General features: G+C 55.2%; 56 protein-coding genes and 1 pseudogene (1 of these 57 only partly in view). 5 read left to right on the top strand and 52 right to left on the bottom strand.

What is annotated here, in order from left to right:
• Positions 1-562: the 3' portion of a DMT family transporter gene (locus ACTID9_RS09260; protein WP_441070907.1), read on the top strand. 374 nt of this gene lie to the left of the window's left edge; the window shows 562 of its 936 coding nt (coding positions 375-936); its start codon lies beyond the left edge, outside the window; its stop codon occupies positions 560-562.
• Positions 563-651: 89 nt separating this feature from the next.
• On the opposite strand, the gene ACTID9_RS09255 is transcribed toward ACTID9_RS09260, so the two are convergent.
• The 13 genes from ACTID9_RS09255 to ACTID9_RS09195 all read right to left on the bottom strand — a co-directional run bounded on the left by ACTID9_RS09255 (position 652) and on the right by ACTID9_RS09195 (position 15,477).
• Complete coding sequence (locus ACTID9_RS09255) at positions 652-2,007, bottom strand: protein O-GlcNAcase (RefSeq protein WP_441070906.1); 1,356 nt, start codon at positions 2,005-2,007, stop codon at positions 652-654.
• A 27-nt stretch (positions 2,008-2,034) separates the two neighbouring features.
• Positions 2,035-2,691, bottom strand: coding sequence for a ribosome biogenesis GTP-binding protein YihA/YsxC (yihA, locus tag ACTID9_RS09250; RefSeq protein ID WP_441070905.1), 657 nt, complete (start codon positions 2,689-2,691; stop codon positions 2,035-2,037).
• Positions 2,692-2,704: 13 nt separating this feature from the next.
• Positions 2,705-5,023, bottom strand: coding sequence for an endopeptidase La (gene lon / locus ACTID9_RS09245; RefSeq protein WP_441070904.1), 2,319 nt, complete (start codon positions 5,021-5,023; stop codon positions 2,705-2,707).
• 143 nt (positions 5,024-5,166) lie between these two features.
• Positions 5,167-6,873, bottom strand: coding sequence for an ATP-dependent protease LonB (gene lonB, locus ACTID9_RS09240; RefSeq protein ID WP_441070903.1), 1,707 nt, complete (start codon positions 6,871-6,873; stop codon positions 5,167-5,169).
• A gap of 112 nt (positions 6,874-6,985) precedes the next feature.
• Positions 6,986-8,254, bottom strand: a complete 1,269-nt coding sequence (clpX, locus tag ACTID9_RS09235; RefSeq protein WP_441070902.1) for an ATP-dependent protease ATP-binding subunit ClpX — start codon at positions 8,252-8,254, stop codon at positions 6,986-6,988.
• A 39-nt stretch (positions 8,255-8,293) separates the two neighbouring features.
• Entirely contained in the window at positions 8,294-8,866 is a 573-nt protein-coding gene (gene clpP / locus ACTID9_RS09230) for an ATP-dependent Clp endopeptidase proteolytic subunit ClpP (RefSeq protein ID WP_441070901.1), read from the bottom strand.
• 111 nt (positions 8,867-8,977) lie between these two features.
• Positions 8,978-10,270 (bottom strand): trigger factor, encoded by a 1,293-nt coding sequence (tig, locus tag ACTID9_RS09225; protein WP_441070900.1) that lies wholly within the window; start codon positions 10,268-10,270, stop codon positions 8,978-8,980.
• A gap of 113 nt (positions 10,271-10,383) precedes the next feature.
• On the bottom strand, positions 10,384-10,917 hold the full coding sequence (locus ACTID9_RS09220) for a metallophosphoesterase family protein (RefSeq protein WP_441070899.1): 534 nt from the start codon (positions 10,915-10,917) through the stop codon (positions 10,384-10,386).
• Between the two features lie 7 nt (positions 10,918-10,924).
• On the bottom strand, positions 10,925-11,533 hold the full coding sequence (locus ACTID9_RS09215; protein WP_441070898.1) for an XTP/dITP diphosphatase: 609 nt from the start codon (positions 11,531-11,533) through the stop codon (positions 10,925-10,927).
• Positions 11,526-12,299, bottom strand: a complete 774-nt coding sequence (rph, locus tag ACTID9_RS09210) for a ribonuclease PH (RefSeq protein WP_441070897.1) — start codon at positions 12,297-12,299, stop codon at positions 11,526-11,528. Before rph ends, ACTID9_RS09215 begins: the two co-directional genes overlap by 8 nt.
• 183 nt (positions 12,300-12,482) lie before the next feature.
• Entirely contained in the window at positions 12,483-13,562 is a 1,080-nt protein-coding gene (locus tag ACTID9_RS09205) for a GerMN domain-containing protein (protein WP_441070896.1), read from the bottom strand.
• A 97-nt stretch (positions 13,563-13,659) separates the two neighbouring features.
• Positions 13,660-14,463, bottom strand: coding sequence for a glutamate racemase (racE, locus tag ACTID9_RS09200; protein WP_441070895.1), 804 nt, complete (start codon positions 14,461-14,463; stop codon positions 13,660-13,662).
• A gap of 396 nt (positions 14,464-14,859) precedes the next feature.
• Positions 14,860-15,477 (bottom strand): TetR/AcrR family transcriptional regulator, encoded by a 618-nt coding sequence (locus tag ACTID9_RS09195; RefSeq protein WP_441070894.1) that lies wholly within the window; start codon positions 15,475-15,477, stop codon positions 14,860-14,862.
• Between the two features lie 177 nt (positions 15,478-15,654).
• Between ACTID9_RS09195 and kynU the strand changes: the two genes are divergently transcribed.
• The 3 genes from kynU to ACTID9_RS09180 all read left to right on the top strand — a co-directional run bounded on the left by kynU (position 15,655) and on the right by ACTID9_RS09180 (position 19,660).
• The gene (gene kynU / locus ACTID9_RS09190; RefSeq protein ID WP_441070893.1) at positions 15,655-16,944 is read left to right on the top strand and encodes a kynureninase; all 1,290 of its coding nucleotides are present in this window, start codon (positions 15,655-15,657) and stop codon (positions 16,942-16,944) included.
• Between the two features lie 33 nt (positions 16,945-16,977).
• On the top strand, positions 16,978-18,408 hold the full coding sequence (locus ACTID9_RS09185; protein WP_441070892.1) for an amino acid permease: 1,431 nt from the start codon (positions 16,978-16,980) through the stop codon (positions 18,406-18,408).
• A gap of 283 nt (positions 18,409-18,691) precedes the next feature.
• Positions 18,692-19,660, top strand: coding sequence for a superoxide dismutase (locus tag ACTID9_RS09180; protein ID WP_441070891.1), 969 nt, complete (start codon positions 18,692-18,694; stop codon positions 19,658-19,660).
• 113 nt (positions 19,661-19,773) lie between these two features.
• Here the strand turns inward: ACTID9_RS09180 and ACTID9_RS09175 are convergent, their stop codons facing one another.
• From ACTID9_RS09175 to ACTID9_RS08985, 39 genes and pseudogenes are all read right to left on the bottom strand, one after another.
• A complete protein-coding gene (locus ACTID9_RS09175) occupies positions 19,774-20,886 on the bottom strand; it encodes an NADH-dependent flavin oxidoreductase (protein ID WP_441070890.1) in 1,113 nt (370 codons plus the stop codon).
• A gap of 86 nt (positions 20,887-20,972) precedes the next feature.
• Entirely contained in the window at positions 20,973-21,170 is a 198-nt protein-coding gene (locus tag ACTID9_RS09170; RefSeq protein WP_441070889.1) for a 4-oxalocrotonate tautomerase, read from the bottom strand.
• 3 nt (positions 21,171-21,173) lie between these two features.
• A complete protein-coding gene (locus ACTID9_RS09165; protein ID WP_441070888.1) occupies positions 21,174-21,962 on the bottom strand; it encodes a 2-keto-4-pentenoate hydratase in 789 nt (262 codons plus the stop codon).
• A gap of 3 nt (positions 21,963-21,965) precedes the next feature.
• Entirely contained in the window at positions 21,966-22,994 is a 1,029-nt protein-coding gene (gene dmpG / locus ACTID9_RS09160) for a 4-hydroxy-2-oxovalerate aldolase (protein WP_441070887.1), read from the bottom strand.
• A 27-nt stretch (positions 22,995-23,021) separates the two neighbouring features.
• The gene (locus tag ACTID9_RS09155) at positions 23,022-23,900 is read right to left on the bottom strand and encodes an acetaldehyde dehydrogenase (acetylating) (RefSeq protein ID WP_441070886.1); all 879 of its coding nucleotides are present in this window, start codon (positions 23,898-23,900) and stop codon (positions 23,022-23,024) included.
• 13 nt (positions 23,901-23,913) lie between these two features.
• The gene (locus ACTID9_RS09150; RefSeq protein WP_441070885.1) at positions 23,914-24,693 is read right to left on the bottom strand and encodes a 2-keto-4-pentenoate hydratase; all 780 of its coding nucleotides are present in this window, start codon (positions 24,691-24,693) and stop codon (positions 23,914-23,916) included.
• A 114-nt stretch (positions 24,694-24,807) separates the two neighbouring features.
• Positions 24,808-26,259 (bottom strand): aldehyde dehydrogenase, encoded by a 1,452-nt coding sequence (locus ACTID9_RS09145; RefSeq protein ID WP_441070884.1) that lies wholly within the window; start codon positions 26,257-26,259, stop codon positions 24,808-24,810.
• Positions 26,256-26,711 carry a RidA family protein gene (locus ACTID9_RS09140; RefSeq protein WP_441070883.1) on the bottom strand — a complete coding sequence of 152 codons (456 nt, stop codon included), beginning with the start codon at positions 26,709-26,711 and terminating at the stop codon, positions 26,256-26,258. The genes ACTID9_RS09145 and ACTID9_RS09140 overlap by 4 nt, the downstream gene beginning before the upstream one ends.
• Before the next feature lie 22 nt (positions 26,712-26,733).
• Complete coding sequence (locus ACTID9_RS09135) at positions 26,734-27,741, bottom strand: amidohydrolase family protein (protein WP_441070882.1); 1,008 nt, start codon at positions 27,739-27,741, stop codon at positions 26,734-26,736.
• Positions 27,726-28,259 carry a 3-hydroxyanthranilate 3,4-dioxygenase gene (locus ACTID9_RS09130; protein WP_441070881.1) on the bottom strand — a complete coding sequence of 178 codons (534 nt, stop codon included), beginning with the start codon at positions 28,257-28,259 and terminating at the stop codon, positions 27,726-27,728. The genes ACTID9_RS09135 and ACTID9_RS09130 overlap by 16 nt, the downstream gene beginning before the upstream one ends.
• Positions 28,260-28,437: 178 nt before the next feature.
• Complete coding sequence (locus ACTID9_RS09125) at positions 28,438-29,202, bottom strand: IclR family transcriptional regulator (RefSeq protein ID WP_441070880.1); 765 nt, start codon at positions 29,200-29,202, stop codon at positions 28,438-28,440.
• A 203-nt stretch (positions 29,203-29,405) separates the two neighbouring features.
• Positions 29,406-30,962 carry an amino acid permease gene (locus tag ACTID9_RS09120; protein ID WP_441070879.1) on the bottom strand — a complete coding sequence of 519 codons (1,557 nt, stop codon included), beginning with the start codon at positions 30,960-30,962 and terminating at the stop codon, positions 29,406-29,408.
• Between the two features lie 26 nt (positions 30,963-30,988).
• Complete coding sequence (locus ACTID9_RS09115; RefSeq protein ID WP_441070878.1) at positions 30,989-31,126, bottom strand: hypothetical protein; 138 nt, start codon at positions 31,124-31,126, stop codon at positions 30,989-30,991.
• Between the two features lie 35 nt (positions 31,127-31,161).
• Complete coding sequence (gene eutC / locus ACTID9_RS09110) at positions 31,162-32,076, bottom strand: ethanolamine ammonia-lyase subunit EutC (RefSeq protein ID WP_441072515.1); 915 nt, start codon at positions 32,074-32,076, stop codon at positions 31,162-31,164.
• A 30-nt stretch (positions 32,077-32,106) separates the two neighbouring features.
• Positions 32,107-33,471: an ethanolamine ammonia-lyase subunit EutB gene (locus tag ACTID9_RS09105; protein WP_441070877.1), complete on the bottom strand. Its 1,365-nt coding sequence runs from the start codon at positions 33,469-33,471 to the stop codon at positions 32,107-32,109.
• A gap of 4 nt (positions 33,472-33,475) precedes the next feature.
• The gene (locus ACTID9_RS09100; protein WP_441070876.1) at positions 33,476-34,939 is read right to left on the bottom strand and encodes an ethanolamine ammonia-lyase reactivating factor EutA; all 1,464 of its coding nucleotides are present in this window, start codon (positions 34,937-34,939) and stop codon (positions 33,476-33,478) included.
• A 113-nt stretch (positions 34,940-35,052) separates the two neighbouring features.
• Positions 35,053-35,619, bottom strand: a complete 567-nt coding sequence (locus ACTID9_RS09095) for an ANTAR domain-containing response regulator (RefSeq protein ID WP_441070875.1) — start codon at positions 35,617-35,619, stop codon at positions 35,053-35,055.
• Positions 35,606-37,057 (bottom strand): sensor histidine kinase, encoded by a 1,452-nt coding sequence (locus ACTID9_RS09090; RefSeq protein ID WP_441070874.1) that lies wholly within the window; start codon positions 37,055-37,057, stop codon positions 35,606-35,608. The genes ACTID9_RS09095 and ACTID9_RS09090 overlap by 14 nt, the downstream gene beginning before the upstream one ends.
• Positions 37,058-37,139: 82 nt before the next feature.
• Positions 37,140-37,583 carry a EutP/PduV family microcompartment system protein gene (locus ACTID9_RS09085; protein WP_441070873.1) on the bottom strand — a complete coding sequence of 148 codons (444 nt, stop codon included), beginning with the start codon at positions 37,581-37,583 and terminating at the stop codon, positions 37,140-37,142.
• 15 nt (positions 37,584-37,598) lie between these two features.
• Entirely contained in the window at positions 37,599-37,940 is a 342-nt protein-coding gene (locus ACTID9_RS09080; RefSeq protein ID WP_122917421.1) for a BMC domain-containing protein, read from the bottom strand.
• 10 nt (positions 37,941-37,950) lie between these two features.
• On the bottom strand, positions 37,951-38,220 hold the full coding sequence (locus ACTID9_RS09075; protein WP_122917420.1) for a EutN/CcmL family microcompartment protein: 270 nt from the start codon (positions 38,218-38,220) through the stop codon (positions 37,951-37,953).
• Between the two features lie 4 nt (positions 38,221-38,224).
• The gene (locus ACTID9_RS09070) at positions 38,225-39,043 is read right to left on the bottom strand and encodes a hypothetical protein (protein ID WP_441072513.1); all 819 of its coding nucleotides are present in this window, start codon (positions 39,041-39,043) and stop codon (positions 38,225-38,227) included.
• Between the two features lie 5 nt (positions 39,044-39,048).
• A complete protein-coding gene (gene pduL, locus ACTID9_RS09065) occupies positions 39,049-39,819 on the bottom strand; it encodes a phosphate propanoyltransferase (protein ID WP_441070872.1) in 771 nt (256 codons plus the stop codon).
• A gap of 11 nt (positions 39,820-39,830) precedes the next feature.
• Positions 39,831-40,118 carry a BMC domain-containing protein gene (locus tag ACTID9_RS09060; protein ID WP_122917418.1) on the bottom strand — a complete coding sequence of 96 codons (288 nt, stop codon included), beginning with the start codon at positions 40,116-40,118 and terminating at the stop codon, positions 39,831-39,833.
• Positions 40,119-40,144: 26 nt separating this feature from the next.
• Positions 40,145-41,611, bottom strand: a complete 1,467-nt coding sequence (locus ACTID9_RS09055) for an acetaldehyde dehydrogenase (acetylating) (protein WP_441070871.1) — start codon at positions 41,609-41,611, stop codon at positions 40,145-40,147.
• Positions 41,608-42,090, bottom strand: coding sequence for a BMC domain-containing protein (locus tag ACTID9_RS09050; protein WP_441070870.1), 483 nt, complete (start codon positions 42,088-42,090; stop codon positions 41,608-41,610). The genes ACTID9_RS09055 and ACTID9_RS09050 overlap by 4 nt, the downstream gene beginning before the upstream one ends.
• A gap of 15 nt (positions 42,091-42,105) precedes the next feature.
• Positions 42,106-42,759: an ethanolamine utilization microcompartment protein EutL gene (gene eutL / locus ACTID9_RS09045; protein ID WP_441070869.1), complete on the bottom strand. Its 654-nt coding sequence runs from the start codon at positions 42,757-42,759 to the stop codon at positions 42,106-42,108.
• A 156-nt stretch (positions 42,760-42,915) separates the two neighbouring features.
• Positions 42,916-44,892, bottom strand: a complete 1,977-nt coding sequence (locus ACTID9_RS09040; RefSeq protein ID WP_441070868.1) for a methyl-accepting chemotaxis protein — start codon at positions 44,890-44,892, stop codon at positions 42,916-42,918.
• Positions 44,893-45,067: 175 nt separating this feature from the next.
• The gene (locus ACTID9_RS09035; RefSeq protein ID WP_441070867.1) at positions 45,068-45,616 is read right to left on the bottom strand and encodes a hemerythrin domain-containing protein; all 549 of its coding nucleotides are present in this window, start codon (positions 45,614-45,616) and stop codon (positions 45,068-45,070) included.
• A 94-nt stretch (positions 45,617-45,710) separates the two neighbouring features.
• Positions 45,711-46,952: a hypothetical protein gene (locus tag ACTID9_RS09030; protein WP_441070866.1), complete on the bottom strand. Its 1,242-nt coding sequence runs from the start codon at positions 46,950-46,952 to the stop codon at positions 45,711-45,713.
• Between the two features lie 69 nt (positions 46,953-47,021).
• Positions 47,022-48,005 (bottom strand): helix-turn-helix transcriptional regulator, encoded by a 984-nt coding sequence (locus ACTID9_RS09025; protein WP_441070865.1) that lies wholly within the window; start codon positions 48,003-48,005, stop codon positions 47,022-47,024.
• Positions 48,006-48,110: 105 nt separating this feature from the next.
• Positions 48,111-48,821, bottom strand: a complete 711-nt coding sequence (locus tag ACTID9_RS09020) for a M15 family metallopeptidase (protein ID WP_441070864.1) — start codon at positions 48,819-48,821, stop codon at positions 48,111-48,113.
• A gap of 34 nt (positions 48,822-48,855) precedes the next feature.
• Positions 48,856-49,885 (bottom strand): annotated as a pseudogene (locus tag ACTID9_RS09015) (ketopantoate reductase family protein).
• Positions 49,886-49,901: 16 nt separating this feature from the next.
• Positions 49,902-51,083: a thiolase family protein gene (locus tag ACTID9_RS09010; RefSeq protein ID WP_441070863.1), complete on the bottom strand. Its 1,182-nt coding sequence runs from the start codon at positions 51,081-51,083 to the stop codon at positions 49,902-49,904.
• Positions 51,084-51,134: 51 nt separating this feature from the next.
• A complete protein-coding gene (locus tag ACTID9_RS09005; RefSeq protein WP_441072511.1) occupies positions 51,135-51,857 on the bottom strand; it encodes an amino acid ABC transporter ATP-binding protein in 723 nt (240 codons plus the stop codon).
• A gap of 39 nt (positions 51,858-51,896) precedes the next feature.
• Complete coding sequence (locus tag ACTID9_RS09000; RefSeq protein ID WP_441070862.1) at positions 51,897-52,562, bottom strand: amino acid ABC transporter permease; 666 nt, start codon at positions 52,560-52,562, stop codon at positions 51,897-51,899.
• Between the two features lie 74 nt (positions 52,563-52,636).
• Positions 52,637-53,464 carry a transporter substrate-binding domain-containing protein gene (locus tag ACTID9_RS08995; RefSeq protein WP_441070861.1) on the bottom strand — a complete coding sequence of 276 codons (828 nt, stop codon included), beginning with the start codon at positions 53,462-53,464 and terminating at the stop codon, positions 52,637-52,639.
• A 98-nt stretch (positions 53,465-53,562) separates the two neighbouring features.
• The gene (locus tag ACTID9_RS08990) at positions 53,563-54,222 is read right to left on the bottom strand and encodes a 3-oxoacid CoA-transferase subunit B (protein WP_441070860.1); all 660 of its coding nucleotides are present in this window, start codon (positions 54,220-54,222) and stop codon (positions 53,563-53,565) included.
• Positions 54,219-54,875 carry a CoA transferase subunit A gene (locus tag ACTID9_RS08985; RefSeq protein ID WP_441072509.1) on the bottom strand — a complete coding sequence of 219 codons (657 nt, stop codon included), beginning with the start codon at positions 54,873-54,875 and terminating at the stop codon, positions 54,219-54,221. The genes ACTID9_RS08990 and ACTID9_RS08985 overlap by 4 nt, the downstream gene beginning before the upstream one ends.
• Before the next feature lie 276 nt (positions 54,876-55,151).
• Here ACTID9_RS08985 and ACTID9_RS08980 point away from each other — a divergent pair, with 276 nt between their 5' ends.
• Entirely contained in the window at positions 55,152-56,576 is a 1,425-nt protein-coding gene (locus ACTID9_RS08980; protein ID WP_441070859.1) for a sigma-54 interaction domain-containing protein, read from the top strand.
• The last annotated feature ends 9 nt before the right edge of the window (positions 56,577-56,585 follow it).

Below are 56,585 nucleotides of genomic sequence, written 5' to 3'. Positions count from 1 at the left end.
GATCGCAGGCGTCGCAGCAGCGGTGCTCGGCTTATATTTGCTGACCATCAGCGAGACGATCGGCTTGAACTTTGGCGACGTGCTGGTCTTTGGCTGCGCGATCTCCGGAGCGCTTCAGCTGGTTTTCACCGGAAAATACGCACCGCAGCATCCCGCCTTGCCGCTTGCGATCGTCCAGTTGTTGACGGTTGCGGTGATTAGCTGGCTGTGCGGTTTCCTGTTCGAGGATTGGCACAAGGCGTTTGATGCCGATGCCATGCTTGATCCTAACGTTACCTGGGGGCTGTTGATCACCGCGATTCCCGCTACCGCGATTGCTTTTTTGGCGCAAACCGCGTTCCAGAAGCTGACGACGCCGACGCGGATGGCCTTGATTTTCGCCCTCGAGCCTGTTTTTGCGGCGATTACTTCCTTTGTGTTCATCGATGAGGTTTTGACAGCCCGCCAACTGTTCGGCTGCTTTCTCATCCTGTCCGGCATGCTTGTCACCGAGCTTCCGTTCAAAACATGGTTTCAGTTTTTGTTTGCGCGCAAAAAATCCATGCCTACTGCCGAAAAATAACGGTTGGTTTGCAAAAAGGGACTGCTTCCCAGTCACAGACTGGAAGGCGGTCCCTTTCCCTTTGCGCGGCAACCATGCACCACACACGTCTATCTTCGCTTGGCGACTTCCTGCAAAACCGCATCGATCAACAAGCGCATGACACTTCCGCAGACGCGATGCGGCAGGCGCTCGGTCCGTTTCAGCCAGCGATGAAGCTGCAAATAAAGCGAGGCTGCTTGCAGCATCCTGTTTTCCAAACCGGCTGCGATCAGCTGGGCGGTTAGCTTGCCCGCCCTTGCCCAGTGCCAGTATTTCACCAGCCACGGTCGCACTTCCTGCTTCAGCTTGTCATTCTTCAACTGCGTGAGCAGCCAGTCGGCCGACTCTTCCATCTCGGCAAACAGCCGGGTTAGCTCGCCGACCGCCTGCCCGGGATTTGCGCCGTGCAAGAAATTGAAGCGGAATTGCTGAAACGTTTCGAGCAATCGCGGCGATTCCACGTCGGTCAAGCACGAGCTTTGCACATTGTCCGCGAACGCGAGAAACCGTTCGGCACCCTCCTCGCCCACCTGTTCTTGAATCGCTCTGCGCCAGGCGGATTCCGGATCATAGCCATACGGATCATCCAGATACTCTCCGATGGTAGCGAGCGCGATTTTGGAGGCTTCCGCATACTCCATCGCATTGGCCATATAGCCTGCCGCATAACGATGCAATCCAGGATCGCGATGGCGGATCGGGCCGATGTGCAGCTCATGCGCCATGGCCAAATCGTTCACTGGATAATTGTCCCAATAAAACGGCAAATGTCCTGTTGACTCTGCGAAATGTCGAGCGTCCGCCTCTGTCAGCATCGGCGAACAGACGAACCTTCCTGTCCAAAAGAGCGGGATCTGCGTCGGCACCAGCTGACCAAGCTCGCGGACATACGGCTCATCTCCCGTGCCATGATACAGCGTTGGACAGACAATCAGCTGGTTTTCTTCCGACCAGGATGCAAGCTCGGTTTGGAGCCGATTCGTCACAGCGGCATGAGCCTCGGCCAAAGAACGGAACACTCGCTTGTCCTCCGCATGCATCAAGCCGGCGGGAATATCATCAAACAGGAGGGCGAACCGCCGTACTCCGATGGAAAACAGCTGATGATATTTGCCGAGGAGCTTGTCAAAATGCGCCTCGCTCGCATACTGCATCGACAAGCCCGGGCTTAAGCAATAATAAAAGGCGAGTCCTGCCTGCCTCGCATGGGCGATCAGCGCGGATATTTTGGCAAGCGAAGCCTCCGTATGCGGCTTTTGCCAATCCTCTCGCAAATACAAATCATCCTTGGGGGCGTAAAAATAGGCATTGAACCGATGGCGGCCAAGAAAGGCGAGCATATCGACCCGTTCTTCATGCGTCCACGGTTTGCCGTAAAATCCCTCAATGACGCCTCTGATCGCAAAGAAATCCGCTTGGCTCATCTGCTCCTCTCCTTTGTTCATTCGGCCCTACTCGACGCTTTCCGCTTTCTTCTTTTCTTCCTTCGCTTCCTTTGCTGCAGCGGCTACCACGGCGTCCTGCTCCTTGATGCGGTTGACGATCTCTTGCCACAGCTCGTCCCGCCCTTGGCCCGTCTCCGAGGAGAAAACGAGAATCGGGTCACCGCCGCGGACGTTCATGGTCTCGCGGATGATTTTGGTATGCTGCTGCCAACGGCCGCGCGCGATTTTGTCCGCCTTGGTCGCCACGATCACAACCGGAATCCCGATTTCTTTGGACCAGGCGTACATGGCCACGTCATCCTTGCTCGGCGCATGACGAATGTCCACGAGCTGCACGATGAAGCGCAGCTCTTCACGCTTCGCCAAATACGTCTGGATCATTTTGCCCCAAGTTTCTTTGATCGATTTGGCTACTTTGGCATAGCCGTACCCCGGAAAGTCGACCAAATAAATGCTCTTGTTGACCAAAAAATAGTTCAGCGTCTGGGTTTTCCCCGGCTTGGAACTCGTCCGCGCCAATGCTTTGCGGTTCATCATTTTGTTCAAAAGCGAAGATTTGCCCACATTGGAGCGACCTACCAGAGCAATCTCCGGTAGGCCGTCTGTGGGATATTGTTTGGCTGCAACAGCGCTTGTAATAAATTCAGCTGATGTAATTTTCATTTCGTATCCCCATTCATCTCGAAAGAGCGTACTTCAAAACCTCGTCCAAATGCGCAACCGGCAAGAACTTCATTTCTTTGCGCACGCTTTCCGGGATGTCCTCAATATCCTTTTCATTGTCTTTCGGCAAAATCACGGTGGTCAATCCGGCCCGATGCGCCGAAAGCGATTTTTCCTTCAAGCCGCCGATCGGCAGCACGCGCCCGCGCAGCGTAATTTCTCCGGTCATGCCCACTTCCTTGCGCACCGGCTTCCCTGTCAGGGCGGAAACCAACGCGGTCGCCATCGTAATCCCGGCGGATGGTCCATCCTTTGGAATGGCTCCCTCCGGCACGTGGATGTGGATGTCGTTTTTCTCATAAAAATCCGGATCGATATCGAGTTCCTCGGCGCGCGAGCGAATGTAGCTGAATGCCGCTTGTGCCGATTCCTTCATGACATCGCCCAGCTGGCCGGTCAGCGTAAGCTTTCCTTTGCCCGGGAGGATGCTGACTTCCACGTTCAGCGTGTCGCCGCCCGTTTCGGTCCAGGCCAGCCCGGTGACCGATCCGATCTGGTCTTCCTTCTCCGCCAGTCCGTAACGGTAACGCGGTTTGCCCAACAGCGCCTCTACCGTTTTCGGCGTGACCACGACTTTTTTCTTTTCGCCGCTCACGATGATTTTCGCGGCTTTGCGGCAAATGTTGGCCACCTCGCGATTCAGGTTGCGCACGCCCGATTCCCGCGTATATTGGCGGATGATCTTCATTTGCGCCTCTTCGTTCACCGACAGCTTATCTTTGCCCAATCCGTGATCCTCCATCTGCTTTGGCAGCAGGTAGCCTTTCAGGATGTTCAGCTTCTCCAGTTCCGTGTAGCCGGAAATGTGAATCGTCTCCATCCGGTCGAGAAGCGGACGCGGGATGGTATGCAGCGAGTTGGCTGTCGTAATGAACATCACGTTGGTCAAATCGTACGTCTCTTCCACATAATGGTCGCTGAACTTGTCATTTTGGTTCGGGTCCAGCACTTCCAGGAGCGCCGATGACGGATCGCCGCGGAAATCGGATGCCAGCTTGTCGATTTCATCCAGCAAAAAGACCGGATTGATCGTGCCCGCTTGCTTCATCCCTTGAATGATCCGACCCGGCATGGCGCCGACATACGTACGGCGGTGCCCGCGAATTTCGGCTTCATCCCGCACGCCTCCCAGCGAAATGCGCACGAATTCGCGCCCAAGCGCTCTGGCGATGGAACGTGCCAGCGAGGTTTTCCCCACACCCGGCGGTCCTACCAGACACAAAATCGGCCCGCGCATTTTGTTGACCAGCTTTTGCACGGCCAAATATTCCAGCACGCGCTCTTTCGGCTTTTCCAAACCGTAGTGGTCTTCATTCAGCACATCTTCCGCATGCTTGATGTCCAGATTATCCGTCGTCTTCTTGGTCCAGGGAAGAGCAAGAAGGGTATCGATATATGTACGAATGACACTTCCCTCAGCAGAGGTGGACGGCATTTTTTCCAATCGCTCGAGTTCTTTCTCGATTTTGGTGCGAATGTTCGCAGGCGCGTCCGACTTATCCAATTGGGCGCGCAGCTCTTCCACCTCGCCAGCGCGGCCTTCCTTATCGCCAAGCTCTTTTTGGATTGCCTTCATTTGCTCGCGCAGGTAGTATTCTTTCTGCGTTTTTTCCATCTGCTTTTTCACGCGCTGGTTGATCTTGCGTTCCAGCTCGAGCACTTCGCGCTCATTGTTCAAGATGCCAAGCAACAGCTCAAGACGTTCCTTGATGTTGGTCGTCTCCAAAATCTCCTGCTTGTCATCCATTTTGATCGGCAGGTGCGAAGCGATTACGTCTGCCAGACGCCCCGGCTCCTCAATGTCGGTAACCGATGTCAGCGTCTCCGGTGAAACCTTTTTGGAAAGCTTGATATATTGCTCAAAATGGGCAAGAACGGCCCGCATTAGCGCTTCCAGTTCGTTTTCGTCCGTTGCTTCTTCCTCCAAATAGCTGATGCTGACGATAAAATACTCGTCCTTGCTCTTAAACTCCTCAATTTTGGCTCGCTGCAACCCCTCAACCAGGACGCGAATCGTACCATTTGGGAGCTTCAGCATCTGCTTGACGCGAGCAACGGTACCGATGCTGTAAATTTGCTCGGCATCCGGCTCTTCAATCTGAACTTCCTCCTGGGTGGCTAAGAGAATTTTGTTGTCATCCACCATGGCTCGTTCAAGTGCCTTAATAGATTTCTCCCTACCCACATCCAAGTGAAGTACCATGCTTGGATACACAAGCAGCCCGCGCAAAGGCAACAGCGGAATGTCCCGTGTGCCGGTACGTTCACTCATAAGTAAGCACCTCCATGACCTTTATGAAATCACCGTCTTTTTCTTTTTTCTGTAGTAAATGAGGCGTTTTCGTATCATTTTAGCGCAAAGCGGGAACAATGTCTAATTTGGCCAAACCGGAAATGCACTTTCTTTTCTTTTTGTCAGATCGGCAAGGTCGTCCCCAGCTCATCCGTCTGAACCGGCAGCGTCAGCGGCGCTCGCTCGCTCGCTTGCGTTTCCAGCTCGACCTCTTCATCCAGAATCGCCAGCTTCAGTCCTTCCTGCACCACGCTGACCGGAATCACTTGAATGCCTTCCATCTCCGCGAAGATCGATTGCCAGTTTTCTTCCGGGATCAAAACGCGGGTCGCACCAGCCTGACGTGCCGCCTCAACCTTGGCGACAATGCCGCCCACCGGCTTCACTTTGCCGTGGATGCTGATTTCACCGCTGACGGCAAGCAAGTTGTCGATCGGCTTCTTTTGAATCGCCGAGTAGATGGCGATCGCGATCGTAAGACCTGCAGACGGTCCGTCTATCGGCATACCGCCTGGAAAATTGATGTGCAAATCATAATCATAAGGGGCCACTCCCAATCGATGCAAGACGGTCAACACGTTTTCAATCGAACCTTTGGCCGTCGATTTGCGGCGGATGGTCCGGTTGCGGTTGCCCAGCTCCTCTTCTTCCACCATGCCCGTCATCGTCACGCGTCCGTTGCCTGGAATCGTCGCAAGCGTAGCCGTAACCTCCAGCTCCATCACGCTGCCCATGTTCGGGCCGAATACCGCCAAGCCGTTGATCAACCCGATTTGCGGCGTCTGGTGCACTTTCTTTTCGTGGCGCGGCGACTTCTGGCTGCTGTGGACAACCCATTCCACGTCGGCCGGCTCAATCGATTTGCGCTCTTCCGTCATGGCGATCCCGGCGGCGATCTGCAGCGTGTTGATGGCTTCCCGACCGTTGGTGGCATAGCGCTCGACGACCGCCACTGCCTCTTCCGTCAAAATCATATCCAGCTTTTGCGAAGCCGTACGGATGATGCTGCCGACCTCTGCCGGCATCAGCGGACGGAAGAAAATCTCCAGGCAGCGGGAACGCAGTGCTGGCGGCAATTCTTCCGGCGAACGCGTCGTCGCGCCGACCAGCCGGAAATCCGCCGGCAGTCCATAGCGGAATACATCATGTATATGTGCCGGGATCTGGGTATTTTCCTCGCTGTAATACGCGCTCTCCAGCATCACTTTGCGGTCTTCCAGCACTTTCAAAAGCTTGTTCATTTGCACCGGGTGCAGTTCGCCGATTTCATCGAGGAACAGAATGCCCCCGTGCGCTTTGGTGACAGCGCCCGGCTTCGGCTGCGGGATGCCCGCTTGCCCCATTGCGCCCGCCCCTTGGTAAATCGGGTCATGCACGGAACCGATGAGCGGGTCTGCGATCCCCCGCTCATCAAAACGAGCGATCGTCGCATCCACCTCCACGAATTTGGCATCGCTTTTAAACGGCGAAAGCGGATTTTTCTTCGCCGCTTCCAGCACGACGCGCGCCGCCGCTGTTTTGCCGACGCCCGGCGGTCCGTAAATGATGACGTGCTGCGGATTCGGTCCGCACAGCGCTGCACGCAGTGCCTTTAGCCCGTCTTCCTGGCCGACGATCTCCGCGAGTTCGCTTGGCCGCGTCTTTTCCGACAGCGGTTCCGTCAGGGCGATCATGCGCAATTTGCGCAGCTGATCCATGTCCTTGCGCGTTTCTTTATCCGTCGATTGCTTCGTCGTACGCTGCGCACGCAACAGATTCCAAAAATACGTTCCGATAATGATCCCGACGACAACTTCGATACATGCAATAATCAACGTTGTATAATCCATGAGCCTTTCCCTCCCAGCTTGCGCATCCTCTCAACTATATAAAGTAGTATTGCCTATGCCGGGAGAGAGTAAACGAAAAACCACCCCTTGTTTGGGGTGGTCGATCGACATATTAGGCAATTTCGCCGTGTACGGCGCGGCCTTCTTTATTGGTAAGCATCGGCTTCACTTTATCTTTGACAACCGCTTCGGTAATGATGCATTTGCCTACATCCTCGCGGGATGGCAGCTCATACATCATATCGAGCATGATTTGTTCAATGATCGCACGCAAGCCGCGCGCACCTGTGTTGCGCTTGATTGCTTCCTTCGAAATCTGATGCAGCGCCTCATTTTCGAATTCAAGCTCAACGCCATCAAGCAGCATCAGCTTTTGATACTGTTTGATCAGCGCATTTTTTGGCTCGGTCAAAATGCGGATCAATGTCTCTTCATCAAGCGGCTCCAGGGTGGACATCACCGGCAGACGGCCGACGAACTCTGGAATCAAGCCGAATTTGAGCAGGTCTTCCGGAAGCACGTGCTTCAAGTATTCCCCTGCTTTCAACTCGCCTTTTACGCCGTCAGCAGCCAGGTCTGCACCGAAGCCGATGACTTTTTTCCCGATCCGGCGCTTGATGATTTGCTCGATGCCGTCAAACGCTCCGCCGCAAATGAACAGAATGTTGGACGTATCGATTTGGATGAACTCCTGGTGCGGATGTTTGCGGCCGCCTTGTGGCGGAACGCTTGCAACCGTTCCTTCCAAAATTTTCAACAGCGCTTGCTGTACGCCTTCGCCGGAAACATCGCGCGTGATGGACGGGTTCTCCGACTTGCGGGCAACCTTGTCGATCTCGTCGATGTAGATGATGCCCTTCTCAGCTTTTTCCACGTCGTAATCAGCAGCCTGGATCAGTTTGAGCAAGATGTTTTCCACGTCTTCCCCTACGTAACCAGCCTCCGTCAGCGAGGTAGCGTCCGCGATGGCAAACGGTACGTTCAAAATGCGCGCCAGCGTTTGCGCCAGCAGCGTTTTCCCGCTACCGGTAGGACCGATCAGCACGATGTTGGATTTTTGCAATTCCACATCTTCGATCTTGGCACCGGTATTGATCCGTTTGTAGTGGTTGTAAACCGCAACCGACAAGGATTTTTTTGCCAAATCCTGACCGATGACATAGTCATCAAGGATTTTGCGAATCTCCATCGGTTTCGGGATTTCCTTCATATCGATTTCTTCGTCGCTGCCCAGTTCTTCTTGGACGATCTCATTGCAAAGCTCGATGCACTCATCACAAATATAAACGCCAGGTCCCGCTACCAGCTTGCGAACCTGCTCCTGTGATTTGCCGCAAAAAGAGCATTTCAGCTGACCTTTGTCATCGTTAAATTTGAACATTGCCTTCACCTCTCGTCAGTCGATTCCTTGCGCATTCGATCACTTAATCACCTTGTCGATCAACCCGTACGCCAACGCTTCTTCCGCGCTCATGAAATTATCGCGGTCGGTGTCCTGCTCGACACGCTCAAGCGGCTGACCCGAACGTTCGGCAAGAATCTCATTGAGCTGCCGCTTGGTTTTCAAGATCCAGTCGGCATGAATACGGATATCTTCGGCCTGACCTCGCACGCCGCCCAAAGGTTGGTGAATCATGACTTCACTGTTGGGCAGACAGTAGCGTTTACCTTTGGCTCCGGCGGTAAGCAAAACCGCCCCCATACTGGCAGCCATACCGATGCAGATGGTGGAAACGTCAGGCTTTATGTACTGCATCGTGTCAAAAATGGCCATGCCTGCGGTGACTGACCCACCTGGAGAGTTTATGTACAAGCTAATGTCTTTCTCAGGGTCTTCGGCCGCCAAAAACAACAGCTGGGCCACGACCAGGTTGGCTATGTCGTCGTCAATCTCACTGCCTAAAAAAATGATTCTGTCTTTCAACAAGCGCGAGTAAATATCATACGCGCGTTCTCCTCGGTTGGTTTGTTCAATGACCATAGGGATTAGCATACTATCCGCCCTCCTTTTTGCGTTGATATGTAGAATACTAAGATACAACATTTTGGAGTTAGAAAACAAGGCACGAATACGTTAGTTCGTGCCTTGTACTCCTGTACTAGATTATGCGGTTACTTTGCTTTGTGCAACCAGGAAATCGACTGTTTTGCGAGTTTGGATGTCTTGGTACAGTCCAGCCATGCCATCTTGGGCTGCAAACAGTTTTTGCAGCTCGTCTGCAGGACGACCGTACAGACCAGCCAATTTTTCCAGTTCAGCGGTGATGTCAGCTTCTTCAACCTTGATCTCTTCCGCTTTTGCGATCGCTTCGAGCGTCAGTGCAGTGCGCACACGAGTGGTTGCGTCAGCGCGCATTTGGTCGCGCAGCTGGCTTTCATCCATGCCGGAGAATTGGTAGTACAGTTCGATGTTCATGCCTTGGTATTGCAGGCGTTGCGCGAATTCCTTCACCATTTGATCCAGCTCTTGCTCGATCATTACGGATGGGATTTCGATTTCTGCGTTTTCGCTAGCTTTCAGCACCAATTGCTCGCGCTCGTAGTTTTCTTTCTCTTTTGCCGCTTTTTCTTCGAGCTTTTTCTTCGTGTCGGCTTTCAGCTCGTCCAGCGTGTCGAATTCGCTCACATCTTTTGCGAACTCATCGTCGAGAACTGGCAGGTTTTTGCGTTTGAAGCTGTTCAATTTCACATTGAATTTCGCTTCTTTGCCAGCGAGGTTAGGAGAATGGTATTCTTCCGGGAATGTTACGGTAACTTCCTTCTCTTCACCGATTGTCATGCCGACCAATTGCTCTTCAAAGCCAGCGATGAATGTGCCGGAGCCCAGTTCCAAGGAATAGTCTTCCGCTTTGCCGCCTTCGAAAGCAACGCCATCCTGGAAGCCTTCGAAATCGATGCTGACGATATCGCCGTTTTCGGTTTTGCCTTCTTCGACAACAACCAGTTCAGCGTGGCGCTCTTGCATGCGTTTCAGCTCAGCGTCAACGGATTCGTCAGTCACGCTGAAATCTTTCGCTTCGATTGTCAAGTTTTTGTAGTCACCCAGTTTTACTTCCGGTTTGACTGTAACGGTCGCTTTGAATACGAGCGTTTCGCCTTTGCCCATTTTTTCCACGTCAACTTCCGGACGGTCTACAGGCTCGATGCCGGTTTCGCGAACAGCTTGTCCATATGCAGTTGGAAGCAAAATGTCCAACGCTTCTTGATACAAGGATTCAACGCCAAAACGCGCTTCGAACATTTTGCGCGGCATTTTTCCTTTGCGGAAGCCAGGTACGTTTACTTTTTGTACTACTTTTTTGAATGCTTGATCCAATGCATCATTTACTTTTTCGGCTTCAACTTCAACCGTTAATACACCTTGATTATTCTCTAACTTTTCCCATTTTGCTGCCACTTTAAACTTCCCCTCCTAGAATGTTTCCAAAGGACCTTGCACAAGTACACCGTATATCGACGTACATTACATGCCATTATAACCATTTTAGTATATCACATACGAAAGATATTTCAAGGCGCTTGCCTGCGCAGTCGAAACGTGCCGCCGCGCTCGTTCACCGTGTTCCCCTTGATGTCGAAAAAGGTAACTTTGACAGTGACAAAATCAGCGCCCGCCTCGTCTTCCTCTACCAGCGCATAGGTTGGCACCGGAAAGTGGCGAGGCTGCAGCATGCTGCCGGGATTGAGGAACAAAATATCCCGTTCAACCGTGCACACCGGCACGTGCGAATGCCCGAAAATCACAAGATTCGCCCCGGTTTCCTCCGCGCGGTAATGGAGCTTTAACAGCGAGCTTTTGACGCCGAACAGATGGCCGTGCGTTTGATAGATACGCAAGTTTTTCCAGACGCTGCCCAGCTCAAGCGGCACTTTGGTATCCACGTCGCAATTGCCGCGAACGAGCCGCATGGCAGAAAATGGCGCCTTTTTGCGGTCGGTGCAAAAATCGCCGCAATGAAACACGTGTTCCGTCTGATGGCGGTCCACTGCCGCTTTCACTTCCGCTGTCGCTCCGTGTGAATCGCTGAGGATGAGAATGCTCATCGCCCGTTCACTCTCCCCGGAAAATTTGCATGAGCTGGTGCATTGCCGCCGCCCGGTGGCTGATCCGGTTTTTGGTCGCCGGATCGATCTCTGCCATCATGCAGCCGCGTTCCGGCAAGTAAAACACCGGATCGTAACCGAAGCCGTTCGTCCCCTTCGGCTCATGGGCGATCATCCCTTCGCATGTGCCGGTCGCGATCACCGGGGCTTCGCCCGGCGCGACGTAAGCCAGCGTGCAGCGAAAACGGGCGGTGCGCTTTTCATCCGGCACGCCTTCCAGCTCCGCCAACAGCTTGCGCCAGTTCGCCTCGTCGTTCCCGTGCTCGCCGGCGTAGCGGGCGGAATAGACGCCAGGCGCTCCGTTCAGCGCGTCCACTTCCAGTCCGGAGTCGTCGGCCAGCACGGCACAGCCGAGAAAGGCCGCGGTTTCCACCGCTTTTTTCACCGCATTGGCTTCAAACGTGTCCCCGTCTTCGACCACGTCGGGCGCGTCGGGAAAATCCGCCAAGCTGACGGCGGTATAGCCCAGCTCGGCGAACATTTTATTGAACTCTTTTACTTTCCCCTGGTTGCGCGTCGCGAGCACAACCTTTTTTTCGTTCGCTTGACTAGGCATGGCTTCCCTCTTTCACTTCCTGTGCAGGCTGTGTATGTATGTATTGCGTCAACTCGCCCAGCGCCTGTTTTTGCGCCTCGATCAAATCCGCGATTCCCGTCTGCGCGAGCGCCAGCAGTGCAGTCAGCTCGGCCGGGGTAAACGGTGCTTCCTCTCCCGTCCCCTGCAGCTCGACATATTTGCCCGCACCTGTCATGATCACGTTCATGTCGACGGTCGCAGTCGAATCTTCTTTATAATTGAGGTCGAGCAGCGCTTCGCCGTTGATGATGCCTACCGAGGTGGCCGCCAAATAGTCGGTGATCGGCAGTTTTTTCCACGTTCCGCTTTGAACCAGTTTGTACATGGCATCGACCATTGCGACAAAAGCGCCGGTGATCGATGCTGTGCGGGTGCCGCCATCCGCCTGGATGACGTCGCAGTCGATCCAGATCGTGCGCTCGCCCATGGATTCCAGTGCGACGACCGAGCGCAGCGTCCGTCCGATCAAACGCTGGATTTCCATCGTTCTTCCGCCCAGCTTTCCTTTCGACGATTCGCGGGCGTTGCGCGTTTCCGTCGCGCGCGGAAGCATCGAATATTCAGCGGTAATCCAGCCTTTTCCGCCGCCCCGCATAAAGGGAGGAACCCGTTCTTCCAGTGAGGCGGTGCAAATCACTTTGGTATCGCCGACCTCGATCAGGCAAGACCCTTCTGCGTGCTTTATGTAATTGCGGGTGATGGTCACCGGGCGCAATTGGTCGCTCACACGTCCATCATTTCTCATTCCATGTTCCTCCTGTTTTCAATTCACTCCAAAAACTGGTCCAACTTCCGCTCATTATACCAGAGCAGCGAAACATTCTGCTACTCTTGGGCAGACCTGCGTACTGGAAAACTTTTGCAGTTTTTTTGTCCTCTACATGAAAATCCACGCCAGGCAAATCTGGCGTGGCGTGTGTTGCGAAAATCAGAACAGTGTCGCATTGATTTCCTTCGGCCGGACAACCGGTTTGCTCAGGTCGAGGTCTCCCGCCTGCGCCAATGGCTTGCCGTCCACCTTGATTTGCACCTTCTGGCTGCCGGTGCTCTCCGTGAGCGATAGCACGAGCGCTTCCATCGCTTCCGGACTCGGCTCCTTGCCTTTATCATAGGAGAGCGCTTCATCGCTCAAATTGACGACCACGGTCCCGTTCGATTGCTCCACGCCCAGAACGCGTGTCGTGCTCACCAAGGAATTGAAGAGCGGCGAACCTTCGCTTGGCCCTTTGATGAATTCCTCAACCACCGCTTTTGCCCGATTCTCGGTTTCCGGAATCAAGCGGGTAACAGGGACAAAATAGTTATGCTTTTCATCCAACTGCGACTGGAAGTAGACGGTGACCGGTGTCGTTTGACCAGGAATCGTGCCGTCCGCCAGTTCCAGATTAATACCGTTTCCGCGCTGCAGCAGCGATACCGGCGTTTTGGCTGCAGGCATTTCGGCCAGTGGCGTGCCATTTACCCAAATCGTCACATTTTTAATGTTCGGAAACTCCGTCAGCGCCCGCGTGATGGCATCGACCACTTTTTGCTCATCCTTGGCATCGTATTTCGTAAATTCCTTGGAAAAGTCAACCGTGGCGACCCCTTCCTTGATGGACATGCCAAGCACTTTCGTCCCTTCCGGCAAAATCGCCTGGAACCCTTGCGGCAGCAGCTGCTGGACAGGGCCGCCCTTGATCATGTAGGTCAGGACTTGTTTGGCCGATCCTTCTGCTTTCGGCAGCGTCAGCATGACCGGTACGACATAGCCGTTCGGGTCAAGCAGATACACGGTTGGGTGCACCGTCGCCTGGGCAGTCGTGCCGTCCGCCGTCGTCGGCACCTGCAGCGGCTGCGTGCCGTCTGCCGGGGTCGCCGCATTGGGATCAATTCCCGCTGTCGCTTGCGGAGTTGCATTCAAATTGCTGGTTTCCTCTGACGAACCAAACAGGCTGCATCCGGAAAGAAGCATCGCACTTACACCGACAACTGCCGTCACTTTTATCAAACGCCCGCTTCCCATCATGTGTAACCTCCTCGCAACACTTTGTACTACCATGTATACGAACTTCCATGATGATTATGCGTGGATTGTCCGTAAAAAGGGACGAAATGCCGGTTGTCTATTCCGGCTGGAAACGCTCCACATACAGCTTGCGATTCAGCCACTGTTCGCCGATTTCCTTGAACACTTGCGGATCACCGCTCGTGAAGAAACGGTGGGTTGGCTCCCCGCTGCCCGGCGCGGCGTGCAGATCATGGATCTCCAGCAAATGGGATAACCCAAGCGCCGTCTCCTCCCCGGAATTGATCAGCGTGATGTCATTTCCCATCGCATCCTGGATCAGTGGCGCCAAAAGCGGGTAATGGGTACAACCGAGGATCAACGTGTCGATTCCTTCCCGCTTCAGCGGTTCCAGACTTTCCGTGACGATCCGGTGCGCTTCCTCGGTTTCCAAAAGCTGTCCTTCCACCAGCGGAACAAACGCCGGGCAGGCCAGACTTGCAAAATACAACTCCGGATTGATGCGCCGCAGCGCACGCACATACGCTTGCGTGCGGACCGTCGTTTCCGTTCCAATAATGCCGATCCTGCCGCTGCGGCTGGCGGAAATCGCCGCGCGCGCCCCCGGCTCGATGACGCCGATGATCGGCAGATCGCTCTGTCCGACCAGCTCTTCCAATACGACAGCTGCCGCCGTATTGCAGGCGATCACGAGCGCCTTGATCGAAAACTGTTCCAAAAACCGGATCATCTGATAGGTAAAGGCACGGATTTCGTCTGCGGAACGGGAACCGTATGGACATCTCGCATTGTCGCCTACGTACACCAGCTTTTCATTGGGCAGCTGTTGAAAAATCTCACGAGCTACCGTAAGACCGCCCACTCCTGAATCAATGATGCCGATCGCCTGCTGTCTATTCATGCATCGATGCTCCTTTTTTAATGAAAAACGGGTTTCGCTTTTCATAAGACCTAGATTTGACCACGAATGCTGCAAAAAATGCCTTACTTTTCTTCATGAACAAACGTTTGCTTCCTGTTTCATGTATGCATTCGTCTTGCCTGCCATCAGGCCGCCTATACCAGCGTAAAATCGCCGTTTGCGCCTTTACTAAGAATATGCTGGCGCCTGCTTCTATGTAACGCGGGCAGGTATCACGTAAGAATCGGGTGGAAACAAAACAAAAGGAGGCGGATGCGTGATCCGACTCTCCTTTGCATGTATGCTACGCATATGCGGCTGCTTGAGACTCTTTTGCATGCTATCAACTAAAAAATAAGATAAACGGCGCCTCCCGTCAAGAAAAAACGAGCGGACTTACAAATATAGACCGTCCGTATACATCGCCGTGAGCGTCTGCGCAATCTCCTCCAAAGAGGCGGGATGCTCATTGGAAACGATGCTCCATTGGTACATTTCATTGGAATAAAACCAGCCCGGCGCTACCACTTCCGCCTTCAAATCGGTGCGGGCCAAGCCTTGTTCCTGCGAATATCGAATATCGCGGGTGATCCCCTCGATAAATTTTTGGCGGATTTCTTCCCACTTGGTTTTGATCGCCGGAGACAAGCCCATCGCTTCGGAAAAAACCTGCATCATCTGGCGGTTGGATTCCGCCAGCTTCAAGAAGGTCAACACCTGATTATAGATGATACCGCGCGCTTCCTCTTTTGAACGCGGGAAAAACGGTGTTTGGGCGATCTCAAAAAACTGGGCCATCACGTCTTCGATCAGTACGATCAACAGGTCATCCTTGCCTGTGAAATGAACGTATGCCGTACCGTAGCCGGTCTTGGCGAGCTTGATGATCTGGGAGATCGTCGCTTTGTTGAAGCCTTCTTCAAGAAAAACGGTACGCGCTGCTTCCAACAGCTTCAGTCGCGTCTGGATGGACCGCAGGTGCCGCCCGTCTACCAGCTGCTTTGAGTTCTGCACGTTGCTCCTCCCCCTCCATCATCTTAGAATACACGCTTGTATGCAAAAAGGAAAGAGGTCAAATTTTCGAAATATTTCGTTCTACATTATTGACATCATGTCATATTTTAAGTACGCTAGGAATCAAGTTGCGCATGCACACTGCATCACATACGTATTTATGCAAAGGAGGACCTTATGTCCCACACATCTTTTGACCCGTCCCTTGCCTATGCGGAGGCGCTCGACGCCAACGACGAACTGGCCCATTTCCGCACTGAATTTTATCTCAAACTTGGCACCATCTATCTGGACGGCAACTCTTTGGGGCTGATGTCCAAGCGTTCGGAACGGACGCTGATGGAGCTGATCGAATCGTGGAAGGAGTTGGGAATCGACGGATGGACACAGGGGAAATATCCCTGGTTTTATTTGTCAGAGTTATTGGGAGAGAGGAGCGCATCCATTGTCGGCGCCGATCCTGACGAGGTCATTGTAACCGGTTCCACGACCAGCAACCTCCACGTGTTGGCCGCAACCTTTTTTACTCCATCGCCGACACGCAACAAAATCATCGCCACCGAGCTGGATTTTCCTTCGGACATTTATGCCCTGCAAAGCCAGCTGAAGCTGCACGGCCTCGATCCGGATGAGCATCTCATCCGCATCAAAAGCCGGGACGGCCGCCTGATTGAGGAAGAAGACATCATCGCCGCGATGACCGATGACGTAGCTTTGATCGTGCTGCCAACCGTGCTGTACCGCAGCGGACAGCTGCTCGACATCGAGCGTTTGACGAAGGAGGCCCATGCGCGCGGCATTCTTATCGGCTTTGACGGCTGCCATTCGGTCGGCGCAGTGCCGCACGAGTTCAGCAAGTGGGGTGTCGATTTCGCGTACTGGTGCAATTACAAGTATTTGAACAGCGGCCCTGGCGGCGTTGGCGGGCTGTATGTGAACCGCAAGCATTTCGGTCGCACGCCGGGACTTACCGGCTGGTACAGCTCGCGAAAAGACAAACAGTTCGATATGGAGCACGCGCTTACGCCAGCCGAAAATGCGGGCGCTTTCCAGCTCGGCACGCCACACGTCCTGAGTCTGGCACCATTCATCGGCTCGCTGGAAATTTTTGCAGAAGCCACGATGGAAAAGCTGCGCCGCAAATCGCTCGCGCTCACCCGCTACATGATGGATCTCATCGCGCATGAACTGGACGGCATGGGCTTTACCATTGCCAATCCGCAAGAGGATCACCGCAGGGGCGGTCACGTCTCGCTTGAGCATGAAGAAGCGATCCGCATCTGCCGGACGTTGAAGGAGGAGCATCATCTCATCCCGGATTTCCGCGCGCCGAACATCATCCGTCTCGCGCCTGTCGCGCTCTACAACACGTATGGCGAGGTGTGGCAGTGCGTCCAAATCCTCAAGCAGATCATGCAGGAGAAATCGTACGAAAAATATGAAAACAAGCGTGGAGTCGTAGCGTAAGCGTCAATACTTTTGTCTAAGGGGGTCAATCGCATGGCTTTGAAGCAAGATCAATTTCAGGACATTATGGAGAGAGAGAAAGGACTTCAGCGCGGACTTACCACACGTCAGCTTTCGATGATCGCAATCGGCGGGGCGATCGGCACCGGTCTGTTCCTTGGAAGCGGCATGGCCATCGGCTTTGCCGGTCCAAGCGTGATCGTAAGCTATGCCATCGGGGCAATCATCGCCCTCCTTTTGATGGGCTGCCTTGCGGAAATGACCGTCGCCCATCCGACAACAGGCTCTTTCGGCGCCCATGCGGAACGCTACATCAACCCATGGGCTGGCTTCACCGTCCGCTACTCCTACTGGTTCAGCCTGGTCTGCGCCGTCGGGACGGAAGTGTCGGCCATGTCGGTCTATATGAAATATTGGTTTCCCGATGTTCCCGGCTTGCTTTGGGTCGTTCTCTTTTCCGCCGCACTTATTTATGTGAATGCTACAAGCGTCAATCTGTTTGGCAAAGTGGAATACTGGTTCTCGATGGTGAAAGTCGTTGCCATCGTCGCATTCATCATCCTTGGCGCTACCGTCGTCTTCGGCACCAATTCCCACCCGGACATGGGCGTGCAAAACTTGACCAATGACGGCGGGTTTTTCCCGAATGGCGCGTGGGGCATGTGGATCGCGATTTTTATCTCCTTGTTCAGCTATTTGAGCATCGAAATGATCGCCGTCAGCGCTGGCGAAGCCAAGGAACCGGAAAAAGCCGTGCCGATCGCGCTGAAATCGGCCGTCGTCCGTCTCGTGCTCTTCTATTTGCTCACGCTGGCACTCATGCTGATGATTATTCCGTGGAAGCAGGCAGGCGGCGACAAGAGCCCGTTCGTGAAAGTGTTTGAGCTGATTAACTTCCCGGGCGGCGCCGGCATCATGAATTTCGTCGTTCTGACCGCAGCCCTCTCGGCGATGAACAGCCAGCTGTACATTGCGACCCGCATGCTCTTTTCGCTGTCCCGCGCCGGTTTTGCCCCTGCCTCGCTCGGCAGCGTGAGCAAAAAAGGCGTTCCATTGAAAGCGCTTGCGTTGTCGACGGCAGGGATCGCCATCGCCACGATTATCAATACTGTCAATCCGGACAATGCGTTCATCGTCATGATTTCCTTGTCCAGCTTTGGCGCGATGTTTGCCTGGTTCATGGTGTTCGTCACCCATCTGTACTTCCGCCGGAAATGGGAGCAAGCAGGCGGTCGCCTGCTTCCCGTGCGCATGATCGGCTATCCGTATCTGACGATTTTCGGCGCGCTTTTGCTGGCAGCGGTCGTCTTGTCTACCTGGTTCCAGCCGGAGTTCAAAGATACGCTGACACTCGGCTTCCCGTGGCTCATTTTCATCACCATCGCCTACTTCATCTGGAAAAAGGCAAACCCGCAAGCCTATCAAACGTCCAGCGATGCGAAAAAACAAGATATTACGCAGTAAACTCGATCACTGCGAGCGCCTCGCTTCAGGCCAACGAGTGGGCACCCTTTCCGTTCATGAAAAATGCGGAAAGAGGTGCTCTTTTTTGGGGGCGGTCATGATGTGTTTCTTCTATAATATATATTCTTGGTTCTCTTCCACCAGCAGGCCGGTGCTTGACATCGCGTCAAGGCCATTTTGCTTCCCCATTTGCGAGAATGACTTGATCCAATCACCTGTCATGGGCACCTGACATATCATATGGTACACACAGAGAGGAAGTTGGTTGAGGAGGAAGAACGCGTTGGTACAAACTGCGAAAGATTTACAACGATGGAGCGAATGGGGACGGCAATGGCTGCTCTATTTGCGGAAAAAACCCGAGTTGATGCCCATTTCCGCCCAGCAGCTGCGCAAATTCGAAAACGCCTTTCAGCAAATCGGGCAGCAAGCAAGCGTTGCGCTCGCCAAAAATACAAGCGAAGACGAACTGAGCCGGTTATCCGCTAAAGCCGAATCGGTGCAAGCCCAATTCCAGCAGGTGCTGCAGCGCGTGCAGCAGCGAAACGGGGCTGGGCAAAGCCCAAAGACACAGCTGCAGCAGGCGAGCTATCAGCAGCCCAGGGCGGAAGCGGTTGTGCATCGTCCTGTGCCGATCGGAGGGCATAAACTGCCTCCCTTACCCTATTCGTACGATGCGCTGGAACCGTTTATCGACGCCGAGACCATGCGTTTGCATCATACCAAGCATCACCAAAGCTATGTGGATGGACTGAACAAGGCGGAAACAGCCTTGCAAAAAGCGCGCAGCAGCGGTGATTTCGATTTGCTCAAACATTGGGAACGGGAGCTGGCTTTTAACGGGGCTGGACATAACCTCCACACCCTCTTTTGGACCAGCATGAGGCCGGATGGCAGCAAACAGCCTGAGGGCGACCTGAACAAACAGATCGTACGCGATTTCGGCGGGGTCGCCCCGTTCCGGCAGCAGTTTTCCCTGGCGGCGGAAAAAGTCGAAGGCGGTGGCTGGGCCATCCTCGTCTGGTCGCCACGCGCGCAGCGTCTGGAAATTTTGCAGGCAGAAAAGCACCAGAACCTGTCCCAATGGGATGCCGTGCCGCTTTTGCCGCTCGATGTATGGGAGCATGCCTACTATTTGAGCTACCAAAACAACCGGCCGCGCTATGTGGATGCGTGGTGGAACGTGGTCAACTGGGATGCGGTGCAGAACCGGTTTGACGAAGCGCGTCAGCTGCGTTGGACGCCTTATTGACGTCTGGCCGGATTGCGACCGTGGAGCTGAGCCGGTGTTTTCAAAAACAAGTGAAGAGAAATCGGTAAGACGAAACAATCGATGGCGTCGTCCTCGATTGTTTTGTTGTTTCTTCAGCCCTCAAGCGGAAACCAGCCAGCCATGGCCCAGATGCTTTTCCACAGCGAATCGGGGATTGCCAATACCTCCTGATCGCCCCGCTTGATCGTTGTGCGAATTTCATCTTCGCGACCTTCGGCGATTTTTTCAAGCCAATCCGGCTCCATGATCAGCTCTCGGCCGAGCGCGATCAATGGAATACCTGACTGCAGGGCGAAAAGCGCATCCTCTGCCGAATGAATCCCGCCTACGCCAATGACAGGTAGCCGGTGTCCGATACGCCTCTCGATGATCGCGATTCGCGGCCGCTCATCGGTAACGCCACGGCGCGGCAGCGACCAGAAATCGTTCAGCGAAACATGCACGTAATCGAGTCCGCTCGCAGCAAGCGCGTCGCAAAATTGCAGCGTGTCTGCCATCGTAATCCCCGGTGTCTCCGGCTCCTCGGGAGAAAGACGGTAGCCGATCAAAAACGGCTGCTTGGCATACTGCTTCACCACCCGCTTGACAGTCTCGATGACAGCCAGCGGAAACGCCATCCGCTTCTCCAGCGTGCCGCCCCAGCAGTCATTCCGGCGATTGGCATGCGGAGAGAAAAACTGCTGCAGCAAAAATCCGTTGGCCCCGTGCAGCTCTACGCCGTCAAAGCCTGCCAGGATCGCCCGCCTGGCAGCATCGCCAAATGCCTCGATGATGGCAGCGATCTCCGCTTCGGTCGCTTCCCGTGGAACGCTCGCTCCCTGCTTTTCATCGGCCACCGCGCTGGCGCTGATGACCTCGCTGCATGACGGCGGCAGCTTGCGGCCGGCATGGACGAGCTGCAGCACCGCTTTCGCGCCGTTTGCCTTGAGCGTGCGAGCAAGCCGCATCAAGCCGGGGAGCAGTTCATCACGGTCGGCGGCGAACTGCCCGGGAAACCCGCCCTTTGCGGTAACCGTCGCACCGGCTGTGACAATCATCCCAGCGCCTTTCGCGCGGCGAGCGTAATAGCTGATTTCTGCATCGGAAACGGAACCGTCGGGGTGTGAGGCGGAATGGGTCATCGGCGCCATGACGATGCGATTTTTCAATTGAAGGCCGTTTGCCAGGTGCAACGGCTCAAAAATGGGTTGGAAGCGTGGATTCATCTTTCTCACTCCTGTTTGGCGAATGGGTCTCCCAATACGTTTGCTTTTCTTTATCCTAACAAAAATTGACTGACAGAACCTGTCAGTCAACTTTCCTTTTCAAGCGATCTTTTTGATTTTCCCCCCACGCCCCAATGGGTCGCCGGAATCTCGGTCACGAGCACGCGCACCTGTTCCGGTCGAACCTGGAGATTCCTGACGACCGTTTCCGTCACCTCGGCGATCAGGCGCTCAATCTGCTCCTCGTCGCGTCCTTCGACCAGCTGGATGTTGATAATCGGCATATGCTACCGGCAGGCAAGCGAAACGCTGCCCAGTCCATCGAATTGCGCGTGGATCGTATCGCCCGGCTCGAATGCGAACGCTTCGGACAACGCGCCGGACAGGACGAGATCGCCTTTTTTCAGCCCTTTTCCCTGCTCCCCCAGCTTGTTGACCGCCCACGCGACCGCTTCCGCCGGGTGTCCCAACACAGCGGCACCTGCGCCGGTCGCCTGCACGACGCCATTTTTGGTGAACACCATGCCGACTTTGGCCAAATCAAGCTGGTCCGGCGCGACCAGCTTGCTGCCAAGCGTGAAGCAGGCGGAGGAGCAGTTGTCGGCTACGACGTCCGCTAGCGTAAACTTGAAATTCAAATAGCGGCTGTCGATGATCTCAATGGCCGGAGCGACATAGCGCGTCGCGCGCAGCACATCGTCCGCCGTCACATTCGTCCCTTGCAAATCTGCGCCCAGGAAAAATGCGATTTCCGGTTCTGCTTTTGGGTGGATAAAGCGTTGGTAATCGACCGGCTCCCACTCCAAGCCGAGCATGCCGCTCGTGAGATAGCCATAGATTGCTTCATGAACGCCCATCATCTGCTGCTTCGCTTTGCTGGTCAACCCCAGCTTCAAGCCGATGCGACGTTCACCATCCGCCTCTTTTTGCGCAATGAGCTGCTCCTGGATCGCGTATGCATCCTCGATGGACATCTCCGGATAGTTGTCGGTTACTTTCACGACCTCACGCCGCTCTTTTTCCGCTGCCAGCAAGCAGGCGACGATTTCTTTTTGCGCTTCTGCGTTCAGTGCCATCGACTACGCCCCCTTTCCTTGCTGTTTGGCCAACTCGGCCGCCACATCGATGATCATGTCTTCCTGACCACCCACCGCTTTGCGTCGGCCCAATTCGATCAAAATATCGCGCGGATCGATGCCAAACCGTTTGCCCGCCCGCTCGGCATGCAGCAGGAAGCTGGAATATACGCCTGCGTAGCCCATCACGAGGCTGCCTTTTTTGATTTCTTGCGACCCTGGCAAAATCGGCCCGACGATCTCTTCCGCGACATCCATCAGCTGATACAGGTCGATTCCCACATCGATGCCCATTCGCTCCAGAACCGCCACCAGCACCTCTGTCTGCGTATTGCCCGCACCTGCTCCCAGACAGCGCATGCTGCCGTCGATCCGGGTCGCCCCTTCCTCAATCGCCGCCAATGTATTCGCCATCGCGAGCGAAAGGTTGTTGTGGGCATGGAAGCCGATCTCGATGTCAAGCGACTGACGCAGCGCGGCGATCCGCTCCCGCACCTCATGAGGCAGAAGCGCCCCGGCCGAATCGGTCACATAGACCGCCTGTGCCCCATAGCTCTCCATCAACTTCGCTTGTTCTACCAGCTTGTCGACCGGAGCCGAGTGCGCCATCATCAAAAAGCCCAACGCTTCCATTCCCAGCTCTCGTGCAAGATGAATGTGCTGGGCGGATACATCCGCCTCCGTCACATGGGTGGCAACGCGCACGAGACCAGCCCCCAGCTCCTGCGCCTGCTTCAGCTCATTGACCGTGCCGATGCCAGGGATCAGCAGGACCGCTACGGTCGCCTGCTTGCACACCGATACTGCCGTCTCGATCAGCTTCATCTCGTCGACCCGCGATCTGCCGTACTGGATCGTGGAGCCGCCCAAACCGTCCCCGTGGCTCACTTCGATATAGTGCATGCCCGCTGCATCCAACGCTTGCGCCACGGTGCGCACCTGTTCTTCCGTAAACTGGTGGGCAACGACGTGGCTGCCGTCGCGGAGGCACACTTCCGTAATTTTGATCGGTTTCTCGCTCTTTCTCTGCATCCTTCATGCTCCTCCTTTCCTTTTGCTTTAGTTCGCTCCTGCTGCCAGCAAATGCTGGGCCACCGTTTCGCCCACCTGTGCCGCAGCGGCCGTCATGATATCGAGGTTCCCTGCGTACGGCGGGAAATAATCGCCCGCTCCCTCCACTTCAAGGAAAACCGTGACACGGTTGCCGTCAAACAACGGCTCCTGTTTTAAGCGATAGCCAGGCACATAATGCTGCACGCTTGCCACCATCTCCTGGATGGACCGGTAAATCGCCTGCTCATCCATCTCTTTGACATCGCAATAGACCGTATCACGCATCAAAATCGGCGGTTCGGCCGGATTCATGATGATGATCGCCTTGCCCACATCCGCACCGCCGACTTCTTCCAGTCCGCGCCGGGTCGTGAAGGTAAACTCGTCGATGTTGGCCCGCGTTCCCGGACCCGCGCTTTTGCTTGCGATCGTCGCCACGATCTCCGCGTACGACACGTCGGCCACACGGTTGATCGCGTGTACGATCGGAATCGTCGCCTGACCGCCGCACGTGATCAGGTTGACATTGTCGCTTTCCAGCTTCTCCGCCAAATTGACGACCGGACAGACGAACGGCCCGCGCGCTGCCGGAGTCAGGTCGATCGCGATTTTGCCCAGTTCGCGCAGCGCTTTGGCATGGCGCACATGCGCTTTGGCGGACGTCGCATCGAATACGATGTCCGCAAGCCCAGGCTGCTCCACGATCGCCTGGATTCCGTTTGCGAAGATCGGATACCCGCGATCATGCGCGCGCCGCAAGCCGTCCGAATCCGGATCGATGCCGATCATCGCCGCCAGTTCGATATGTGCACAACGTTCCAATTTATACATCAAGTCCGTGCCGATGTTGCCCGAACCGATGATCGCCGCTTTGATTTTGCTCACAGCCATTCCCTCCCTAGTCAAACGTGATGCTCACCTGGCCCAACGCGCCAAAATGAGCTTCTACCGTGTCGCCTGCACATACCGGAATCGCCGCGGACAACGCGCCCGGCAAAACCAGTTCCCCTGCCTTGAGCGTGATGCCGAACTCATGCAGCTTGTTCGCAAGCCAGGCGATCGCGTGCGCCGGATGTCCCCAGGCCGCTGCGCTCGCTCCGTTTCCTGCTAGCTCGCCGTTTTTATACATGACCATGCCGGTGGCACGCAAATCGACATTGCCGAGGTCGCTTTGCCGGCTACCGACGACAACCCGCGCCGAGGAGCCATTGTCCGCCACCGTGTCGATCAGCTTGATTTTCCAGTCCGCGATCCGGCTGTCGATGATTTCAAGCGTCGGCACGATCTTTTCCGTCGCCATCAGCACGTCCACGTACGTGATGTTCGGCCCGACCAAATCTGCTCCCAGCAAAAAGCCGATCTCCGCCTCCACTTTTGGCGCCAGAAACTGCGCAGCCGAAATCGTCGCCCCATCTGCGATGCGCATATCATCCAGCAAATGTCCGTAATCGGGTTCGTTTACGCCGAGCATTTGCTGCATCGCCACGCTGGTCAGCCCCACTTTTTTGCCGATGACGCGGCGGCCGGAAGCCAGCTTGTGCTGCATGATCGCAAGCTGGATCTCGTACGCATCCTGCACCGTGAGATCGGCATAGCGCTGTGTGATCGGCGGTACGGCTACACGCGTCTGCTCCGCTTCGAGCAGCTCGCTCGCCATTTGTTCTACGATAGACTGCATATGTTCACGCCCACCCTTTCTTGCGTTGCAAGCAACGCGTATTCTTCACGAAACCGCTTTTTGCCCCGAAAACGAGCAGGATGGTGACCGGCGGCCACCATCCCCTGCAGCGGGTCAGCATTTCATCGTGATGGTCTTTGCTTCCGTATAAAATTCAAAGCTGTGGCGGCCGCCTTCGCGCCCGATTCCGCTCGCTTTGGACCCGCCGAACGGCGTGCGCAAATCACGTACGTACCAGCAATTGATCCAAAGCAGCCCCGCATCCACCTGTGCGGCTACACGGTGTGCGCGGCGCAGATCGTTCGTCCAGACGACACCGGCCAGCCCGTAAATCGAGTCGTTCGCGATGCGGATCGCGTCTTCCTCGGTTTTAAACGGAATGACGACCAGCACCGGCCCGAAAATTTCTTCCTGTGCGATGCGCATGCGGTTATCCACATCGTAAAAGACGGTCGGCTCGTAAAAGTTGCCTTTGTCCATGCCGGCCACACGCTTGCCGCCAGCAGCCAGCTTCGCTCCCTCCGCCAAACCGATCTGTACGTACTGATCGACCGTCGCCAAATGGCTTGCCGATACGAGTGCACCCATATCGGTGGCAGGATCGAGCGGATCGCCGACCTTGATCTTGCTCACAGCCGCTGTGAATTTGTCGAGGAACGCTTCATAAACGGATTCCTGCACCAGCAAGCGCGAGCCAGCCAAGCAAATTTCCCCCTGATTGCGGAAAATCGCCTCGATCGAACCGGCGACGGCTTCATCGAGGTCTGCATCTTCAAACACGATGTTGGCCGATTTGCCGCCCAGCTCAAGCGATACCGGAATCAGTTGTGATGCAGCGTTTTTCATGATCGTCTTGCCTGTCGTCGTTTCGCCGACAAACGAGATGCGGCGCACATACGGATGGGTCGTCATCGCCGTGCCGACCGTGCTGCCTGGGCCTGTGATGATGTTGAGAACGCCCGGCGGCAGTCCCGCTTCATTGGCGATTTCCCCCAGCATGACGGCGGACAGCGGCGTATAGGACGCCGGCTTGACGATCACGGTATTGCCGGCGGCGAGCGCGGCCGATGCTTTCCACGTCATCTGCATGAACGGCAAGTTCCACGGGATGATCAGGCTCGTGACGCCTGCGGGTGCATATTTGGCATAGGACAGATAATTGCCTTTGTCATAGTGCTCATGGTTGACATACTTGGCCATCTCGGCAAAAAAACGCAGGTTTTGCGCCGCGCGCGGAATGTCAAAGCCGAGGCTCTCCTTGATCGGCTTGCCGACGTCGAGCGTTTCGACCATCGCCAGCTCTTCCACACGTTCCATGACCAGATCGGACATTTTGCACAGAATCTTGGCCCGATCGTCTGCCGACATCTTGCTCCAGACACCGCTTTCAAACGTCTTCTGCGCGACCTCGGCGGTTTTTTGCACATCGTGCTCGCTGGCGTTGGCGACCGATGCCAATTTTTCATTTGTGGCGGGATTGATCGTATCGAAGGTCTCGCCGGACATAGCGTCGACATACTCTCCATTGATAAACAGCTTGGCATCCTTCAACGTGGTTCCACTCATCCGCGATCCTCCTCAATCTCCAAGATCATCTCGATCTCCACGGCCGTATTGTTCGGCAGCTGTGCCATGCCGACAGCGGAGCGCCCATGCCGCCCTTTTTCGCCGAACAGTTCGACGAGCAGATCCGAGGCGCCGTTCATCACTTGCGGCTGGGCTGTGAATTCCTCCGTGGAATTGACGAAGCCCAAAATTTTGACGACCCGTTTCACTTTGCTCAATTCCCCGATCTCCTGCTTGACGGTCGCAAGCAAGTTCAGCATCGATTGGCGTGCTGCCAGGTAGCCTTCCTCGACCGTCAGCTCCCGGCCGAGCTTGCCGTGGTACTCGTCCACGCCTTGCCCTGCCGTAAACAAGAGATTGCCTGTTCGCACGCAGCCGACGTATGTTCCGACCGCCTGGCGCGGCTTGGGCAAAGTCAGGCCCAATGCGCTCAATTTATCTTCTGGTGTCATCGCGTTCGATCTTCCTTTCCGGTTATGGCAGCACGTTCAAAAAGCGCAGCGCATTTTCTCCAAGCATGGATCGTCTCTGTTCCTCCGTGAGCGAAACCGTCTCATCGATCACCTGTCCGGGCGGAATTTCCCGCAGCAGGAACGGATAGTCCGAGCCCATGATCACTTTGTCATGCCCAAAGCGATCGACCATGTATTTGATGTTCAGCGGATCGTAAACCAGCGAATCGAAATAAAAGTTTTTTGCATAATGGCTGGGCGGATGTGTCGTCAGGCGCAAATGCGGCCATACGTGCCAGCCTTGGTCCAGCCGTGGCAGAATGTACGGGAAGGAGCCGCCGCCATGGGCAAAGCAGATTTTCAGCCGCGGGAATTTTTCCATGATCCCGCTTGCGATCAGGCTGGCTGCAGCCAGTGCCGTCTCGCTCGGCATCCCGACAGTGTACATGAAATTGTGGCGAGGCGTCCGCTCTTTCGCCATCGTTTCCCACGGATGGATAAACAGCGGGACTTCCCACTTTTCGCACATCTCAAAAAACGGGATCAGCGACGGGTCATCCAGATTGCTGCCGTTGACGTTCGTGCCGATTTCGATTCCTTTTAGGCCCAGCTCATGGATGCACCGGTCCATCTCGCGGATCGCGGTTTCCACATCTTGCAACGGAACGGTGCCTAGACCGATGAAGCGCTCGGGATTGGCTTTGACGGTATCGGCAATAAAATCGTTTTGCAGACGCGACATGACGGCCGCTGCCTCCGCCGGTGCCCAGTAGGAAAACGTGACGGGAATCGGCGAGATCACCTGAATGTCCACACCCTCGCGATCCATGTCGGCGATGCGCTTTTGCGGGTCCCAGCATTGGTCGGTGATTTCGCGGAACACTTTGCCGCCCACCATGATGTTGGCTCCGCAGGCGCATGTTAGATGCATGATCGGCCAGCGTTCACCCTCGTACTTTTGCGAAAAGTCAGGCAAATCTACCGGGATAATATGCGTATGAAAATCGACGCGCTTTACTTGACCTGCCATTCTTTCACTTCCTCCGGCATCACATGGCCGCAAGATTTGCATGTACGCAGATCTTCGCTGGAGTTGAACGCGTTGATCGCCTCTTTTACCTGAACTTCAATATTGGTCAATTGCACACGAGTGCGGTGCATTTCAGCGTCGCATTGATCGCAGAACCAGACGAAATCTTCCAGCTCGCCCTCTGCGCGGTTTCGCTCGATGACAAGCCCGATGGTGTCTGGCACGCGGTGCGGGGAATGCGGTACATTGGCTGGCAGAAGGAACATTTCCCCTTCCTTGACCGTCACAACCTCGCGTTTTCCTTCGGCATTGATGATTTCCACATAGCAGTCGCCTTTTAATTGATAGAACACTTCTTCGGACGGATCGACGTGGAAATCGCGGCGTTTGTTGGGGCCGCCCAAAATCATCACCATCAATTCGGCGTCTTTCCAGATCACCTTGTTGTTCACCGGCGGTTTCAAACTGTCTTTGTTTTCCTCAATGAATTTCCACAGATTGATAGGCTTGATCATCATGTAGCCTCCCCTTTTTTCAATGGATGATTGGAATGTGTTCACCCAAAACTTTTTTACTGCCGGATGCAGGTTTCTCTTCCTTTTTGACGAATAGCATAGATTGACTTTATTCCCATGCGTTTTCTCGTTGGCCGCTTGAAAATGCGCAATGCTCGGGGATGAAGTCTTTTTTTGCTACCTACGCTCGATACCCTAATTTTTTTGACAGCTCTTGCGCTGCTTTCTGTATTTCGGCGATGATCTGCTCCATTTTTTCTGCTGAAAAACGGAAATTCGGACCAGCGCAGCTGATCGAGGCCACCACTTCGCCCAGATGGTTGAAAATAGGCGCTGCGACGCATTTTAGGCCAAGCTCGATCTCCTCATCATCGATCGCATAGCCGCGTTCGCGAATCTCCTGCATATGATTGCGGATTGCAGCAGGGTCGGTCAGCGTGTAGGAAGTGAACGCTTTCAAATCCGTCTTCGCCAGAATCTCTTCCTGCTTGTTCTCGTCCAGAAATGCAAAGATCGCTTTGCCTACCCCTGTGCAGTAAAGCGGCGCTCGCTTGCCGATCTGTGAATACATGCGGAGCGCTCCCGGTCCTTCCATTTTCTCCACATACACGATCTCGTTTTCGTCGCGAACGACCAGATGCACCGTCTCCTGCAGCTTTTCCACCAGCTCCCGAATGATGGGATGTGCCAGCTTTCTCAGTTCCATTCCCCCGCCGACGAGGTTTCCCAGTTCGAACAGACGGAGCCCCAGCTTATACTTCTGATCGACCGGGCTCTGCTCCAAATACCTTCTGTGCTCCAACGTTTTGATTAATCCGTGTACCGTGCTTTTGGACAACTGCAGCCTGTCGCTGATCTCCTTTACGCTAAGCTCCGTGACGGAAGGTGTAAACAGATCCAGAATATCCATCGCACGGACTACCGATTGAATGTATCGATCGCTCATTTCCACCCCCTTCTCATTCGACATTGTCGAACGCCATTCGATAATATTGACTTACAGGATTTATTATATTTTTCCAGCTGGCAAAACGCAACCTATTTTTTGTGTTTTCTGACCATTTCAACAAACCGGTTATATTCGTTTGAAGGAGCAACGAACAAGCCCGATGCCGGCATGGTGAGCCGAATCGGGCTTGATTTGCGTGATTATGCCTTGAAATTTTCGCCTTGTTCTTCCGCATACTGCGCTTCCCTGCGCAAAATTTCTTCCATGGAGACATTGAGCGCCGCTTCCGGGCCTTGGAAGTTCTTTTTGTAGTAGCCGTAGTCCATGATCAAAAGCAGCACGAACATGCCGATCAGGGCGTAGGCGGCGTTTTGGTTGGGCGGGACGATCATCAGGATGGAGATGAAGACGATCCAGAGCAGTGTCAGCACATTGATCGGCTTGCTCCATTTGCCCAAATTCCACGGGCCGTAGTGCTTTTGCTTGAACAGACCTTTTCCTTCTGCAACCAGCTTGAGATAGACCGGGATGCCGTAGGACACGTACAGGCCCACAACGGAAACGGCGGTGAGGAAGGCAAGCGTGCTGTAGCTCGTATCCGGATTGATCAGCTTCATGATGCTGTCGAACAGCGCGAGTGCAAAGGAAAGGATGACGACCAGCCAGATCGCTTTCGCCGGTGTGCGGTATTTTTTCGAGATTTGCGCCCAATGGCGGGACAGCGGCATTCCGTTATCGCGTGAAAACGCATACATCATGCGGGAGAACGACGTGATCCCGGAGCAGCCGCAGAAAAACATCGCCAGGGTGACCAGCCACAGGATGACGCTGCCGAATGTGCCGCCCAGCGCTTGGCTGATGATGTAGATGAACGGGTTGCTTTCGCCGACAGCGGCCCCCGCGTCTTTGATCGAGAGCGTCACCATTGCCAGCATGATAAAGCCGAAAACGAACGAAAACGCAACTGCGCTGAAAATCCCCCACGGTGCGCGCACGCGCGGATTGACCGTTTCCTCGATCGTATGCGCCGAGGCGTCATAGCCGGTATAGGTCCACTGCGCCTGCAGCAAGCCGATCAAAAAAGCGAGCAGATACGGCTTGTCGGAAAACGTCTGACCAACCTGGAACAAGTATTCGACCGGCTGCAGCTTGTCTTTGGTGAAAAACGCCAAACTAACGAATAAAATGAGCACGACACCGATATGATACCAGGCAGAGAAGTCGTTCAGTTTGGCGACCAGCTTGATGCCGACATGGTTGAAAATTCCGTGGATCAACAGCGTGATGGCAAACAGGATCATCGTCGTCGTTGTAGTGGATTCATAGCCGAACGACGCGCCGAGCAGCGGGTCGGCAAACGTCGCCACCGAATATTCGATCCCGGCCACAATCCCTACCATCCCGATCAGATTGATCCAGGCGGTATACCAGCCCCATCGTTTGCTGCCGAGAATCGCCGCCCAATGGTAAAGCGCACCCGCCGTCGGAATCGCCGAGGCCAGCTCCGCCATCGAGGCTGCGACCAGCAAGACAAACAGGGAGACGATCGGCCAGCCGAAGCCCATCATTCCCGGCCCGCCGTATAAGAGCCCGTGGCCGTACAACGATACGGCACCGGTCAAAATGGAAATCGTCGAAAAGGAAATCGCGAAGTTGGAGAAGCCGCCCATGTCCCGCAGCAGCTCCTGGGCATAGCCAAATTGGTGCAAATATTTCTTATCTTCCTGCAGCTGGTTACTACGGTTAGACCCTTGCATCACCTTGTTCCTCCTTTCGCTACCTCTCATCCGTGTTTTTTGGACCCGATAAAGCTTTCGTGTTTCCGCTCGTCAAAATTGCGAACCGACTGATTTGCTTTGATGAATATGGCGACCGCCACCGCAGCAGTGAGCAGCAAAATGATCATCCCCAGCGCAAACATGACTCCCTCACCTCCCTTCCTCTCGCGCGTTTTCCTTACAGGCTGAGCTTGACGCCGCTCGCTTGCTGTTCGAGCATTTTTTTCAAAACCGTGCCAATGTGCGCGCCTGCTTCTACAGGCGACGTCCCCCCACGGTGAATATTGGAGATCACGGTGCGATCCGATTCAACGGTTCCTCTGCGCGGACGGTAGCACATGTAGGCGCTCATGGAATTGGCCGTCACCAGGCCGGGGCGCTCGCCGATCAACAGCACGAACACATCCGGCTGCAAAATCTCGCCGATATGGTCCATGCAGGCGACCCGCCCGCCTTTGACGAAAAACGGCGTTCCAACGCTGAGTCCATAAGAAGCCAGCGAGTCAAGCAGCGCCGGGTACACATCGCGCAAATTCGCTTCCACCGCGCTCGCCGACAAGCCGTCGGAAACGACGACCTGCACCTGCGGTTTCAGTTTGCAGCGCTCTTTGATCAGCGCGACACCCTGCTCGGTGATGATCCGCCCCAAATCCGGCCGCTTCAAATACGTTTCCGTGTTTTCGTGCGTCGTTTCCACGGAAAACAGCCGAAACTCCTGCAGCAGCCCCTCGCTGACTTCCCCGTACACGGCATCGACCGCTGCGGCATGGTCGACCCGCAGCTGGAGCATCGTTTTGGTCAGCGGACGCGTCCCTGTGCGCCACACCCCGATGCGGCCAGGGGTGCTTGCCAGAAGCTCCTCCAATCCTTCCTTCCAGCGCGGCTCGGGAATATTGGCGATGCGGGCCGGCTCCGCCTCTTCAAACAGCGGCTGGCTCAGCCTGTCGCCCAACGACTGCGCGGCTGTCAACGTTACAGGCCGGGTTTCACTCTCCTGCGTACGCGCCGCCTTTTCGCTGCCTTCTGCCTCAGCCAGCTTTTTCGCCAGCTCCGCCATCACTTTGTCAACCAATCGATCGAGTTCCAGTTCCATCTTCATCTCACTTGTCACCCCGCTCTCCCATTAGGCTAAAAAGATCGTCGGATCGCCCGCCAACGGCGTCAGCCTGCCGTTTTCCATGATGCCCTGCCGCTCCAGCCACCGCTCGAAGGCCGGGGCCGGACGCATGCCGAACAGCTCGCGCAATGTCGCGATGTCATGAAAGCTGGTCGACTGGTAATTCAGCATGCAGTCGTCCGCCATCGCGACCCCGATCAAAAAGTTGACGCCTGCAGACGTGAGCAGCACGCCCAAATTGTCCATGTCGTTCTGGTCGGCCTTCATATGATTGGTGTAGCAAATGTCCACGCCCATCGGCAGCCCGTGCAGCTTGCCCATGAAATGGTCCTCGAGTCCGGCGCGCATGACCTGCTTGCTGTCGTACAAATACTCCGGACCGATGAAGCCGACGACCGTGTTGACGATGAACGGCTTGTATTTGCGCGCGAGTCCATAGCAGCGGGCTTCCAGTGTCACCTGATCGACACCGTGGTTCGCCTCCGACGACAGCTCCGAGCCTTGACCGGTCTCGAAATACCAGCAGTTCGGCCCGGTGGAGGTCCCTTCCTTATGCACCAACTCGTTCGCTTCGTCCAAAAGCTCGACATCGATGCCAAACGCGCGGTTTCCTTTCTCCGTGCCCGCCAAGCTTTGAAACACCATATCCGCCGGCGCACCCGCCCGGATCGCCCGCATTTGCGTGCTGATGTGGGCCAGCACGCAGTTTTGCGTCGGAATTTCCCATTTCGTCATGACTTCCTTGGTCATCAGCAAAATGTCCTTCACGCTGTCCATCGTGTCAATCACCGGATTGATTCCGATCACCGCATCGCCGATTCCGTAGGAAAGCCCTTCGTAAATCGCCGCCTTGATGCCCTGGATGCTGTCGTTCGGATGATTCGGCTGGAGTCGTCCCGCCAACACGCCGCGCTGTCCGATCGTGATGTTGCAGTGCGTTTCGTTGCGGATTTTCGCTGCGCCCGCGACCAAATCGAGATTGGTCATCAGCTTGGCAGCGGCCGCGATCATTTCGCTGGTTAGCCCGCGGCTGATCCGCTTCAGCTCGTCGGTTCCCGTTTTGTGGCTCAAGATGTATTCGCGCAGCTCCGCTACGCTCCAATTTTTGATTTCTCCGTAAATTTTTTCATTGAGGCCCGATTCGATGACACGCGAGACCTCGTCCTCCTCAGGCGGAATCAGCGGATGATTGCGAATGTCGGCCAGCGTCATATCTGCCAAAACGAGCTTGGCTGCCATCCGTTCGCGGGAATCGGCAGCGGCGATTCCGGCCAGCTGGTCGCCCGAGCGCTCTTCATTCGCTTTGGCCATTACCTCTTTCAAGTCGCGGAATTGGTAGGTTTGCCCCAACACCGTCGTGCGCATGTTCATCTTTTCACCCCTTTTCCTGGTCGGCAAAAGCCAGCGTCTTGATGACCACAGGGATCATCGTGCCGGAAATCGGCTCGCCCAAGTCGATGTAATCGCCGTGCTCGACTTTGACCTGATCGATGCAGATCACATCCGGCTTTCCCTTGCATCGCAGCGACAGCGACTGCCCCAGCGCTTTCGCCATGTCATGCTCGCATACGACCACCAGGAGCGGATGATCGGGAAACGCGCGGCGAAACGCATTCGCCAGTTCCTCGGCGATCAGCTGCAAGGTCGCATAGGAGCAGTACGGCAGACCGCTTACTGCAAAGGCAAAAGGCCCCTTCCCCTCAAACAGACGGCCTGCTGTTGCCATCGACTCTTCCACCAGCTGCCGAAACGTCTCTACCGACAACGGGGAGGATCGCTTTTCTGCCAAATCCAGCTTGATCACCGGCACATTTTTGATCGGCAAGAGCGTGGGATGAAGAAACACCGTGGACCCGCTGATCTCCGTCGCCTGCATCCCGGCACCGATGACGGTGGCCCGCACGGTTTGCTGCGGAACCGCGACGCGCCAGCGGTAGCGCGGCAATTCCTCTTTCAGCGTTTGGGCCAAAAGCGGCCCCATATCGCCATGCCGTGCCGTTTCCACCATCGTTTTCGGAGGCGGCTGCAGCATCATTTGGCCGACGCCGCCTGAAATCATGATCTCCTTGATTGGCGGAACCGTGGCAAGCTGTCTTCCCAAAACAAGGCTGCGCCCCGCCTTTGTCTCGCTATCGCCTGCCAAATACCGCAGCATGCTCTCCCCAAGCGCTCTCGTAAGCTCCCGCAGCTCGTCAAAGCGAATCGTCTGCCCGACTGCAACTGCCATCCCTTTTAACGCCAGCCACTCTTTCAAATGGGGGGAAAGATAGCGGATCTCCCCATGCTCCGACAGCCGAATCAGCCGGCCGCCGACATGGAAGGTTACGGTGGCAATCGCCCGTCCTCGCTCAAAAAAGGCGACATTGGCGGTGCCGCCGCCGATATCGACATTGGCCACGACGCCGCGAATCTCTTTGGAGCGGGCCTCGGCGCCGGCGCCTTTGCCTGCCAATACCCCCTCCAAATCCGCTCCGGCCGTCGCCACGACGAAATCGCCTGCACGTTCGGCCAGCTTGTGGACAATCTGCTGTGCATTGGCTTTCGTCGCCGACTCCCCGGTGATGATCACCGCTCCCGATCCGACATCGGCCAACGTAATGCCAGCCGCGCGATATTCCGCTTGCAGCAAGGCAAACACCTGTTCCGCATCAATCTGCGTCTGGTCGAGCAGCGGCGTTGTATAGACCGGACTCGCATAGAGCAGCTGGCGCTCCACAATCTGAAAGCGCGGCAGCGAAAACGCGCTCGACATTCGCCCCAGCCGCAAGCGGCTCACGATAAACTTGGTGGTGCTTGTGCCCAAATCGATGCCGACGCTTCTGATCCATTGCTCCTCCATACGCTCACCCACTCATTTTCGTAAAAAAAAGCGCCTCGAAAGAAACCAGACTGCGACCGTGCAGCCGTTTTCTTGCCAAAGCGCCATTGCTTTGTCGTATGTACTTGTCGCGGTTATGCATTCAGCAGCTCTTGCGCCAATTTCGCCATTGAAACGCGCGATTCCATGCTTTGACGCTGCAGCCATTTGTACGCTTCTTCTTCGCCCAGCTGAAGCGTGCTCATCAGCTTGCCTTTGGCCCGTTCCACGATTTTGCGCTCCTCCATCTTTTGCTTCAGGTTTTCGATATCTTGCTGGAGCGAGCTAACCCGGTCGCGCTGGCTTAGCGCGATTTCGATCGCCGGGATCAAATCCTCCTCGGACACCGGCTTCACCAGATAAGCCGTCACGCCCGACTGCCGCGCCTCCTGGATCAGTTCCCGATGGCTGTAGGCAGTCAACAGCAAAATCGATGTGTGGGAAAACTTGCGGATGATGTCGGCCGCTTTGATCCCATTCATGACCGGCATCTTCACGTCCATAATCACCAGATCCGGCTTGTGGCGGTAAGCAAGCTCGACAGCTTCCTCGCCGTTTTTCGCCTCTGCCACCACCTCATACCCTTCCCGCTGGAGAATTTCCGTCAGGTCCATGCGGATGATCGGTTCGTCATCCACCACGAGAATTTTATAGCGGCTCATGGATAACACCTCTCTGAATGGGATAGATGATGCTCACCTGTGTGCCAAATCCCGTATCGCAAAAATGCAGCTGCCCTTCCAAATCTTCCTGCACAAGCGTTTCGACGATCTTCAGGCCGAGATGGCCGTTTTGCGCGGTGCTGCCGGTAAAGCCGATGCCTTTGCCGTCATCGGTGACCTGAATCAAAAGACGCTCCCGCTCCTCTTCATGGCGGATCAGCACGCGGATGGTACCGCACTCGCGCTCCGCCAACCCATGCAGGACGCTGTTTTGAATCAGCTCGGTGACGATCAGGGCAAGCGACGTTGCTTTCTCTGACGGCAACTGAACCGGGTCGACATCGACCGCGATGGCGATTTGCTGCTTGGGCTGGGCCATGGAGGAGACGATGGTTTTGGCGATTTTATCGACGATCTTGCGCAGATCGACCCGCTCCAGTCCATCCTGCGCCAAATATTCATGGATGATGGCGATGCTGTTGATCCGATTGATGCTTTCCTTATAAACCGTCTCCAGCTCTTTGGACTGCGAGCGGCGCATCTGCAGCCGCAGCAGGCTCGAGATGGTTTGCAGATTGTTTTTGACCCGATGGTGAATCTCCTTGATCACGGCCGATTTGATCATCAGCTGCTTTTCTTTTTCCTTGATGTCCGAGATGTCGCGCAGCAGAATCAACCCGCCGACGGGGTTTTGCTCCCGAAAGATCGAGACGGCTTTGACCAAAAGCGTCGCCTTGCCATATTGCAGCTCTTCGAACATCATGCCGCCGTGCTGCTCGAGATTTTCATCGGAAAACTTGCCGTAGAAAAACCGCTCGATCAGCTGCCCCTTGATCGGCGAGCCGTAGCCCATCCGCGCCATCAGCTCGTACGCGCGGGAATTGGCGTAGCTGATCACCCGGCGATGATCGAATAAAATGATGCCTTCGTGCATCAGCGAAGGTACCTGATGCTCCTGCATCGCCACCTGCATCAGCGTTTCCGACAGATGCTCGGTCGTTTCGATCAGCCGCTCCACGTTTTTTTCCTGCTCGACCTTTTCCGAAATGTCCTGCTCCATGATCAGGGCGCCAATCGTCTTGCCTTCCGCATTTTTGATCGGAACCACGCTTTGCTGCATGACGGTGTGTTCCTGGGAGATCGCCCTCGCCCCGATGACCGGTCGGCCCGATGTCAGGCAAAACAGCACGGCTGGCTCGTTTTTGGCCAATGCCAGCTCGCCGACCACAGAGCTTTTGTACAGCGATTTGGATGTAGCGGGCGAGGCTTGCGCGACGACGATGGCGGCGGATTTATCCTCGACGGGGCAGTCGATAAAGACGTCTGCCTGCGAGATGTCCGCGATGATCTGCATGTGGCGGGCCATCTCGTCGATGATCGCAGCATCCGCTTCGGTCAAAACGGTGGTGTTTCTGCAAATGTCCATGACGGTATCCATCGACAGCCCCCAAACTATCAGATTATTTCATCTATTTTATTTTCGCTAGGGGCCGCTTCATTCCTTTTTCCGTCCGATTTTTCTACGTTTTCAATGCATCCAGCAAAAAGCGGCGCAATTCCGCAATGCCCGCACCGGTCGCAGCCGATGTGAGAAATACCGGTTGATCGGGAGCAAGCGACTCATGCAAAAGCGTTCTGGCCCGCTCTGCATCCGCATCCGGATGATCCATCTTGGTCACCACGCCGATCGGCGCGACGGGAAAGCCTTGCGAAAAGCCTGGCGGAAAATAGTTGCGGTCGCGCGTCGCATCCTGCACCATGAGCAAAAGGCCCGCTTCCAGCGAGGTGGCCATCAGCGTCCGGTAATACAGCGGATTTTCGCTGTATTCGCCCGGCGTATCGATGATCCAGTCGTGGAATTCCAGCGTCTGTGTCTTTCGCGCGGGTTCATCGTCGCCTTCGAGTGCGCGCACCAGGGACGATTTGCCTGCTCCAACCGCTCCGATGATCATGACCCGCTTCATCCCGGAAGCCTCCTTTCACGATCTCGTCAAAATCGCCGGCGCAAAGCGCAGCTTCGTGGACAAAAACGTATTCACCGCTTCGATCGCCATCTCCACTGCCGATACATCGCCGACAACGATCAACGAGCCGGTAAACCGGTCGAGAAAGCCCAGATCGACATTGGCAGCCTTGGTCGCGATGTCCGCGGCGATGATCGAGCTTTCCGTCGGCGTCAGCGTCATGATCCCGATGGCGCCCAGTTCCTTGATGCCTAGCTTGGTATACAGCACCGGGTCGGGGTTGGCGATCACATGGGCCAACGTGACCTGCTTGCCCGGCACATACTCCTGGATGACGCGCTGTCGGTCCTGCTCCATTCCCTTCCCCCTACTCTGCGACTTCAAACGAATCCACGATGCCGACGATCACGGCATCAATCGGCGCGTTCCCCTGGCCGAACAGGATGCGGGCGGGCGTCCCCCGCGAAACGATGACACGCTCGCCGACGCCTGCGCCGATGCGGTCGGCGGCGATCACAACCTGGCCGCTCTCGCACTCCTTGGTATCGATCGGCTGGACCATCATCAGCTTCAGGTTTTCCATGCCGGTTTCCTTTTGTGTCGCCCAGACGCTTCCAATCACTTTGCCCAAAAACATACGATCACCCTTTGCCGATGAATTGCAGCGCGATCCCTTTTTCCCGCAGCATGTCTGCGGCAAGCGGAGAGACAATCGCCCCTTTTGGGATGACGAGCGCGCTGGTGGTGGAAGTCAGGTTCGCCCGCAGCCAGTCTGCCGTCAACAGTCTGCCGTCAAACACCGGCTCCTCTTGCGGCTCGCCTGCCTGCCCGGTTTGACGCTGCTCTGCTGCAGACAGCAGCTCTTGCTTGCGGAACCAGGCGATCGCTCCTTCCGCCAACTGCCGCTGCGGGCGCAATTGCACCCCCAGCTCACGCATTGCCGCCAAATGTCGGGCAAACAGCGCCTGATAGGCCGGCGGCAAGGAGACGGTTTGCAGCGTTCGCCTGTCCGCGCGCTTGATCCCCGGCACGTCTTCCCCGACAAAAACCGGCTTGCCTGTCACCAGCGCGGCGAGCACGATTTCCGCTTTTACCGTTCCTTTCATACCGGCTGCCACCCGCGCCGCATTGTCGAGATCGATTTCCGGCACGATGATCGCGTCGTACTCGCGGGGAACCTCCAGCGGTGCCGGCGCGTATTCATCGATGGCAATCAGCTTCCCCGCGCCGCCGCATTCGATCCGATGCATGCCGAGCCAAGACGATGTCTCGCCATCGAGAAAAAGCAAGTCGTGGCATATGCCGTGATTTTTCAACGTGATGAATTGGTCCAAAAACGGCTCGTGCGCCGTGCTGTCACAGAACAGGTACAGCACCTTCGGAGCGGCTGGTTTTTGCTCCTGTGCCATCTGGGCTAACAGCTCGCGCGTGATGGCTGTGATCATTTCTTTTACATCCATCAACGTCACCCAGCCTCCCCTCTGTGCAGCACGCCGTTTTTACCTGCGACCAGGACGGAATCGCCGGTTTTCAGGTTGGCGGCGTTGGCCTCGTCCAGATCGATGTGAAAGTCGAGCGCAAACTGGGGGGACACGCGCACCGGCACATCCGGGAAGATGATCGGGCGCTCTCCGGCCGTTCGCAAAACCAGGGAATCGCCATGTGCCACCCCATACTGCTTCGCCTCTTCCACCGACATGTGGACATGGCATTTGGCGATGATCACCCCGCGCCCTAGCGTGACGAAGCCTTTTGGACCGATCAAGGTGATTCCGGGCGTTCCCTCAATGGAACCGGACAGACGGACAGGCGGATGGATGCCGAGGACGAAGCCATCGGTCCGGGAGATTTCCACCTGGCTTTCGCCGCGCGCGGGCCCGAGCACACGCACATGCTGGATCATCCCTTTCGATCCGTGCAGGGTCAAAACTTCCGCTGCGGCAAATTGGCCGGGCTGCGACAAATTGCGCAGCGGCGTCAGCGTGTGCCCTTTGCCAAACAGCATTTCCACATGCTCCTGCGACAGGTGGACATGCCGGTTGGAGACGCCGACAGGTATGGAAGACGGCTGGTCATTTGCAGCTTCATTCGGTTGTGACGGCTTCACCTGAATTCCTCTCCCCTTCAGAAAATCGATGGCTGCCGGGGTGATCTTGTCGCCCGCCCCTACCGGAAACGGGTTGGGGATCCCTGCGGAAAGCATTGACCGCAACGATGATTCGGTTATCAGCGCCATCGGCTATTCCCTCAGCCTTCCAGGCGAGGCAGGATCAGTTCAATATCGGAGTGCGGGCGCGGGATGACGTGGATGGAGACCAGCTCTCCCACCTTTTCCGCAGCTGCCGCGCCCGCGTCCGTCGATGCCTTGACCGCGCCTACATCCCCGCGCACCATGACGGTGACCAAGCCGCCGCCCACATGCACTTTCCCAATCAATTTCACATTGGCCGCTTTCACCATCGCATCCGCTGCTTCGATTGCACCGACCAATCCTTTTGTTTCCACCATGCCAAGCGCTGACATTTCTCCCGCCATTTCAAAAAACCTCCCTTATTCATTCATCAAGCTTTCCATTCCGCCAGCACGCTTTTGATGATCGCCATGACCTCTTCACGGCTGATGCCGGACGCTGTGCCCGTCGCTTGTGTCGCTTGTGGCTGGCTTGCCGACTGCTCCGGCATGTCGCGTATGCCAAAGGCGACCCGTTTGATGTTCAACAGATGCTTGGGGCCGATATTATCCGATGTAATGTTGTTGCCAAATGAGCCGCAGCCCAGCGTCATCGAGGGCAGAATTCCCGTCGTCGCGCCGATTCCGCCAAACGTCGTGCCCGCATTCACCACAATCCGCGATGCCGGCTTCTCCAGCGCGAACGCCTCGATGACCATGTCGTCCTCACAGTGCAGCCCGAGCGTATGCCCGAGTCCGCCAAGCTCCAAAAGCTCCATGCAGCGCTGGCAGCCTTCCCGCCAATCGGCAACCGTATAGAGCGCCAGAATCGGCGACAGCTTTTCAATGGAGAACGGGTGCGTCTTCCCGACGTGCACTTCTTCCGCGATCAGCACGCGGGTGGAGGAAGGAATCACGATTCCCGCCATCTCCGCGATCTTGTGCGGGGAGCGGCCCACGAGCTGTGGATTGAGCCCGCCGTTGACCATGATGACCGCAGCCACGCGCGCTTTCTCCTGTTCATCGAGAACGTATGCGCCTTGTTCGGTCAGCTCGCGAACCAACTGCCGCTTGATGCTTTGGTCAACCACCAGTGCCTGTTCGGACGCGCAAATCGTCCCGTAGTCAAACGTTTTGCTTTGGATGATGCGCCGCACCGCTTGCTTGAGATCGGCGCTCGCATGCACATACACCGGCACATTGCCGGGACCCACGCCATACGCCGGCTTTCCGGAACTGTAGGCCGCTTTCACCATCTGCGTCCCGCCCGTGGCAAGGATCAGGTCGGTCAGCTTGTGCCGCATCAGCTCGTTGGTGGCGGCGAGCGTCGGTTTCGTGATGCAATGGATCAGACCCGCCGGGGCTCCCGCCTGCTCTGCCGCATGGCGCATCACCATCGCTGCCTCATGCGAGCAATTCGCCGCCGAAGGGTGTGGACTGAACACGATGGCATTGCGCGCTTTCACCGCAATCAGCGATTTGAACAAAATCGTCGACGTCGGGTTGGTCGACGGCACGATCCCGGCCACAATGCCGACGGGCTGCGCCACTTCCCACACTTTGTTCGCTTCATCCTTGCCGATGATCCCGACCGTCTTCACATCTTTCATCGCGTTGTATACGTCGCGCGCGGCGAATTCGTTTTTTACTTTTTTGTCAGCCGCATTGCCGAAGCCGGTCTCCTCAACCGCAAGCGCAGCCAGTCTCTCTGCTTCGCGCAAACCCGCATCGCACATGGCGCGCACGATCGAATCGATCTCGGCTTGACTGAGCGCTTCCAGCTGTTTTTGCGCCTGTGCAGCTTCCTGCAAACAGTTGCGCACCTCTTGCACAGATGCCAAATCAGGGTCCAGCATCATTTCTTCTCGTCACCCCGCTTTGCCTCGAACTCGCGCAGGTGCAGAAGCAATTCCTCTTTGCGCGCTGTGCTGATCTCCACGCCGGTTAGCGGAAAATCGGCAAGCGAACGCGCCAGCTTGCGCAATTCTGACACCGATTTATGCTCGAGCCCTTCTGTAACCGCTTCCAATTGTTCCTGCTTGTGCTCCTTGCCTTGCACCAGCTGCCATATCATGCGCGGCACGCTCGCATCCGGCCTTGCAATCACATGAACGTGCAGCAATTTGCCCACGCGGGATGCCGCTTGTGCACCTGCGTCGACCGCAGCTTGCACGGAAGACACGTCGCCAATGACGTAGACGGTCACGATGCCTGCATCCGCACCTTGGTATGTCACGATTTTGACATCCGCTGCCTTGGCGGCTGCATCGGCGGCGGCCACGAGCGCCGGGAAGCCCCACGTTTCAATCATGCCAAGTGAAAAAGCTGCTCCTTCCATCGGCCTCCCTCCTCTCTACAGCTTCCTCGGTTGCAAGGCGACGCTGCGCACCGCATCGGCAAAAGCCTGAGCAGCAGCTGTGCAGGCGGATTGGCTGCCAGTCAGCAGCCCGCCGCCAAAGTTCGTTTCCGTCGGAGGGCCGTAAAATTGCTGAATCGTCACATCCGCTGCCTTCAGCGCCGCGTCCAGCCCATAGACGGCTTCCAGCGGCGGCGCAATCAAATAGGCGAGCGGTTCGCCCTCGCGAATTCCCGCTACCTTTGACAAATACGTGCCGGTGCGCGACACGACGTGGGCGTAATACGCATGGGTTCCCTCGTCGTTGAGGGAGTAAAAACATGCGCCGCTCTCCATCAATGCCATCGCAGCATCCAACCCGCTCGTCACTTCCGCCGGCGTCGCGCCGCCGATGATGCCGAGAAACTCGCCGGACAACGGCCCGGAGGCATGGCCGGAGCCTGCATAAAACGATTTGGCATAGACCACCTCAACCGCCGCCTTTTTGGTCGCTTCGTCAATCGCCGTATACCCGACATCATCGATGGTCGAGGTCAACAAGCCCAGGCTGCGGATCGCAGGAGCCAGCTCCAGCTTTTCCGCCAAGCCGGAATCGACGTTCGGGATGATCCGAACGGCAAGCGGCACCGCCCGTATCGGTTGATTTTCCATTTTTTCACCTCAGCTTTCCGTTCGTTGCCTATTGAAGTAACAAAAAAGGTGCCTCGTGGCAGAATTACTCCTGCTCTCCGAGGCACCTTTGCCTGTTTGTATTTACTTATCTTTTACTATAAAAGTTAATTGTCAGAATTGCAATTGTTTTCTTCATTATTCTGTTTTGAATTGTTTCACCAGCGTTTGCAAGTTTTCCGCAAGCTCCGTAAAGGTTTGCGCATCGGCGGCGATCTGGTTGGCACCTGCTGCCTGCTGCTGGCTGGACGCGCTGACTTCTTCCGCCCCTGCCGACGCCTCCTGCGTGACGGCCGAAATGTTTTCCATGTCATTCAAAATGCGCCCGCTCATTTGCAAAAGCTCCTTGATTGCCGCGTGGATTTGCTGGTTATGCTGTTCAACATTGTCCACATTCGCAGCGATGTCGTCAAACGCGGTCCCAGCCTGCTTCACCACGGCGGCACCCTCCGCCATCATCTTCGCCCCGTGGGTGGCGGATTCAACGGCGAGACGGCTCTCATGCTGCGTCTGCCTGATCAAGTCCGCGATTTGCTCGGCAGAATGGCCGGTTTCATTGGCCAGCTTGCGCACCTCTTCCGCGACGACGGCAAAGCCTTTGCCCTGTTCGCCCGCACGCGCCGCCTCGATGGAGGCGTTCAAGGCGAGCAGGTTGGTTTGCCGCGCGATGGCTGTAATCATGCCGACGATCGAGCCGATCTCTCTGGAGTGCCCGTCCAATTTTTCAATGATGGACGACGTTTGCTGTGTGACTTTTTGCAGCTCTTCCATTTTCGCCATGGCTTCGACGGCGTGGCTGCGGCCGTTCTCGGCCGATTCCTTGCTTTGCTCGGACGCCTCCATGACGCGATCCGTAAAAGTAGCGATTTCCTGGACGGTCGCGATGGCCCGGTTCATTTTTTCCGTCGCGTCCGTCACCGATTCCGCCGTTTCAGCCGTCCCCGCTGCCAATTCAGCAATCGTCAGCGCAACCTGATCGGCTGCGTGCTTCGTTTCCTTGCTCATCATGGCGAGCGATTCGGACGATTGCTTCACTTGCTCGGTCGCGCCGCCAATCTTGCCGATCACATTGCGCATGTTTTCGATCATGACCATGAAGTGGTTGGCGAGGCGGCCGATTTCATCCTGGGAACGGTGCGTAAGCTGAATCGTCAAATCGCCCTGTGCGACTTGTTCCGTCAGTTCGCTCATCTTTTGCAGCGGACGCACCAAGCGAGTCGTAAATGCGAATACCCCTGCCGTCGCGATGACGAGGATGATCGCTGCCGCCAGCAAAGAGATTTGCGACAGCTCGGTTACTTGCTGGGTAGCTTCGGAAAGCGGTGCGGACATGAACAAAGCCCAGCCGGTCAACGGAATCGTCGTATAAAAAATGAGTTCTTTTTCCCCGTTAAACGTGTTGTCGGTAACCCCTGTTTCACCTTTGACAGCGCGGGCCAGCGCTTCTTTTAACGTAGCGGCGCCCGTCTGCGAAATGTTTTCCTTCATGATGGTTGCTTTATCGCGATTGGCGATCATCAGACCATCTGCCTGCGTCATAAAGGCGGTACCGCTTTCACCAAGCCTGGCTTTTGCGACCAATTCGCCCATCGTATCGACCGGAATCGTGCAGCCGACCATGCCTACCGTCGCCCCGTTCTTGACGATCGGGGCCGCGACGACCACGATTTGGTTGCCGCTTGTCTTGGAGATGAGCAGATCAGAGATCGCATACGGTTTGCCGCTCATGACCGCTTGAAAATAGGCGCGCTCCGCCACATTCGTATGAGCGTCAGACGATGTGATGGCCGCCCCGTCTTTTGCAGCGACGAACAGCATTTCATACTCGGGATGGTGTCCTTGCTCCTGTTTCAAATATTGCAGCTGTTTGGCTTGATCGAAGCCGGTGATTTCTTCCGTCGCCGCCATCGTCTGCAATCGCTCCAAATGAACTTGCAGCCACGCATTGACCTTGTTTTTCAACACTTCCTGCTGTGACCCTGCGTCTTTGCGAAAATTCGCCTCCAGGTATGCAGCCGAGCGGTCATACGTGAACCAGATCAAACCGATATTCGACACCAATAAAATGGGAATGACTATTAGCAATAATTTCGCACGTATGCTTTTCATTGCCATCTTTCTCTCCTCCTACAGCAAAAAAGCGATTTACCAAGTATTACCCCCATTCGTTCAGGCTGAAACCTTTTGCTTGTCTTGGCTTTGAAAAAGGCAGGCTGTCGCTGTTTCGGCCGGCTCTGTCAAAACAAAAATCACCCCCCGCCTCCATTTTGGAGGAACAGAGGGTGTCGTTTTATTTGTCGCTGTGTCTGCCCGCAGCCGCAATTTCCGCAGCGATTTGATCTTTCTCCGCCTCGGTCAAGATGAGGCTGACCAGCGGGAAAAAATAGTGATCTTCTTTCTCGATGTGCTTTTTCAGCAAATACGCCAAGAGGTTCATCTTTTGCATCAGCTCTTTGTCCACCGCTTCACTCGGACTCTCTCCCAGCAGTTTGGATACGTCCGCATGCCGATCGCGGATGATCTGATGCTCGCTTTTCAGCTTTTTGATCGGCCCCGCTTCTTCCGTCGGGATATGATTCGCAAGCTTCGATAAAATGAAGTCTTCCTCATAGCGGAAATGATGCTCCAATTCCTCGCCGATTGCATCGAGCGCAGTCCGATACACGTCACGATTGAATCCCTCGCGCACCTCGTCCATCAGCGTGCTCAATTCCGCGTGCTCCGCCACATACGGATGCAGCTGCGGCGAAATGATCGAGAGCACTTGCTTGTATTCGTCGGCATTCGCCGGTTGCCAATCCGTCAGGTCTTGTTTTGATCGCGCACTTCCGTTTGCCATCGTATGCATGTCCTTCCATAGGAGATTTGCTTTTAGTGTATCCCGTTGGAATGAGACGTGCTGTGACGAAAATCACACTTTTGGTGATCATGCGCTACCATTTTACTAATTGCTGGAGGAAGTTCCAGGCATTTTCAAAATCAGGAATCTCTTCCTTTCTTCCTAAATAGTCGCGATCCTCATGGTCAACTCTTCGATACATTTCCCAGTCCCACGATGCTTTCTCTTCCTCACTGAGGTCGCGAATCTGGATATTCAAGCCTTTGCCACGGCCATTATAACGAGCTTGATCGGCTAATTGCTTCGCCAATCTGTACCCTTCCTGCTGTAGCGATTGATCCGGGCTGCTTTTGAAATGGCGGAAATCAATGTTAAACTTTAATCCCAGCTCTCCTGGCAATCGATTTTCAATGGAGAAGCTTGCATCGAAATCCACCCATCCCAGATGAATGCGAATCGGAACGCCGTACTTCGTCGGCAAGTCTACAATAAACGCTTTCGAGTTGGATTTGTAGTCCCCTCTCCAGCCTACCTCCTGCAACCGGGCCAGGCACTCTCTATACAAGGAGTGGACCTGCGGTGTCAAATACAATCCGATCGTCTCCGGGGCAGGCTTTACCGTTCTCTTTTCATTTACAAGCTCAGTCCAGCTTTTCGCGCGCGCATCATAATCTTGATGATTCCCATAATCCACTCTGTCTGAAGTGACTACAGCCGTGGCCTGAAATGACGCTTCTGTTCCTTCCACAACAATATATCCGTACTGCTTTTCGTCGCTGGGTCTGCCTTCCCACACATCTTTTCGAAAGGTATCCGCCATGACTGCACAAATAAACGCTTCTTCCCGGATATGCTGCATGGATTGATGATACAGTTTGTTTCCAAACGCAGCCTCCTTACCTTGATACACGGCCCAATTGCGAAACGCCTCAAGAAGACTGTCGCATTCATGCGATCGGTAAGGATGGCTGAAACCGCTTCCTCCTTTGTTCAGTAAAAACCTTCGCGCTTTCAGCGAAATTTCTTCCTGTGTTCGGCGGCTGAGCGCTCGTCGGTACCCCATGATCTGGTTCTCCCAAATCGTGCCGGACAGTTCAGGATTGCAGCTCTGCTTCGCCTCAATCAACCACACATTCCCGCACTCGTCGGTAGCAAGTAAATCGATGGCACCTGTATAACCGTTCTTTCCGCCTTCAGGGATCCAAAATTCATGTCCCCAGACAAATAGAGCGTGCTTGTGACCACTTCCCAAGATCAGCTTGTTCTGATAGGTATACCGGACGAACTCCGTTACCATATGGTTTTCATTCACATATTCGCAAATCATCATGTTCATCAAACCGCCCCTCAACCAATTCATTTGCTGTCTCTATCAAATCTACCTTTGATTGTGGCAGTATATCTGTCAGATTGAAAAATTATTTTTCATTTCCGCAATTTCTTCTTGTAGCTCTACCTTTAACGAGAGCGGCTCAATCACCTGAACTTCTCGTCCCATTCCTAATATCCATCGTTTGATATCTTCCTTGCCTTTTACCCTCGCTGAAAATATCACCCCGTCGCCACTCGGACAAGGTTCAATCCGGTAATCTTCAACCAACGTCTGTTCATAAATTGCGCGTTCTTCCCATCCAACAAGTCGTAGTGTAAGCTCCAATTCCTCATCGTCAGAGACGCCAATCCGGTAGGAAACATCCTCCACATGACTGTAAGCCGGGAGCCAGTCAAAAGTCTCATCGAGACATTCCACCTGCAAGATTCTGTTCAATTTAAACGTCCGCATTCGATTGGCGTTTTCACAAAATGCCCGAATATAGGTCGTCTGATGATGCTTCCAAATCGCATATGGATGAATGACACGCCAACTTTTTTTCTGACTGACAGGGTTATAAAATATCTTGACCTTCCGCTGGTCCATAATCGATTTATAGATTTGCCAAAAGTGAAATTTATCAGTTTCCGTTAACCTTTCAGCATTCCCTACATGGAACATGATGTGACGATCATCGCCGTTATACCCCACATTGCTCATGAAACGAGCCGTACCCAATATTTTTTCCAGCGACTGCTCGATGACTTCCATATCGCTTCCCTTGCTACCAGTCAACATTTGCCTGGCTAAATATAATGCCAGCTGTTCTTCGTGGGATAGCCCAATGATCGGTAATAATCGATGGTATTTTGATTGGGAAGCCAAATAATAGCCTCCATACCTGCCGCGTTTGGACTCAATCTCCCATCCTTCGTCTTGAAGAATACGGATATACTCCCGAATCATTCGCGGCTTGATTTCCAACTCATGACGTAATCTCTCCATGCCTACCGGATTTTGTTCGGAATGGTTCTTGATGATCATCCATAACCTAAGCAAATTGCCAAGTCGCCCCATTTATCCCACCCATTCCATTGATAAGCCTATCAAAAACCGCTGAAATTCCACGGCTGCTGCCATGAAAAAAGGCCAACCAGAAGGTACTGGCTGACCTGTTACAAGCTATCCTTCCGTGGACAAAATCCCGCGATAAAAGGCTGTCGCCTGTTTCTTGCGTGCCCAGCTGAGCGTCCCGTACTCGAAATGCCACCATTCTTCATCATAGTTGGTAAAGCCTTCTTCGACGAGCAAATGATACAGCAGGCGGCGGTTTTCCATCGCTTCGCGCTCCCGATCGGTAGCCGGGCCGTTTTGTTCAAAATAACGAGTCAGCGCGCGTTCGCTGAAATCGTCAAAATCCGTGCCCATCTCAAGCCAGCCATCCGGCCCTGCCAGCGTGAGATCGACCGCACCGCCGCTCAAATGCGGGGAAGGCTTGTCCACATTGGTGGTAGGCTTTGCCACAAAGCGGGAAATCTCCGCTTCCAGCGCTTCGCCTTCCTGCCATCCTTGCGCAAGCAGCTGGTTTTTCGTCCGGTCATAAAGCTCCTGCTGGACTGCAAAGGGGCGCCACCCGTCCCAAATCACCAGCGAATAGCCGGCAGGAAGCTTGCTCGCAGCCGCCGCCAGCTTGCGGGCCACGCCTTCCCGGATCAAGCAATCCGGTTTTGCCTGCTGAAAACCAAGGTGATAGTAGAACGGGTAAACCTCGATGCCAGGCGCATATCCGGTCAAGGACACGAGCGGCTCGCCGCACTCCTCGATGACAGGCTGGCTCGCTGCTTCTTGCTCCACGATCGCTTCCGGCGGGATCGCCATCGATCTTTCTTTCATTAGTATCATCTCCGTCTGCCCTGATGCCTCTATTTTACCATTGCTCGCCGAGCATGGTGGCAAGATTTTGCCGGGTGTCGGGACGCACACCTGACGCTTCCGCCGCTTTGACCAAAGCCACAACCCGATCATTAAACGGCGTCGGAATGCCCAACTCCCTGCCTTTTTGGCAAATAAGGCCGTTCATCCAGTCGATTTCGGTCGGCAGCCCGCGTTCCAAATCTTGCAGCATGCTTGCCTTGAGCGCGGCATGTGGGGCAAAAACATGACGATAGATCGGCAGCTTAACATGGAACGTCTCGCCAGGGGCAAGCGCCAGCTCCTCGAGGTCTTTGCCTTGCATGGATGTAAGCCGGATGTCTTGGGCGTGCGCCACTCTGATCGTCTCGTCAGCGATTTGCGCGACACACGCCATCGCCCGCTCATCTTCGAGCACATCGCCGAACGTGCAGCCAAGCGCCGCAGACATCCCGCTGAATGTCGCATTGATCAAAAGCTTGGACCATTTGATCGAAAGCAGATTGAAAACCACATGGCAGCCGCCGACATGGCTGAGCAGTTCTTGCACGTGGCGGATGCGGCTTGAATCGCTGCCGTCCAGCTCGCCGATTTCAAACGCGTAGCGGGCCACGGTTTCAAGCGGCGTCGTCAATTGCGATACACCCGGCCCCGCCCAAGTTGCGCCAAAGCCGACAGCTCCGCCGATCACCCGTTCCCGACCAACGATGGCGGCCACCCGCTCTTCCGGCACACCGTTTTGCAGCGTGCAGACTATGCTTTCGCTGTGCAGGAAAGGCAGCAAGCCCGACAGCACGCACCTGCTGATTGTATGTCTGTTTGGTCAAAAGCAGCACCAGATCGTAGGTGCCGTTCATTTGATCCGGGGTATAGGCTGACACCGGCACGGTGCATTCCGTAAAGCCTGTTGCCGTCGCCCCATGCCGATTCAAGGCTTCCACATGCGCTGCGTTGGCATCGATCAGCTCAACCGGCACTCCCGCACGCGAAAGAAATGCGCCGATGATCGTTCCAAGCGATCCGGCGCCCATAATGGCAGTTCGCACGAAAATCTCCCCCTGCCTACAGCGTGGCGTTTTCGTAAATGACGGACAAGCCCATGCCGCCGGCCATGCACAGCGTCACCATGCCGTATTTTTCTTTGCGGCGAAGCATTTCGTGCATCAGCGTCACGGTCAATTTGCCGCCGGTAGCCCCGACCGGATGACCCAAGGCGATTGCGCCACCGTTGACGTTTACTTTTGCCGGGTCCAGCTCCAGCCCTTTGATCACCGCGAGCGACTGAGCCGCAAACGCTTCATTCAATTCAATCAGACCGATATCATCCAGCGTCAAGCCTGCTTTCTCCAACGCTTTGCGGGTCGCTGGCACAGGGCCGATGCCCATGATGTTCGGCTCCACGCCGGCGCTGGCGAATGCTTTCACGGTCAAAAGCGGCTTCAAGCCATACTCTTCTGCCTTTTCGCGCGACATCATCAATACGGCAGCGGCGCCGTCGTTCATCGGGCAAGCGTTGCCCGCTGTAACCGTGCCGTCTTTTTGGAAAACAGCCGGCAATTTTGCCAAATCGTCGATGTTCGCTTCCATCCGCACCGATTCGTCCTGTTTGAACACTTGCACGCCTTTGCGGCTTTTGATTTCAAGCGGCACGATCTCATCGTCGAATTTGCCTGCCGCAATCGCCTGCGCCGCTTTTTGATGGCTGGCGAGCGCGAACAAATCTTGCTCCTCGCGGCTAATTCCGTATTGGACGGCCAATCGCTCCGCCGTATTGCCCATATGCTCACGCTCGAGCGAGCAGATCAATCCGTCAGACAAGAGGGCATCTTCCATCTCCAAATTGCCGAACTTGCTGCCCCAGCGGTTTTTCACCAGGTACGGCACATTGCTCATGCTCTCCACGCCGCCTGCGATGACGACGTCTTCCTGACCTGCTCCGATCGCCAAGGCAGCGCTCGTGATCGCCTTCAGGCCCGATCCGCACGCTTTGATCACGACATGGCCGTATACGCTGCGCGGAAAACCGGCTTGCTGCGAGCAAATGCGCGCTGCGTTCAAGCCGCCTCCATGCACATAGCCATTGCCCAAAATAACTTCATTGACCGCTTCCTTCGGCAAGGTCGTTCTGGCCATGAGTCCTTCCAACACCTGACGTCCCATTTCCGTGGCGGAGAGGGGGCGCAAGCTTTTCCCGAATGCTCCCACTGCGCTTCGCGCGCCTGCTACGATCACAACATCTTTCATGCCAGTCACTCCCTGTTTTGTGCGGTTTTTGGATGTAGGAAAATCGGGCTCTTACAGGACCCGATTCAAAAATTCCCTTGTTCTTTCTTCTTTTGGGTTGTTGAAAATTTCGGCAGGCGGCGCCAATTCAATGATTTTGCCTTGGTGCATGAACGCTACCCAATCGGCCACCTCTTTGGCGAAGCCCATTTCATGCGTCACGATGATCATCGTCATGCCTTCGCGGGCCAACTGCTTCATCGTCTCCAGCACCTCGCCGACAAGCTCGGGATCGAGCGCCGAGGTCGGCTCGTCAAACAGCATGATGTCGGGCTTCATCGCCAGGGAACGGGCGATCGCCACGCGCTGCTTTTGCCCGCCGGACAAGCTGGACGGATACATGTTCGCTTTGTCGACAAGTCCTACTTTCGCCAGCAGGTGGAGCGCTTCCTTCTTTGCTTCCTCGCGGCTCGTTTTTTTCACGATCATCGGAGCTTCCATCACGTTTTCCAGCACGCTTTTATGCGGGAACAGATTGAAATGCTGGAAAACCATCCCGACCGTTTGGCGCACTTTTGTCAAATCGTCTTTTTTCGGATCGATGCTCTTGCCCTCGATGACGATATCGCCCGCATCTTTCATCTCCAAAAAGTTGATGCAGCGGATCAGCGTACTTTTGCCGGAACCGCTCGCGCCGATCAGCACGACCACTTCCCCTTGCTTGACCGTCAGATTGATATCTTTCAGGACCTCGTTGCTGCCAAAGCTTTTTTTCAGGTTTTGCACGCGGATCATTTCTTTTTTCGCTACGGATGTACTCATCGATTCGCCCTCCTAGATGTCGCCTTTGGCCATACGGCGTTCCAATTTGTTGACGAGTATGGTGAAAATCAGCACGATGACAAAATAATAGAGCGCCACGATCAAAAAGTACGTCATTTCGTCAAACGTTTCGGCAGACAGGCGGCGCGCCAGCGAGAACAGCTCGTCCATCGCGATGAAGGCGGCCAGGGACGATTCTTTCAAAGACAGGATGAACTGGTTGCCGAGCGGCGGCACGGAACGTTTCAGCGCTTGCGGCAAAATGATGCGGCGCATCGTCTGGGCCGCGTTCATCCCGAGCGAAAGACCTGCTTCGCGCTGTCCTTTGTCGATCGACTGGATAGCACCGCGGAAAATTTCGGCGATGTACGCGCCGCTGTGGATCGCAAGTGCCAGCGTTGCGGACCAGAATTGGCCGAGGTCAATCACTTTGTAAAAACCGAAATAGAGCACGAAAATTTGCACGATCAGCGGCGTGCCGCGGATAATGGCGATGTAACAGTTGGCGATCAGGGAGCCGCCCGGGACTTTGGACACTTTGAGCAGGGCGATAAACAGTCCGATGATCGTCCCGACGATGACCGAGGCGATCGTCAATTCAAATGTCAACAGAAGCGGTTTCCAAAAAAACGGAAGCGTCCGGAACAATTCTTCAAGCAAATGGGAAAGGCTTGGCACGATAGGTCACTCCTTGCTGAAATGGAATGCACCTACCACCTCCGGCACTCCGAGATGGTAGGCGTTGAAACGGATTAGTCTTTTTTGCTGATGTCGCGATTGAAGTATTTTTCCGAGAGCTTCACATACGTGCCGTCTTCATGCATCGCTTTCAGCGCCTCGTTGATTTTGTTCAACAGCTCGGTGTTGCCTTTGCGCACCGCGATTCCGTGTTGTACCTCTGTCAGAGCCGCGCCGCTTTTCTTAATTTTCAGGCCTTGCCCAATCGCGATTTCGCCAACGACGCTGTCGGTGATGACCACATCGTGCTTGCCTTGCTCCAACGCGCGCAGCGCGGTTACATCGCTGTCATATGTTTTGATATTGTCTGTGTATTGGCGGGCCATTTTTTCATGGGTGGTTCCGAGCGCTACCGCAACTTCCTTGCCTTTCAGCTGATCGAGCGTGGTGATGTTGCCGTCTGGCCGTGTGAACAGCTGACCGCCGGACAAATAGTACGGATCAGCGAAATCAATCTGCTGTTTGCGCTCCTCGGTGATCGCGTGGCTTGCGATCGCTGCATCGTAGCGGCCTTCCTTCACCCCTGCGATGATGCCGGAGAACGGGGATGTTACCGGATTTGCCTTCAGCCCCAGACGCTTGGCGATCTCTTCGCCGATCTCGATATCGAAACCGGTCAGCTGACCGTCTTTGAAGTAGCTGAACGGTTGGTATTCACCGGATGCCGCATATGTGAACACGCCAGCTTCTTTGGTCATGCCGGACGCAGCGGCGCTGCTTTCGCCGCCAGCTGCCGGCTGCCCGGATGTATTGGATGCGGATTGGCCACAGCCAACGACCAAAAGTGACATGGACAATAAAAGAGTGGCAACAACACCTGCAGATTTTTTCAAGTTTTTCATGGTTTCTTCCCCCTGTTTCTGTTTTGGTTTTTCATCAAGAACGCTGCGTTTCTCAGCTCCTGCGAGAAACAGCAACACCCCCTCTCCCATTTTGATCCTTAATCCAGCTGAAGCCGCTCACACAGCTTCAGCGGTGCAGCCGTACGCGCGATCACTTGCTCCAGCGTGTGCGGATACATCACTTCTTTGAGCACCAGTCCGTCAGTCGTCACCTCGATGACCGCCATCTCCGTGATAATCAGGTCGACACAAGCCTTGGCCGTCAGCGGAAGCGTGCAGTCGCGCACGATTTTCGGCTCGTTTTCCGCATTCAGATGATTCATCAGCACAATCACCTTTTTCGCCTTGTGCGCCAACTCGGTACCTCCACCGATCCCGTGCACCCGTTGACCAGGCACGATCCAGTTGGCCAAATCGCCGCGGCTGCTCACCTGCAGCGCCCCCATCATCGCGACGTCCAGCATCCCGCGCCGAATCATTCCGTACGCGATCGTCGTATCGAAAAAGGAAGCGCCTGGCAAGGTTGTGACCGGCGCGCCGCCGGCATTGAACAGATGGGGATCTTCCTCGCCTTTTGGCGGTGTCGGCCCGATGCCCAAAATACCGTTGACGGAATGGAACATCACATTCCACTCGTTCGGGATGAAATCGGCGACCAGCTCCGGTATCCCGATCCCCAGATTGACGGCCATCCCCGGCTCGATTTCTTTGGCGGCCCGGCGAGCGATCAGGTAGCGCGTGACATTCCCCTGGCTCATCGCGTCTCCCCTCCGTTTCGCTGCACGATATAGTCCACGTAGATTCCGGGGGTAACGATCATCTCCGGGTCCAGCTCCCCGACCGGAACGAGTTCCTCCACCTCGACGATCGTCACCTCGCAGGCCATTGCCACCAGCGGGTTGAGATTGCGCGCCGTTTTGTCAAAAATCAGATTGCCATACGTGTCGGCCCGCTTCGCATACACGATGCCCACATCTGCCGTAAGCGCCGGTTCGACCAAATACGTGCCGCCGTTCAGCTGCACTTTTTGCTTGCCGTCTTCCACGATCGTCCCCATGCCCACATCGACGATGATGCCGGGCAGCCCGACGCCTCCCGCGCGAATTTTTTCAGCGAGAATGCCTTGCGGGAAAAATTCGATCGCGAGCGTGCCATCCATCATCTGCTGACCTGCGACCGGATTGGAGCCGATATGTGAAGTGACGAGGGATTTGACCTGGCCGTTGGTGATCAGCCGCCCGATTCCCGCATCGGGAAAACCGGCGTCATTGCCGATCAGCGCAAGATCGCGCACCCCTTTATTCATAATTCCTGCAATCAAGTCCGCTGGCGAACCGATCCCGCCGAACCCGCCATACATCAGGCTTGTCCCGTCTGTAATCGTTTCCAGTGCTTGCGACAGGGAAACCATTTTGGAAAACAACGGATTCAATCTCATCCCTCTTTTTGCGTTGTCTTGTACACCTCACTAGTATTGCAAAAGCCGTGCCAAAATAAAAAACGCTTACAAGACGCGCTTTTTCGACAATATCAGCCTTTTTGTCGAATCGAATCCGATTCACAGTTGAACCGAAATCGGCAGAAATGTCGCATCTTTTCTAGCGAAGCGATTTCGACTCGCATATTTTCAAAACCGATTCATTTCGGTAGAATACAGATGATTAGTGAGAGACGGGAGGGATCGCCAATGAACAAAGAGGCAGAAATTTTGTCAAAATTCAAGCTGAGCCACCTCATTGACATCTTTAACGTGCTTGCGGACGGTATCTATATTTCGGATGCGATCGGAACCACCCTCTGGATGAACAATGCCAGCGAAAATCTGTGCGGGCTGCCGAAATCGGAGCTGATCGGCCGCAACGTCGCCGAGCTGGAATCGATGGGCATCTTCAGTCCCTCGATCACGCGCCTTGTGCTGGAAACGGGCAAGACGACAACCACCATCCAGCTGGTGAACAACCGGAGCCGCTACCTCGTCACCGGCTATATCATCCCGGACGAGCATGGCAAGCCTGATTTGATCGTCGCCCATTCGCGCGACATCACCGAAGCGGTACGGACAAGCTCACAGCTGGAAGAGACCGTCGCGCTGCTCAGGCGCTACAGCCAGGAGATCGACTTGATGAAACGCGAAGCGCAAAGCAGCATGCCTGCCACGCTGATCGGCAGCAGCCGCTCCTACTTGTCGCTGCTCGAACTGTTGAAAAAAGTCGCCGCTGTCGATACGACCGTCCTGATCACCGGCGAAACCGGCGTGGGCAAAACGTATCATGCCGAACATATTCACAAGCTCAGCGACCGCTGCGACGCGCCGTTCGTGCATGTCAACTGCAGCGCGATCCCTGAATCGCTGATCGAATCCGAGCTGTTCGGGTATCAAAAAGGGGCGTTTACCGGAGCGAGCCAAACGGGGAAAATCGGTCTGGTGAAAATGGCGGAAAAAGGCACGCTCTTTTTGGATGAAATCAGCGAGCTGCCGTTTCATTTGCAGTCGAAGCTGCTGCTGCTTTTGCAAAACAAAACCTACATGCCGATCGGCGATACGAAGGCGTATACGGCGGACGTGCGGATCATCGCGGCTACCAACGCCAACCTGCTCGATCGAGTGAAGGCCGGCAAGTTCCGCCACGATCTGTATTACCGGCTGAACATCCTGCCGATCAACGTCCCGCCGCTGCGCGAGCGAACCGAGGACATCTTCCCGCTGCTTTACTTTTATTTGCAGAAATTCAATATCAAGCACAACCAGGCGCGCAAATTTTCCACTGAGGTGCTCGATGTGCTGCATCACTACGACTGGCCAGGCAATGTCCGCGAGCTGGAAAACCTGGTGGAGCGCATCGTGATCACCGCCAAAAACGTGGAGATTCAAATATCCGACCTGCCGGAGGAGCTGCGCGGGATGAGTACGATCGAGGAAAGCTTGCTTACGCTCGACACCAGCCTGTCGCTTACGGAACGAATTGAAAAAATCGAGGCGGAGTTGATTTTGCAGGCGCTGAAGACGCACAAAAGCTCGCGGAAGACGGCGCAGGCGCTCGGCATCACGCAATCGCTGTTCATGCGGCGGGTGAAGAAGTACGGAATTCAGCTGGAGCCGGGAGAGGAATAGAAGATTGGC

The organism is Brevibacillus fluminis (assembly GCF_052072235.1).
Classification (GTDB): Bacteria; Bacillota; Bacilli; order Brevibacillales; family Brevibacillaceae; genus Brevibacillus_D; species Brevibacillus_D fluminis_A.
Note: the sequence above shows the minus strand (reverse complement) of the source record. Positions and strands in the feature narration are given on the sequence as shown.

Excerpts from the sequence above, each read along its gene's own strand:
- ACTID9_RS09175 (WP_441070890.1), bottom strand. The coding sequence starts at position 20,886 with ATGAATCCACGCTTCCAACCCATTTTTGAGCCGTTGCACCTGGCAAAC.
- ACTID9_RS09150 (WP_441070885.1), bottom strand. The coding sequence starts at position 24,693 with ATGCAGTCTATCGTAGAACAAATGGCGAGCGAGCTGCTCGAAGCGGAG.
- ACTID9_RS09255 (WP_441070906.1), bottom strand. The coding sequence starts at position 2,007 with ATGAGCCAAGCGGATTTCTTTGCGATCAGAGGCGTCATTGAGGGATTT.
- ACTID9_RS09170 (WP_441070889.1), bottom strand. The coding sequence starts at position 21,170 with ATGCCGATTATCAACATCCAGCTGGTCGAAGGACGCGACGAGGAGCAG.
- ACTID9_RS09020 (WP_441070864.1), bottom strand. The coding sequence starts at position 48,821 with ATGAAAGAAAGATCGATGGCGATCCCGCCGGAAGCGATCGTGGAGCAA.
- ACTID9_RS09090 (WP_441070874.1), bottom strand. The coding sequence starts at position 37,057 with ATGGATACCGTCATGGACATTTGCAGAAACACCACCGTTTTGACCGAA.
- ACTID9_RS09025 (WP_441070865.1), bottom strand. The coding sequence starts at position 48,005 with ATGGGGCGACTTGGCAATTTGCTTAGGTTATGGATGATCATCAAGAAC.
- ACTID9_RS09115 (WP_441070878.1), bottom strand. The coding sequence starts at position 31,126 with ATGTTTGCGCTGGGGATGATCATTTTGCTGCTCACTGCTGCGGTGGCG.
- ACTID9_RS08995 (WP_441070861.1), bottom strand. The coding sequence starts at position 53,464 with ATGAAAAACTTGAAAAAATCTGCAGGTGTTGTTGCCACTCTTTTATTG.
- ACTID9_RS09140 (WP_441070883.1), bottom strand. The coding sequence starts at position 26,711 with ATGACACCAGAAGATAAATTGAGCGCATTGGGCCTGACTTTGCCCAAG.
- lon (WP_441070904.1), bottom strand. The coding sequence starts at position 5,023 with ATGAGTGAACGTACCGGCACACGGGACATTCCGCTGTTGCCTTTGCGC.
- pduL (WP_441070872.1), bottom strand. The coding sequence starts at position 39,819 with ATGGCGCTGATAACCGAATCATCGTTGCGGTCAATGCTTTCCGCAGGG.
- ACTID9_RS09165 (WP_441070888.1), bottom strand. The coding sequence starts at position 21,962 with ATGGCACTGAACGCAGAAGCGCAAAAAGAAATCGTCGCCTGCTTGCTG.
- ACTID9_RS09125 (WP_441070880.1), bottom strand. The coding sequence starts at position 29,202 with ATGAGCGATCGATACATTCAATCGGTAGTCCGTGCGATGGATATTCTG.
- ACTID9_RS09105 (WP_441070877.1), bottom strand. The coding sequence starts at position 33,471 with ATGAACATGCGCACGACGGTGTTGGGGCAAACCTACCAATTCCGCGAC.
- racE (WP_441070895.1), bottom strand. The coding sequence starts at position 14,463 with ATGAATAGACAGCAGGCGATCGGCATCATTGATTCAGGAGTGGGCGGT.
- ACTID9_RS09010 (WP_441070863.1), bottom strand. The coding sequence starts at position 51,083 with ATGAAAGATGTTGTGATCGTAGCAGGCGCGCGAAGCGCAGTGGGAGCA.
- yihA (WP_441070905.1), bottom strand. The coding sequence starts at position 2,691 with ATGAAAATTACATCAGCTGAATTTATTACAAGCGCTGTTGCAGCCAAA.
- ACTID9_RS09135 (WP_441070882.1), bottom strand. The coding sequence starts at position 27,741 with ATGGCAGGTCAAGTAAAGCGCGTCGATTTTCATACGCATATTATCCCG.
- lonB (WP_441070903.1), bottom strand. The coding sequence starts at position 6,873 with ATGGATTATACAACGTTGATTATTGCATGTATCGAAGTTGTCGTCGGG.
- ACTID9_RS09070 (WP_441072513.1), bottom strand. The coding sequence starts at position 39,043 with ATGGATGTAAAAGAAATGATCACAGCCATCACGCGCGAGCTGTTAGCC.
- ACTID9_RS08990 (WP_441070860.1), bottom strand. The coding sequence starts at position 54,222 with ATGAGCCAGGGGAATGTCACGCGCTACCTGATCGCTCGCCGGGCCGCC.
- ACTID9_RS09005 (WP_441072511.1), bottom strand. The coding sequence starts at position 51,857 with ATGATCCGCGTGCAAAACCTGAAAAAAAGCTTTGGCAGCAACGAGGTC.
- ACTID9_RS08980 (WP_441070859.1), top strand. The coding sequence starts at position 55,152 with ATGAACAAAGAGGCAGAAATTTTGTCAAAATTCAAGCTGAGCCACCTC.
- ACTID9_RS09205 (WP_441070896.1), bottom strand. The coding sequence starts at position 13,562 with ATGATGGGAAGCGGGCGTTTGATAAAAGTGACGGCAGTTGTCGGTGTA.
- ACTID9_RS09185 (WP_441070892.1), top strand. The coding sequence starts at position 16,978 with ATGGCTTTGAAGCAAGATCAATTTCAGGACATTATGGAGAGAGAGAAA.
- ACTID9_RS08985 (WP_441072509.1), bottom strand. The coding sequence starts at position 54,875 with ATGGTTTCCCTGTCGCAAGCACTGGAAACGATTACAGACGGGACAAGC.
- eutC (WP_441072515.1), bottom strand. The coding sequence starts at position 32,076 with ATGGAACTGGAACTCGATCGATTGGTTGACAAAGTGATGGCGGAGCTG.
- ACTID9_RS09055 (WP_441070871.1), bottom strand. The coding sequence starts at position 41,611 with ATGATGCTGGACCCTGATTTGGCATCTGTGCAAGAGGTGCGCAACTGT.
- ACTID9_RS09120 (WP_441070879.1), bottom strand. The coding sequence starts at position 30,962 with ATGCAAGGGTCTAACCGTAGTAACCAGCTGCAGGAAGATAAGAAATAT.
- dmpG (WP_441070887.1), bottom strand. The coding sequence starts at position 22,994 with ATGCAGAGAAAGAGCGAGAAACCGATCAAAATTACGGAAGTGTGCCTC.
- ACTID9_RS09040 (WP_441070868.1), bottom strand. The coding sequence starts at position 44,892 with ATGGCAATGAAAAGCATACGTGCGAAATTATTGCTAATAGTCATTCCC.
- ACTID9_RS09050 (WP_441070870.1), bottom strand. The coding sequence starts at position 42,090 with ATGGAAGGAGCAGCTTTTTCACTTGGCATGATTGAAACGTGGGGCTTC.
- kynU (WP_441070893.1), top strand. The coding sequence starts at position 15,655 with ATGTCCCACACATCTTTTGACCCGTCCCTTGCCTATGCGGAGGCGCTC.
- ACTID9_RS09100 (WP_441070876.1), bottom strand. The coding sequence starts at position 34,939 with ATGGAGGAGCAATGGATCAGAAGCGTCGGCATCGATTTGGGCACAAGC.
- ACTID9_RS09060 (WP_122917418.1), bottom strand. The coding sequence starts at position 40,118 with ATGGCGGGAGAAATGTCAGCGCTTGGCATGGTGGAAACAAAAGGATTG.
- ACTID9_RS09215 (WP_441070898.1), bottom strand. The coding sequence starts at position 11,533 with ATGCCTAGTCAAGCGAACGAAAAAAAGGTTGTGCTCGCGACGCGCAAC.
- ACTID9_RS09130 (WP_441070881.1), bottom strand. The coding sequence starts at position 28,259 with ATGATGATCAAGCCTATCAATCTGTGGAAATTCATTGAGGAAAACAAA.
- ACTID9_RS09035 (WP_441070867.1), bottom strand. The coding sequence starts at position 45,616 with ATGGCAAACGGAAGTGCGCGATCAAAACAAGACCTGACGGATTGGCAA.
- clpX (WP_441070902.1), bottom strand. The coding sequence starts at position 8,254 with ATGTTCAAATTTAACGATGACAAAGGTCAGCTGAAATGCTCTTTTTGC.
- ACTID9_RS09030 (WP_441070866.1), bottom strand. The coding sequence starts at position 46,952 with ATGAACATGATGATTTGCGAATATGTGAATGAAAACCATATGGTAACG.
- eutL (WP_441070869.1), bottom strand. The coding sequence starts at position 42,759 with ATGGAAAATCAACCGATACGGGCGGTGCCGCTTGCCGTTCGGATCATC.
- ACTID9_RS09075 (WP_122917420.1), bottom strand. The coding sequence starts at position 38,220 with ATGTTTTTGGGCAAAGTGATTGGAAGCGTCTGGGCGACACAAAAGGAA.
- ACTID9_RS09080 (WP_122917421.1), bottom strand. The coding sequence starts at position 37,940 with ATGGAGCAGGACCGACAGCGCGTCATCCAGGAGTATGTGCCGGGCAAG.
- rph (WP_441070897.1), bottom strand. The coding sequence starts at position 12,299 with ATGAGAAATGATGGACGTGTGAGCGACCAATTGCGCCCGGTGACCATC.
- ACTID9_RS09095 (WP_441070875.1), bottom strand. The coding sequence starts at position 35,619 with ATGAGCCGCTATAAAATTCTCGTGGTGGATGACGAACCGATCATCCGC.
- ACTID9_RS09220 (WP_441070899.1), bottom strand. The coding sequence starts at position 10,917 with ATGAGCATTCTCATCCTCAGCGATTCACACGGAGCGACAGCGGAAGTG.
- ACTID9_RS09145 (WP_441070884.1), bottom strand. The coding sequence starts at position 26,259 with ATGAGTGGAACCACGTTGAAGGATGCCAAGCTGTTTATCAATGGAGAG.
- ACTID9_RS09085 (WP_441070873.1), bottom strand. The coding sequence starts at position 37,583 with ATGAAGCGGGTCATGATCATCGGAGCGGTTGGAGCAGGCAAATCGTCC.
- clpP (WP_441070901.1), bottom strand. The coding sequence starts at position 8,866 with ATGCTAATCCCTATGGTCATTGAACAAACCAACCGAGGAGAACGCGCG.